Source organism: Flavobacterium arundinis (assembly GCF_038289855.1).
Taxonomy (GTDB): Bacteria; Bacteroidota; Bacteroidia; order Flavobacteriales; family Flavobacteriaceae; genus Flavobacterium; species Flavobacterium arundinis.
Window position 1 is genome coordinate 1 of record NZ_JBBYHR010000007.1, and the last position, 57,671, is coordinate 57,671.

Annotated in this window: 53 protein-coding genes and 1 pseudogene (1 of these 54 running past the window's edge); 26 read left to right on the forward strand and 28 right to left on the reverse strand. The window is 44.2% G+C overall.

Annotated elements, in window-relative coordinates:
* The first annotated feature begins 19 nt into the window (after positions 1 to 19).
* Positions 20 to 1,888: an OmpA family protein gene (locus AAEO56_RS12575; protein ID WP_341697420.1), complete on the forward strand. Its 1,869-nt coding sequence runs from the start codon at positions 20 to 22 to the stop codon at positions 1,886 to 1,888.
* 277 nt (positions 1,889 to 2,165) lie between these two features.
* On the opposite strand, the pseudogene AAEO56_RS12580 reads toward AAEO56_RS12575, so the two are convergent.
* The 4 genes and pseudogenes from AAEO56_RS12580 to AAEO56_RS12595 all read right to left on the reverse strand — a co-directional run.
* Positions 2,166 to 2,255 (reverse strand): annotated as a pseudogene (locus AAEO56_RS12580) (6-carboxytetrahydropterin synthase QueD); the annotation flags it as partial.
* Between the two features lie 476 nt (positions 2,256 to 2,731).
* Complete coding sequence (locus AAEO56_RS12585; protein ID WP_341697421.1) at positions 2,732 to 4,150, reverse strand: DUF5689 domain-containing protein; 1,419 nt, start codon at positions 4,148 to 4,150, stop codon at positions 2,732 to 2,734.
* Positions 4,151 to 4,161: 11 nt separating this feature from the next.
* Positions 4,162 to 4,761, reverse strand: a complete 600-nt coding sequence (locus tag AAEO56_RS12590; RefSeq protein WP_341697422.1) for a choice-of-anchor J domain-containing protein — start codon at positions 4,759 to 4,761, stop codon at positions 4,162 to 4,164.
* A gap of 10 nt (positions 4,762 to 4,771) precedes the next feature.
* On the reverse strand, positions 4,772 to 7,597 hold the full coding sequence (locus AAEO56_RS12595) for a TonB-dependent receptor (RefSeq protein ID WP_341697423.1): 2,826 nt from the start codon (positions 7,595 to 7,597) through the stop codon (positions 4,772 to 4,774).
* 139 nt (positions 7,598 to 7,736) lie between these two features.
* On the opposite strand from AAEO56_RS12595, the gene AAEO56_RS12600 reads away from it, so the two are divergent.
* The 4 genes from AAEO56_RS12600 to amaB all read left to right on the forward strand — a co-directional run bounded on the left by AAEO56_RS12600 (position 7,737) and on the right by amaB (position 12,882).
* Positions 7,737 to 8,837 (forward strand): endonuclease/exonuclease/phosphatase family protein, encoded by a 1,101-nt coding sequence (locus AAEO56_RS12600; RefSeq protein ID WP_341697424.1) that lies wholly within the window; start codon positions 7,737 to 7,739, stop codon positions 8,835 to 8,837.
* A gap of 232 nt (positions 8,838 to 9,069) precedes the next feature.
* Positions 9,070 to 9,603: a 3-hydroxyanthranilate 3,4-dioxygenase gene (locus AAEO56_RS12605; protein WP_341697425.1), complete on the forward strand. Its 534-nt coding sequence runs from the start codon at positions 9,070 to 9,072 to the stop codon at positions 9,601 to 9,603.
* Positions 9,604 to 10,041: 438 nt separating this feature from the next.
* Positions 10,042 to 10,968 carry a magnesium transporter CorA family protein gene (locus AAEO56_RS12610; protein ID WP_341697426.1) on the forward strand — a complete coding sequence of 309 codons (927 nt, stop codon included), beginning with the start codon at positions 10,042 to 10,044 and terminating at the stop codon, positions 10,966 to 10,968.
* A 366-nt stretch (positions 10,969 to 11,334) separates the two neighbouring features.
* On the forward strand, positions 11,335 to 12,882 hold the full coding sequence (gene amaB, locus AAEO56_RS12615) for an L-piperidine-6-carboxylate dehydrogenase (RefSeq protein WP_341697427.1): 1,548 nt from the start codon (positions 11,335 to 11,337) through the stop codon (positions 12,880 to 12,882).
* A gap of 100 nt (positions 12,883 to 12,982) precedes the next feature.
* Here amaB and AAEO56_RS12620 read toward each other — a convergent pair whose 3' ends face one another.
* From AAEO56_RS12620 to AAEO56_RS12645, 6 genes are all read right to left on the reverse strand, one after another.
* Positions 12,983 to 13,708, reverse strand: a complete 726-nt coding sequence (locus tag AAEO56_RS12620) for an SDR family oxidoreductase (protein ID WP_341697428.1) — start codon at positions 13,706 to 13,708, stop codon at positions 12,983 to 12,985.
* A gap of 161 nt (positions 13,709 to 13,869) precedes the next feature.
* Complete coding sequence (locus AAEO56_RS12625) at positions 13,870 to 14,436, reverse strand: Crp/Fnr family transcriptional regulator (RefSeq protein ID WP_341697429.1); 567 nt, start codon at positions 14,434 to 14,436, stop codon at positions 13,870 to 13,872.
* A 324-nt stretch (positions 14,437 to 14,760) separates the two neighbouring features.
* Positions 14,761 to 15,072 carry a hypothetical protein gene (locus tag AAEO56_RS12630; protein WP_341697430.1) on the reverse strand — a complete coding sequence of 104 codons (312 nt, stop codon included), beginning with the start codon at positions 15,070 to 15,072 and terminating at the stop codon, positions 14,761 to 14,763.
* Positions 15,073 to 15,182: 110 nt separating this feature from the next.
* Positions 15,183 to 15,848 (reverse strand): hypothetical protein, encoded by a 666-nt coding sequence (locus tag AAEO56_RS12635; protein WP_341697431.1) that lies wholly within the window; start codon positions 15,846 to 15,848, stop codon positions 15,183 to 15,185.
* A gap of 174 nt (positions 15,849 to 16,022) precedes the next feature.
* The gene (locus tag AAEO56_RS12640; protein ID WP_341697432.1) at positions 16,023 to 16,334 is read right to left on the reverse strand and encodes a hypothetical protein; all 312 of its coding nucleotides are present in this window, start codon (positions 16,332 to 16,334) and stop codon (positions 16,023 to 16,025) included.
* Positions 16,331 to 18,895: a zincin-like metallopeptidase toxin domain-containing protein gene (locus tag AAEO56_RS12645; RefSeq protein WP_341697433.1), complete on the reverse strand. Its 2,565-nt coding sequence runs from the start codon at positions 18,893 to 18,895 to the stop codon at positions 16,331 to 16,333. Before AAEO56_RS12645 ends, AAEO56_RS12640 begins: the two co-directional genes overlap by 4 nt.
* A gap of 1,289 nt (positions 18,896 to 20,184) precedes the next feature.
* On the opposite strand from AAEO56_RS12645, the gene AAEO56_RS12650 reads away from it, so the two are divergent.
* The 3 genes from AAEO56_RS12650 (at position 20,185) to AAEO56_RS12660 (ending at position 23,694) form a co-directional block, all read left to right on the forward strand.
* Positions 20,185 to 21,576 carry a PcfJ domain-containing protein gene (locus tag AAEO56_RS12650; RefSeq protein ID WP_341697434.1) on the forward strand — a complete coding sequence of 464 codons (1,392 nt, stop codon included), beginning with the start codon at positions 20,185 to 20,187 and terminating at the stop codon, positions 21,574 to 21,576.
* Positions 21,577 to 21,619: 43 nt separating this feature from the next.
* The gene (locus tag AAEO56_RS12655; RefSeq protein WP_341697435.1) at positions 21,620 to 23,017 is read left to right on the forward strand and encodes an RtcB family protein; all 1,398 of its coding nucleotides are present in this window, start codon (positions 21,620 to 21,622) and stop codon (positions 23,015 to 23,017) included.
* 140 nt (positions 23,018 to 23,157) lie between these two features.
* On the forward strand, positions 23,158 to 23,694 hold the full coding sequence (locus tag AAEO56_RS12660) for a tetratricopeptide repeat protein (RefSeq protein ID WP_341697436.1): 537 nt from the start codon (positions 23,158 to 23,160) through the stop codon (positions 23,692 to 23,694).
* A gap of 27 nt (positions 23,695 to 23,721) precedes the next feature.
* Here the strand turns inward: AAEO56_RS12660 and egtD are convergent, their stop codons facing one another.
* The 3 genes from egtD to AAEO56_RS12675 form a co-directional block, all read right to left on the reverse strand.
* Complete coding sequence (egtD, locus tag AAEO56_RS12665; protein WP_341697437.1) at positions 23,722 to 24,672, reverse strand: L-histidine N(alpha)-methyltransferase; 951 nt, start codon at positions 24,670 to 24,672, stop codon at positions 23,722 to 23,724.
* 7 nt (positions 24,673 to 24,679) lie between these two features.
* A complete protein-coding gene (gene egtB, locus AAEO56_RS12670) occupies positions 24,680 to 25,834 on the reverse strand; it encodes an ergothioneine biosynthesis protein EgtB (protein ID WP_341697438.1) in 1,155 nt (384 codons plus the stop codon).
* A gap of 122 nt (positions 25,835 to 25,956) precedes the next feature.
* Positions 25,957 to 26,685 (reverse strand): metallophosphoesterase family protein, encoded by a 729-nt coding sequence (locus tag AAEO56_RS12675; protein ID WP_341697439.1) that lies wholly within the window; start codon positions 26,683 to 26,685, stop codon positions 25,957 to 25,959.
* Between the two features lie 113 nt (positions 26,686 to 26,798).
* Here AAEO56_RS12675 and AAEO56_RS12680 point away from each other — a divergent pair, with 113 nt between their 5' ends.
* Positions 26,799 to 27,605, forward strand: a complete 807-nt coding sequence (locus tag AAEO56_RS12680) for a T9SS-dependent choice-of-anchor J family protein (RefSeq protein ID WP_341697440.1) — start codon at positions 26,799 to 26,801, stop codon at positions 27,603 to 27,605.
* Between the two features lies 1 nt (position 27,606).
* On the opposite strand, the gene AAEO56_RS12685 is transcribed toward AAEO56_RS12680, so the two are convergent.
* From AAEO56_RS12685 to AAEO56_RS12700, 4 genes are all read right to left on the reverse strand, one after another.
* Positions 27,607 to 28,770 carry an ATP-binding protein gene (locus AAEO56_RS12685; protein ID WP_341697441.1) on the reverse strand — a complete coding sequence of 388 codons (1,164 nt, stop codon included), beginning with the start codon at positions 28,768 to 28,770 and terminating at the stop codon, positions 27,607 to 27,609.
* Positions 28,771 to 28,773: 3 nt separating this feature from the next.
* The gene (locus AAEO56_RS12690) at positions 28,774 to 29,439 is read right to left on the reverse strand and encodes a hypothetical protein (protein WP_341697442.1); all 666 of its coding nucleotides are present in this window, start codon (positions 29,437 to 29,439) and stop codon (positions 28,774 to 28,776) included.
* On the reverse strand, positions 29,436 to 30,185 hold the full coding sequence (locus tag AAEO56_RS12695) for an SDR family NAD(P)-dependent oxidoreductase (RefSeq protein WP_341697443.1): 750 nt from the start codon (positions 30,183 to 30,185) through the stop codon (positions 29,436 to 29,438). Before AAEO56_RS12695 ends, AAEO56_RS12690 begins: the two co-directional genes overlap by 4 nt.
* Before the next feature lie 101 nt (positions 30,186 to 30,286).
* Positions 30,287 to 31,156: an aldo/keto reductase gene (locus AAEO56_RS12700; protein WP_341697444.1), complete on the reverse strand. Its 870-nt coding sequence runs from the start codon at positions 31,154 to 31,156 to the stop codon at positions 30,287 to 30,289.
* 177 nt (positions 31,157 to 31,333) lie between these two features.
* Between AAEO56_RS12700 and AAEO56_RS12705 the strand changes: the two genes are divergently transcribed.
* From AAEO56_RS12705 to AAEO56_RS12740, 8 genes are all read left to right on the forward strand, one after another.
* Positions 31,334 to 32,338, forward strand: coding sequence for an AAA family ATPase (locus AAEO56_RS12705; protein WP_341697445.1), 1,005 nt, complete (start codon positions 31,334 to 31,336; stop codon positions 32,336 to 32,338).
* A gap of 88 nt (positions 32,339 to 32,426) precedes the next feature.
* Positions 32,427 to 33,287: a DUF58 domain-containing protein gene (locus AAEO56_RS12710; protein ID WP_341697446.1), complete on the forward strand. Its 861-nt coding sequence runs from the start codon at positions 32,427 to 32,429 to the stop codon at positions 33,285 to 33,287.
* 15 nt (positions 33,288 to 33,302) lie between these two features.
* Positions 33,303 to 34,934, forward strand: coding sequence for a BatD family protein (locus tag AAEO56_RS12715; RefSeq protein WP_341697447.1), 1,632 nt, complete (start codon positions 33,303 to 33,305; stop codon positions 34,932 to 34,934).
* Entirely contained in the window at positions 34,931 to 35,938 is a 1,008-nt protein-coding gene (locus tag AAEO56_RS12720) for a vWA domain-containing protein (protein ID WP_341697448.1), read from the forward strand. Before AAEO56_RS12715 ends, AAEO56_RS12720 begins: the two co-directional genes overlap by 4 nt.
* A 1-nt stretch (position 35,939) precedes the next feature.
* Positions 35,940 to 36,977, forward strand: coding sequence for a vWA domain-containing protein (locus AAEO56_RS12725; RefSeq protein WP_341697449.1), 1,038 nt, complete (start codon positions 35,940 to 35,942; stop codon positions 36,975 to 36,977).
* On the forward strand, positions 36,974 to 37,744 hold the full coding sequence (locus AAEO56_RS12730) for a tetratricopeptide repeat protein (protein WP_341697450.1): 771 nt from the start codon (positions 36,974 to 36,976) through the stop codon (positions 37,742 to 37,744). The genes AAEO56_RS12725 and AAEO56_RS12730 overlap by 4 nt, the downstream gene beginning before the upstream one ends.
* A gap of 174 nt (positions 37,745 to 37,918) precedes the next feature.
* Positions 37,919 to 39,694 carry a BatD family protein gene (locus AAEO56_RS12735; protein WP_341697451.1) on the forward strand — a complete coding sequence of 592 codons (1,776 nt, stop codon included), beginning with the start codon at positions 37,919 to 37,921 and terminating at the stop codon, positions 39,692 to 39,694.
* Positions 39,695 to 39,810: 116 nt separating this feature from the next.
* The gene (locus tag AAEO56_RS12740; RefSeq protein ID WP_341697452.1) at positions 39,811 to 40,551 is read left to right on the forward strand and encodes a tetratricopeptide repeat protein; all 741 of its coding nucleotides are present in this window, start codon (positions 39,811 to 39,813) and stop codon (positions 40,549 to 40,551) included.
* Between the two features lie 100 nt (positions 40,552 to 40,651).
* Here the strand turns inward: AAEO56_RS12740 and AAEO56_RS12745 are convergent, their stop codons facing one another.
* Positions 40,652 to 41,140, reverse strand: a complete 489-nt coding sequence (locus AAEO56_RS12745; protein ID WP_341697453.1) for a CvpA family protein — start codon at positions 41,138 to 41,140, stop codon at positions 40,652 to 40,654.
* Positions 41,141 to 41,235: 95 nt separating this feature from the next.
* Between AAEO56_RS12745 and AAEO56_RS12750 the strand changes: the two genes are divergently transcribed.
* Both AAEO56_RS12750 and pheS read left to right on the forward strand, forming a co-directional pair.
* Positions 41,236 to 41,592, forward strand: a complete 357-nt coding sequence (locus AAEO56_RS12750; protein WP_341697454.1) for a hypothetical protein — start codon at positions 41,236 to 41,238, stop codon at positions 41,590 to 41,592.
* Between the two features lie 335 nt (positions 41,593 to 41,927).
* A complete protein-coding gene (pheS, locus tag AAEO56_RS12755) occupies positions 41,928 to 42,947 on the forward strand; it encodes a phenylalanine--tRNA ligase subunit alpha (RefSeq protein ID WP_341697455.1) in 1,020 nt (339 codons plus the stop codon).
* A gap of 114 nt (positions 42,948 to 43,061) precedes the next feature.
* On the opposite strand, the gene AAEO56_RS12760 is transcribed toward pheS, so the two are convergent.
* On the reverse strand, positions 43,062 to 43,535 hold the full coding sequence (locus AAEO56_RS12760) for a copper resistance protein NlpE (RefSeq protein ID WP_341697456.1): 474 nt from the start codon (positions 43,533 to 43,535) through the stop codon (positions 43,062 to 43,064).
* Between the two features lie 60 nt (positions 43,536 to 43,595).
* On the opposite strand from AAEO56_RS12760, the gene AAEO56_RS12765 reads away from it, so the two are divergent.
* Complete coding sequence (locus tag AAEO56_RS12765; RefSeq protein ID WP_341697457.1) at positions 43,596 to 44,003, forward strand: hypothetical protein; 408 nt, start codon at positions 43,596 to 43,598, stop codon at positions 44,001 to 44,003.
* Between the two features lie 144 nt (positions 44,004 to 44,147).
* Here AAEO56_RS12765 and AAEO56_RS12770 read toward each other — a convergent pair whose 3' ends face one another.
* The 6 genes from AAEO56_RS12770 to AAEO56_RS12795 form a co-directional block, all read right to left on the reverse strand.
* The gene (locus AAEO56_RS12770; protein ID WP_341697458.1) at positions 44,148 to 44,360 is read right to left on the reverse strand and encodes a hypothetical protein; all 213 of its coding nucleotides are present in this window, start codon (positions 44,358 to 44,360) and stop codon (positions 44,148 to 44,150) included.
* A 104-nt stretch (positions 44,361 to 44,464) separates the two neighbouring features.
* Positions 44,465 to 45,226 carry a succinate dehydrogenase/fumarate reductase iron-sulfur subunit gene (locus AAEO56_RS12775; protein WP_341697459.1) on the reverse strand — a complete coding sequence of 254 codons (762 nt, stop codon included), beginning with the start codon at positions 45,224 to 45,226 and terminating at the stop codon, positions 44,465 to 44,467.
* An 18-nt stretch (positions 45,227 to 45,244) separates the two neighbouring features.
* Positions 45,245 to 45,739: a hypothetical protein gene (locus AAEO56_RS12780; RefSeq protein WP_341697460.1), complete on the reverse strand. Its 495-nt coding sequence runs from the start codon at positions 45,737 to 45,739 to the stop codon at positions 45,245 to 45,247.
* On the reverse strand, positions 45,736 to 46,899 hold the full coding sequence (locus AAEO56_RS12785) for an AAA family ATPase (protein ID WP_341697461.1): 1,164 nt from the start codon (positions 46,897 to 46,899) through the stop codon (positions 45,736 to 45,738). The genes AAEO56_RS12780 and AAEO56_RS12785 overlap by 4 nt, the downstream gene beginning before the upstream one ends.
* A 6-nt stretch (positions 46,900 to 46,905) precedes the next feature.
* The gene (locus AAEO56_RS12790) at positions 46,906 to 48,918 is read right to left on the reverse strand and encodes a fumarate reductase/succinate dehydrogenase flavoprotein subunit (protein WP_341697620.1); all 2,013 of its coding nucleotides are present in this window, start codon (positions 48,916 to 48,918) and stop codon (positions 46,906 to 46,908) included.
* Positions 48,919 to 48,928: 10 nt separating this feature from the next.
* Complete coding sequence (locus AAEO56_RS12795; RefSeq protein WP_341697462.1) at positions 48,929 to 49,774, reverse strand: succinate dehydrogenase cytochrome b subunit; 846 nt, start codon at positions 49,772 to 49,774, stop codon at positions 48,929 to 48,931.
* A gap of 591 nt (positions 49,775 to 50,365) precedes the next feature.
* Here AAEO56_RS12795 and AAEO56_RS12800 point away from each other — a divergent pair.
* Positions 50,366 to 51,145, forward strand: a complete 780-nt coding sequence (locus AAEO56_RS12800) for an HNH endonuclease (protein WP_341697463.1) — start codon at positions 50,366 to 50,368, stop codon at positions 51,143 to 51,145.
* A 7-nt stretch (positions 51,146 to 51,152) separates the two neighbouring features.
* Complete coding sequence (locus AAEO56_RS12805) at positions 51,153 to 51,449, forward strand: hypothetical protein (RefSeq protein ID WP_341697464.1); 297 nt, start codon at positions 51,153 to 51,155, stop codon at positions 51,447 to 51,449.
* A 23-nt stretch (positions 51,450 to 51,472) separates the two neighbouring features.
* Here AAEO56_RS12805 and AAEO56_RS12810 read toward each other — a convergent pair whose 3' ends face one another.
* Positions 51,473 to 51,712: a hypothetical protein gene (locus tag AAEO56_RS12810; RefSeq protein ID WP_341697465.1), complete on the reverse strand. Its 240-nt coding sequence runs from the start codon at positions 51,710 to 51,712 to the stop codon at positions 51,473 to 51,475.
* A gap of 275 nt (positions 51,713 to 51,987) precedes the next feature.
* Here AAEO56_RS12810 and AAEO56_RS12815 point away from each other — a divergent pair, with 275 nt between their 5' ends.
* The 3 genes from AAEO56_RS12815 (at position 51,988) to AAEO56_RS12825 (ending at position 55,342) form a co-directional block, all read left to right on the forward strand.
* On the forward strand, positions 51,988 to 53,337 hold the full coding sequence (locus tag AAEO56_RS12815; RefSeq protein WP_341697466.1) for an ammonium transporter: 1,350 nt from the start codon (positions 51,988 to 51,990) through the stop codon (positions 53,335 to 53,337).
* Between the two features lie 169 nt (positions 53,338 to 53,506).
* Positions 53,507 to 54,037, forward strand: coding sequence for a nuclear transport factor 2 family protein (locus AAEO56_RS12820; protein ID WP_341697467.1), 531 nt, complete (start codon positions 53,507 to 53,509; stop codon positions 54,035 to 54,037).
* A gap of 225 nt (positions 54,038 to 54,262) precedes the next feature.
* The gene (locus tag AAEO56_RS12825) at positions 54,263 to 55,342 is read left to right on the forward strand and encodes a fatty acid desaturase family protein (protein ID WP_341697468.1); all 1,080 of its coding nucleotides are present in this window, start codon (positions 54,263 to 54,265) and stop codon (positions 55,340 to 55,342) included.
* 1 nt (position 55,343) lies between these two features.
* Here the strand turns inward: AAEO56_RS12825 and AAEO56_RS12830 are convergent, their stop codons facing one another.
* Positions 55,344 to 55,715, reverse strand: a complete 372-nt coding sequence (locus AAEO56_RS12830) for a winged helix-turn-helix transcriptional regulator (protein ID WP_341697469.1) — start codon at positions 55,713 to 55,715, stop codon at positions 55,344 to 55,346.
* 104 nt (positions 55,716 to 55,819) lie between these two features.
* On the opposite strand from AAEO56_RS12830, the gene AAEO56_RS12835 reads away from it, so the two are divergent.
* The gene (locus AAEO56_RS12835) at positions 55,820 to 56,410 is read left to right on the forward strand and encodes an FMN-dependent NADH-azoreductase (RefSeq protein WP_341697470.1); all 591 of its coding nucleotides are present in this window, start codon (positions 55,820 to 55,822) and stop codon (positions 56,408 to 56,410) included.
* A 530-nt stretch (positions 56,411 to 56,940) separates the two neighbouring features.
* Here the strand turns inward: AAEO56_RS12835 and AAEO56_RS12840 are convergent.
* Positions 56,941 to 57,671, reverse strand: partial view of a T9SS type A sorting domain-containing protein gene (locus tag AAEO56_RS12840; protein ID WP_341697471.1) — the 3' portion only. It continues 2,428 nt past the right edge of the window; only the last 731 of its 3,159 coding nucleotides appear in the window; its start codon lies off the right edge, out of view; it ends in the stop codon at positions 56,941 to 56,943.

Below are 57,671 nucleotides of genomic sequence, written 5' to 3' on the forward strand. Positions count from 1 at the left end.
GACATAATAAGATAAGACAATGAAGAAATTATATATTACCCTTAGTTTTATGCTCGCCACTATGGCAGTAACGGCACAGGATAACAAAGACCTGGAAGCAGCCGACAAGCTGTATGCCCGTTACGAATACGTGGATGCAGCAAAGGCCTATGAAAAGCTGGACAAGAAAGACACCTACGTTTACGGGCAGATAGCCGACAGCTACTACAATGTATTCAACAGCAAGGAAGCCGTAAAATGGTACCCAAAAGCCATTGAAGGCAGCACGGACGCCGAAGTTTACTGGCGCTATGCCCAGATGCTGAAAGCCGAAGGCAAGTATGAGGAAGCCAATGCACAAATGCAGAAATTTGCATCAATGGCCCCAAGTGACACCAGGGCGGTGGAGTTCAAAAAAGACCCGAACTACCTTCCAAAGTTAAGGAACCAGGCGAAGCTTTATGATGAGAAAGCCCTGGATATCAACGACAAGAAATACGGTTCCTTCGGGGCAGTGCTTGCCGATGACAACACGCTGTACTTTACCAGCGCGAGGAATACCGCACGCAGGAACTACGGATGGAGCGAAGAGCCTTTCCTTGACCTGTACACAGCAACCTACAATGCCAATGGTACCTATAGCGAGCCGGCACTATTGCCGGAGGTGAACAGCCGCTACCATGACGGCCCGGCATCGGTAACCGCCGATGGCAACACCATGTACTTCTCGAGCGAGAGCTTTAAGGAGCGCAAGCAGTACGAAAGGGACAAGGAAAACAACCTTAAGCTGGGGCAAGTCTATTTGTATATGGCTACCAAAGAGAATGGCAAATGGGGCAATATAGAACCAGTACCGTTCAACAACCAGAAATGGTCAACCGGCAACCCGGCCATCAGTAAAGACGGCAAGACATTATACTTCTCATCAGACAGGGAAGGCACACTGGGTGGCAACGATATCTGGAAAGTAGAAGTGACGGGCAAGAACACGTATGGCGAGCCGGTGAACCTTGGCCCGAAAGTGAACACCACAGGACGCGAGAGCTTCCCGTTCATCACCGATGACAACAAACTGTTCTTCTCTTCGGATGGCCACAAAGGCTTTGGTTCACTCGATGTATTTATGATCGACCTGAATAAAGGCACCGATGCCATCAACGTAGGGGCTCCTGTAAACGGCCCTAAGGATGACTTCGCCTTTACCTTCAATACCAAGAACAACATTGGCTTCTTCTCCTCAAACCGTGACGGGTTCGACAAGATCTACAGCGCAACACCATTATGTGCAGTAGAGGCGATCGTACAGGTAAGGGACAAAAAGACCATGCAGCCAATTGCGGGTGCAAGGGTAGCGATACTTGACGAAAAGAACAACGTGATCGAGACCAGGACAGCTGATGCAAAAGGTATGGTGACCTACAATGTAGACTGCAACAGGGGCTACGGGCTTCAGGGCAGTATGGAGAAATACAGCAACGGCACAGCGAAGATACCTGCGGGCAAAGGCCCACAGGCCAACATAAACCTTGATCTTGAGCCGATCATAGTAGTTCCGGACCAGCCGGTAATCGTGCTTGACGATGTATTCTTCGAGTTCAACAAAAGCAACATCACCAAAGAGGGCGCATTTGTACTGGACAACTTAGTAGAGACACTGAAAAAATACCCTGAGCTTGTGATCATGGTAAAATCGCACACGGATAGCCGTGGCAGCGACAAATACAACATGGCGCTGTCTAACCGCAGGGCGAAATCAACCGTGCAGTATGTGATCTCCAAAGGCATCGCCAAGGAGCGCATCTCCGGTGAAGGCTATGGTGAGAGCCAGCCTAAGGTTGCCTGCACCGAATGTACCGAAGAGCAGCACGCACAAAACCGCCGCTCAGAGTTCATTATCGTGAAGAAATAAGCTTTACAAACCAACCAATACCTTAAAGCGGTTCCATACGGAGCCGCTTTTTTTGTAGCCTCACCCCTCCCGATAGCTATCGGGACCTCTCCGAAGGAGAGGGGCAGCTTCACTCGGGCGGAATGCATTGACTATAAATTATCTCGTAAATATGAAGTTTATACAATTATGTAGCTGCGTGAGCGATGGAAGCGGCATCCCCGTAGCCTGCGGAGGGATACAGCGGACAGCGCGGCCCTGTGGTGGCATTAGAAGGGGAGGGACACGCCCAAAAAAACTACTGGTTATCGCTTTGGTACCATTCGGCAAAAGAAGTATCTGTTTCCTGTAGCCTTAAGGAATGGAGGCTGATAGTGGAAGGCAGGCGTTGATTTGCTTGCCGAAGAATAGTTAGATTCCGAAAATTTAAGTTATTAAATTCGAGTAAGGCACTAATAAGATTTTTATAAAACAGTTTAAGTTATTTTAATGCCTCAGGATCGTTTTTTATGACAGCACCGCCAAACAATATTCCCTAAAGTAATAAAGCGGTTTTCGGCGCTTAAAAACGCTTTTGAGAGCATGCCTGAACGCTGTTTGTATAGCACGAACAATAACAATCGTAAATTTTTTAAATATTTTGCACGTGGTTGGATGTAATACTTAGCTATTCTGATTAACGAATCTGCTGTACTTCTGGTTATACAGCCTTATCCATGCAATTAAAAAGATCCGCCGGTAAGATTCAATAAAGCAGGGAACTCTACTCAGGAAATACAGCAAGTTTGATAGATAAACGGAATTGTTTATGCATAAAAAAAACGGGACCGTCAGGCCCCGTTTTGTTTTATTATAATTCAGTTATTAATTTGCTGCAATATTGTCTATTTGCATTGTTGTAGTAACTGTTCCGCCTCCGTAGTATTCAAATACAATGAAGCCATTTCCTGTTACTGTGGCAGGAATAGTATAGGTGCCGGCAGTTGTAAAACTAGGTTGTGACTGGCCACTGGCCGGGTAGGTTAATCCTGTGAACTGCGAAGTAATGTCTACAAAATCAGCTACATTAAAAGCTGTACGTGGAATATATGTTCCTGCATCGGCGCGGTATACCCTTAGGCACTGGCCTGCCATATAACGGATCTCTTTGTCAAATGTGAATGTAGATGCATTATCAAAGTTTACAGGAACAAAGAAATACGTTTTAGCATCAACTCCTGCATTACCGGAACCGTTGAATGAGGTCATTTCAATATACTCGTTGTTTGAGAATGATTTTAACTGCCAGTACCTTCCGCCTGTAGTGTAGTCATTTACATATTTCGGGAAAGTAGTCAGGCCTGCTGTGTACGTTTCAAAATCCTCTATAAATGATCCGGAATAAGCTATTGCAGTACCACCTAATGCAGAAGCACTGTTCTCTATCGGAGTAAACCTTGGCTGGTCAAGTTTGATATCCGATTCATAACGTGCTACAAACTGATAGGTATCAAGGAATTTAGTCAGTACACCCCTTACTTTTCCTGAACCTTCAGGGATTTTCTTTCCAGAGAAGTTAGCAAAGCTGCTGGTCCTGAAAACAATTTTATTGCCCTCCCCATCTATAAGGTAGTGGTTGGTAGCACCGCCAATAGTTTGCGGGTTGCTGCCATTTGCAGTAGGTGCATTGTCGTCGTAAAGGTTATATCCGAAAGAGTCCTCAAGAAACTCCACATTATCAAGCTCGATCAGCCTGTTGATGTTTGCGTCGTTAAGCGCCTGTGCAACGGTCATGTGCTTTACAAGCCTGTTTTCATGAACGGTATCGCAGGTTTTTACAAATATTTTTTCTTTATAAAGTTGCTCAGGAATCCTTCCTACCTGGTTTTCAAAAAGGGTACCGATCTCCAGTGAACCAAAATCTTTTGCAATATAAAGGTCCTTAAGTTTTACAAATACTTTTACGCCGGGAACAAAACCTTCGGTAAACAGACCCGGCCTGTCTATAGAGATGCTGAAAGCTACCGGTTCTGTGCCGTCTGTAGGAAGTGTCTGAAGTGAAACTACCTTGAAGAAAGCGCCCCTTTCGTCACTTGATGTGATGTAGGCTTCTATAATATCATCCTGAGTATATTGCGTTGGGGTTTCGGTAGAAATACCGATTATTTCCGCTACAGTTTTTGTAGAGGTAAGCCCTGGGTCGATACAACCCGTATTTGGCGCATCATAATCATCGTCATTGGCGCATCCGGTCAGTAAGCCTGCCGATAAGGCGCCTATCAATAAGTATTTAGAGAATTTCATAGTCTTTTTTATTAAAATAGTTTAACGTTGTCAATCTGATATGCACCGTCCAGTGTAGTATCTGTTCCTGAACCGGTTACCCTGAAGGCTATGTAAACGTTGCCTGAAAATGCAGAAAGGTTAACCTGTCCTGATGACACGAACTCATACCAGTCGTTGGCCTGTGTTGGCAGAGTAGCAGTTACAGGGGTCCATGTAGCAGCAGCAACATCAGTGCCATCAAAATTTGTAGACACCAATACCTCAAGCTTGTTTGCAGGAGAGTCTAAGTGGTGCTGTGCAGCAACAAAGGTAAGTTTTTTGGCAGAACCGTCGATGTTGATCGCCGGGGAGATAAGCCAGCCCACATTCACAGGGTTACCGGAATTGAAAGTACTGAACTCTGCGTACCCGTTACCACTAAATACCTGCTCTGTCCATTTTGTAGTACCCTGCGATGCAAAGTTTGTCCATCCTGTAATGTCAAGAGGTGTGTTATCAACTGCCTCATCAAAATTTTGTGAGAAGATAACTTCATCCAAAGGCGGTGTATGGAAATCATCATCGCTTACACAGCCTGTAGCAAGCAGTGCTGCAAAGGCGCCGAATAGTATTGTTTTGATATTTTTCATAGTTTTTTAATTAAAAGTTGATGTACAGGTTAAGGAAATAAGTCCTTCCGTAACCGTAGAAATATTTAGGCCCAAAAGAAGGCGTACCGCTTGATACATCCTGGTTTAATTGTTGGAAATTCGCATTACGTGCCTGTTCGAAACCGCCCGTTTTATAAACTACGTCAAATACGTTATTAACGTTTGCAAAAACACCTACAGTATTTTGTCCTATCCTCCATGATTTACCTCCTGAAAGGTTAACCAGGGTAAAGCTGTCAAATTTCTCCTGTTTAAGCAATTGCCTTGCCCTTGCAGTTGTAGCATCATCAAAAGTTGTGCCCGGCGCTGCAGGATTTTCAAAGAAGTTTGAAGTCCTTAATAACGCAGAAATGTCCATATAATTGTTTGCAAGGTAGTTAGCGTTAGCACCTACCCACCAGAATTTAGGGTCGCGGTATTCAGCACCAAGAGAGAAAGCCTGTTGCGGGGTACCCGGAAGCTTGTAATCTTTAAGGTAAGCATGGCCAAAGTCAACAGTAGTGTTAGGGTTTAGTATAACATCTGTACCATCGCCATTTGTTGTAAGCGCGGCAAGTGCATCATTGTTGATGCTTACGTTAGGGTTATTCGTATAGGTATACTGGCCGATAGCGGCAGATCCCATAACTTTTATTGTAGAAGTAATCTGGTACTCGATACCAAGTTCACCACCCATCATTTGTTTGTTTATGCCTGTCACAGTTTCAGCTACGAAAGCATTTGAATCTGCCGAATCCGATCCGTCGAATACACCTTCGCCAAAGAAGAACGACGTTTCGGTAGAATTCTGGATTGTTGAATAGAACCCTGTAAGCCTTGCTTTAAGCTTTGGTGTCCTTATAACATAGCTCGCATCAACGCTTGATATGATCTCGCTGCCCAATCCGTCTACGATGTTGTTGTTAAGCCTTGCATTCGGGAATGTATTCCTAAGTGTAGGTGCTTTTGTCATACGAACGCCATTGAATACAAGCATGTTCCTGCCGTCAATTTTGTAAGTAAGCCCACCTTTAAAGCCATAATTCTCAAAATTAGCCTTTGCACTTTTACCAAATGAATTGTTGGCATAAAGCCCGTTCCTGTAAAGGCCTTCCCTTTGATAGTCAGAGCGTGAAAATTCCTGTGCAAGATAGAAATCCACTTTTTTGTATGAGAACCTGAATTGCGTAAACGCGCTTATTGTATTGGCAAACAAGTTATAGTTATAACCGTAAGTATCGCCCACACCTACAGTCCTGTTAGGATTGTTAAGATCCGGCTGAGAGAAGTCACCTGTATAGAAATTATCGAAATCTTCAAAGAACTGTCCGCCTAAAAGGTCAAGAAGGTTTTGGAAGTTATGCGATTTTACATGCTTGTATGTAACACCTCCATTAAGAGTAATGTTGTCTGATAACTGGGAGTGAAGAATCGAGTTGGCAGTAAGTGTTTTATCATCTGTCCTGTCTTCGTACAATACATAAGCGCTACGGCCATTAGAAGTGTTCTTGTTAGCGGCGTAAAGCGCATCCCAGTTGATCTGCCTGTTAGTTAAAAAAGTTGCATTGGCAGCATTGGTAACATAAGGCTCCTGGTCGCCTACATAATTGCCTGCATCATCATAAGTAGATGTAAAGAAACTTGGCAGGTTCCTGTAGTATGTCGGATCCGGGTTTGGTGCATTTTGGAAATCCAGCCTGCTGTTGCCTATCTTACCAAACTGGTAAGCAACGTTTGTGTTAAGGCTGTTTTTTTCGTTTATTTCCCAGAAGTGGCTCAGCATAAGGATTGGCTCCTCAACATCTTTATCGCGCGAATTCCTTTTTTTACCATCCTGGTAACCCCAGTATGAGTTGTATTTTTCACCGGCAAGGTCATTTACTTCCTTAGTGTTCGGTGAGTTTTTACCCCTGCTGTTTTGTGCATAGATACCTGTGAAGTTGATACTGTGCGAATCGTTTATTTTCTTTTCGATACTCATGAATAATGAGTTGGCACTATAATCAGTACCTTCAAAGTTACCTTCTACAGCCCACCTTCTTGAACCTGAAACTACATAAGCCCATCCGTTAGCATTCATACCGGAAGCATAAGTAGCCATAGCCCTCCAGTTGTAGTTAGTGTTTGTTCCTGAGAACGAGATCCTTGCACCCGGCCTGAAAATAGAGGCCCTTGTGTTTATTTCCTGTGTACCTAGTATGCTTCCGAAAGTGTAATCTGATGGTGCAGAGCCCATTGTAAATTCCTGGTTACGCGTGGCGTCGTTAAGCCCGCCCCAGTTGCTCCATTGTGGCCTTCCGTCATAAAGCTTGTTCATTACCACACCATTTATCATGGTAGTACCATACTCGTTATCAAGGCCTCTTATCCTGAAACGCGCCTGTCCCCAGTTGAAAGCCGCAGCCTGCTGGTAGGTGTCTCTTGATGCCTGCAGAAGTCCGGCAGTGTTTTCAGAGCCGCTGTTATCATCACCAAGGTCGTTGTCGGTAATGGTAATTAAGCTCAATTGCTGCTCAGAGGTAATGTCCTCATCAAGCGATACAACGCCAAGGTCAAGCGGCTGTCCGGCCACGATCTCAAGCGTGAACGTTTGTGAAACGTACCCTGCACTGCTTACCACAATGGCTTCGTTGCCTGCGGGGGCGTTTTCAAAAATAAAGACACCTTCTGCATTTGTTAGCGCCGTCTGGTTTGTGCTTTGCAATGTGGCAACCACATTTTCCAGAGGCTTCTGCGATTTAGAATCGACTACTTTACCTTGTACTGATGCAGTCTCCTGTGCCCAGGCACAAAAAACCTGCATTACAAATAAAAGACTGATTACTAGTTTTTTCATAAATAAATTTAGATTAGTTCTCTTTTCTGCTAAGTTAAAAATTTCTTAACGGGCGCAAATGTACATCATTTAGAAATATTATTTACTTTTGGCATCGCAATTGTTATAAAAGTTGACATAAAATTAATATTTGTTACATATGATAAAAAGATCTGTTTGGTTGGTGCTGGTGATGTTAGCCGTATTTACGGCTTCTGCTCAGGACAAAAAGTTTAAAGTGCATACTATCGCATTTTATAATATTGAGAACCTGTTTGATACGATAAACGACCCCACAATAAATGATGAGGAGTGGCTTAGGGATGGCAGGCAAAAGTGGACCACCAAAAAGTACAAGAAGAAACTGGCTAACCTGTCCAGGGTTCTTGCAGAAATAGGTACGGGAGAAAACCCGGAACCGCCTACTATAATAGGTATGGCAGAGATAGAAAACCGTGGCGTTCTTGAAGACCTGCTGAAACAGCCGGCGCTTGTTAATAAGGATTACGGCATCATTCACTTCGACTCTCCGGATAAAAGGGGGATCGACGTTGGCCTTTTTTACAACAAGAAACACTTTAAGCCAACGAGTTACATCAACATTCCGCTTATTATACGAAATGGCTATATTGCCGAAGTAGAGCAAAATGAAGCGACCAAGGAAAGCGGCGATGGTAAAGTAACAGCAGAATATACCGGAAGGATATTTACCCGCGACCAGCTGCTTGTTACCGGACTGCTTGATGGCGAAGAAGTACATTTTATAGTAAACCACTGGCCTTCGCGCTCTGGTGGCGAAAAAAAGAGCAGTCCCAACCGTGAAGCAGCAGCTGCCCTTAACAGAAAGATAATAGATTCTTTATACAAGATAAACCCAAACACCAAGGTGATAACTATGGGCGACCTTAACGACGGGCCCTACAATAATAGTATCAAGAAAGTTTTGGGCGCCAAAGGCAAAAAAGATGAAGTGAAGCAGGGTGGCTTGTTTAACCCGATGGAGGATATGGCCCATAAAGGTATTGGTACAATAGGCTATCGTGATGCATGGGATATTTTTGACCAGATGATCCTGACTGAGCCGCTTATCAGGAAAGATTATAGTTCCTTCCGTTTCTGGAAAGCCGGGGTGTATAATAAAACTTACCTCACGCAGGCTACAGGGCAGTACAAGGGCTATCCGCTGCGAAACTCGAACGGCGAGGTTGGTTTCAGCGACCACTTCCCGGTATACGTCTACCTTATAAAGCAGATGCAATAAATAGATAGAAGATACGAAGGCCAGCGAAAGCTGGCTTTTTTATTTTGAAAATACAAATAGGGATAGCGGTTATCCGGCATGAGTGAAGCTGTTCCCCTCTCTTTTGGAGAGAGCTTAGGGGTGAGGCCTGTGAGAGAAGGCCAGAGGCAGTATGTATTTTCATTCCTCGTGACTTTTATCATATTTTTTAATTGATAACTCCGTACCTTAGTAGTACTAAAATCGTATTGCTATGTCTTTGCTAAAACCATTCAACCTCAATAAATGGATCGATGATAACCGCCACCTGCTCAAACCCCCGGTTGGAAATAAGAATATCTATCCGCTGTCGGACGATTATATCGTAATGGTCGTGGCCGGACCCAATGCCCGCAAGGATTATCATTATAATGAGACAGAAGAGTTATTTTACCAACTGGAAGGCTCTATTAAAGTAATAGTACAGCACGAAGGCGAGCGTAAGGAAATGGAACTTAATGCCGGCGATATGTACATGCATCCCGGAAAAGTACCGCATTCTCCGGTACGGAGCGAAGGTTCAATAGGGCTGGTGATAGAACGCGTCCGGGCAGGTAAAGGCTTTACAGATGGCCTGCTGTGGTTCTGCGAAAACTGCAACCACAAGTTACACGAGGTTTTCTTTGAACTGAAAGATATTGAGAAAGACTTCCTGCCGCATTACAAGCATTTTTATAATTCGGAAGAGTTACGCACCTGCGATAAATGCGGACATGTTATGGAAACTGACCCACGATATACAGTTTAGTTGTTTAGAGTTTAGAGTTCGGGGTTGCCATTCAGGGGCGATTTAGAGATTTAGCACAGCTACGTCTCATGTATTGTTTGCTTATTTTACACATCTTCATTAATTGACAGGGCAAACGTGCCTGTGTGTTTTATAAAAGTTTTTAGCCACGAATTACACAAATTTTCACAAATTGCGCTGTCACCTGATTTTTCATTGTTTAAAATGATTGAAGGAATGTAAAAAATTAGTGGAAATTTGTGTAATTCGTGGCTAAATTTTTTGATGCATTTGCTCTGTATTAGTCCGACTGTTCATAATAAATATCACTTTTAATACCTACCTTTGCAGCGCAAAAAAATTCATTAATGGACGATTCGCATCCCGATAGTAAAGAACATTTAATCACCGGATAAGGAATTGCCGCGCAGTTCTTTGTCCAAAAAGAACTGCATTTCAATGATCACATTCTACAAAAACGGCAACGGGATTGAAGTTGCTGAAAATGCTTCCAAAAGCATCTGGATAAACACTACAGAGCCTACACTTTCTGAAACTGCCTACTTGCTTGAGGAGCTCCGGGTGCCGGAGGCTTTCTATAACGATATTGAGGATATGGACGAACGCCCCCGCATCGAAACAGAAGACGGGTGGACGCTTATCGTATTGCGAATCCCTTACCGGACAGAAGATGTTAAGCTGCCCTACAGCACTGCGCCATTAGGGCTTATATTTGGAAAGGGTATATTTATATCACTCTGCTTCACTAAAAATGACCTTCTGCCGGATTTTATTACTTATACGCAGCGCAAGCAGGTTACAATTACTAATGATTATGACCTGGTACTGAAGCTGCTTCTTTCCGCCAGTGTATGGTACCAAAAATATCTCAAACAAATCAACCAACGTATCAAGGTGGCTGAGAACAGCCTTGAACAGTCCATTCGTAATGAAGACCTCCAGGCACTCCTGCAACTGGAAAAGTGCCTTGTATATTTCATTACTTCATTAAAGGGGAACGATACCCTTTTTTACAGGATAAGGAATTTGCGGAACTACAATAGCACTTTCGACCAGGACTTGCTGGAAGATGTTGATATCGAACTCAAGCAGGCGCAGGACAGCGCTAACATATACAGTAATATCCTTTCAGGAATGATGGATGCCTATGCTTCGGTAATATCCAACAACCTGAATATCATTATGAAGAAACTGACATCAATCTCCATAATACTGATGATCCCTACCTTTATAGCCAGTATGTACGGAATGAACGTGCCTAATGCATTGGAAAACAACCCCTACGGCCTGTGGATAATCCTGTTTATCTCGCTTATAATATCCGGGATCAGCGTTTATATGTTCAAGAAGAAAAAACTGTTTTAATAAAGGTTCCGGGTTTTGGAGTTGGGTTCCTGGTTGGCCATACAGTACGGAATTAAAGCGTAGCATTACTACGTCTCATATTAAATTGATCGTTCAGTAACCCATTCTGCGAAGCAGAAACTCTAAGACCTCCCTTCCTTTCTGAAACCCTCTGCGAACCTCTGTGCCTTCTCTGTGCACCTCCGTGGTATAACTTAATTCTGAGAAGCAGAATAATTTTGCACTTCTTTGCGGTATAGCCATTACATCTTTACATAATAATTAGCCAACAATCACTTAATGCCATAATCCCGATAGCTATCGGGACAAAAACACAAAAAAACCATATCTTTGTGCAAAATAACATTAAACTATAAAAAAGTTACAATGGCAACACTTACAGACCAGTTTGGTATACAGGAAGTCCTGGCAAAACTAGGCATTCAGGAACTTAATGAAGGAACATCCACCGGAAGCAACAGCTTTGCAAACGGTAAAATAATAGAATCGTATTCGCCGGTAGACGGTACGCTTATCGCGAAAGTAAAAGCATCTACTGCCGATGATTACCAAGCGGCTATGGCGAAAGCCGAAGAAGCTTTTAAAACATGGAGGCTGGTGCCTGCACCAAAACGCGGCGAGATAGTGCGCCAGATGGGCGACGAGCTTCGCAAATTTAAAGAGCCTCTTGGACAGCTTGTTTCGTATGAAATGGGCAAAAGCCTTACCGAAGGGCTTGGCGAGGTTCAGGAAATGATCGATATCTGCGACTTTGCAGTAGGATTGTCACGCCAGCTGTACGGACTTACAATGCATAGCGAAAGGCCGATGCACAGGATGTATGAGCAGTGGCACCCGTTTGGTGTTGTGGGCATCATCTCGGCATTCAACTTTCCGGTAGCGGTATGGAGCTGGAACTCTATGCTGGCCTGGATATGCGGTGACGTGTGTATCTGGAAGCCAAGCTCTAAAACGCCATTATGCGGAATTGCCTGCCAGAACATCATCAGGAATGTATTGGAAAGAAACAATGTGCCGGAAGGCGTTAGCTGCCTTGTGACAGGTAACGAGTCGGGCGACTTAATAAATAACGACAAGCGTATTCCTTTGGTATCCTTTACAGGATCTACAAGGATAGGCCGCCACGTATCTAAAACTGTGGCTGAGCGTTTTGGCAATACCATTCTTGAGTTAGGTGGTAACAACGCCATCATCGTGTCAGAACATGCCGATATCTCTATGGTATTGGTAGGCGCGGTATTCGGTGCTGTAGGTACTGCCGGACAAAGGTGTACCTCTACCCGCAGGCTTATCATCCACGAAAGTGTGTATGACAAAACCGTTGAAGTACTGAAAAATGCTTACGGCCAGCTGAAAATAGGTAACCCGTTAGACAGCAATAACCACGTGGGCCCGCTTATAGACAAAGGCGCGGTACAGGATTACCTGAACGCTATCGAAAAAGCAAAACAGGAAGGTGGCAAAATAATAGTTGACGGCGGTGTGATGGAAGGCGAAGGCTACGAAAGCGGCTGCTATGTGAAGCCGTGCATCATCGAGGCAGAGAACCACTTCCACATCGTTCAGGAAGAGACATTCGCTCCGATACTTTACATCATGAAATACAGCACTATAGAGCAGGCAATCGAATTGCAGAATGGCGTGCCTCAAGGGCTTTCATCATCAATTTTCACTAACAATATGCGCGAGATGGAATTGTTCCTTTCGCAGGCAGGTTCGGACTGTGGTATTGCCAACGTGAACATCGGTACTTCAGGTGCTGAGATCGGTGGAGCATTTGGTGGTGAGAAAGAAACTGGCGGTGGTCGCGAGAGCGGATCTGATGCCTGGAAAGCTTACATGAGGAGGCAGACCAACACCATCAACTACGGTACGCAACTGCCATTGGCACAGGGCATCCGTTTTGATCTTTAATTGAGAATATACCATACAAACAAGGGCTGTCTAAAATTTAGGCAGCCCTTGTTTTTTATAAATCTGTTGAGTTTCTGACAAATTCACCAAAGAAAGACTACTACCACGGCGTGTCTCCGTAATCACTAAAGAACTTGCCGGTAGGTCCTTCATCATCAATGGTGGCATATTTCACAATAGGTGCCGCAGCCTCTTCAACGGTCTTATAGCCGGTGTGATTGTTGAAATCCGTTGCAGTGTAACCCGGGTTCACGCTGTTCACTTTAAAGTTGGTATCCCTAAGCTCATAGGCCAGTATAACGGTATACATGTTCAGTGCGGCTTTGGAAGAATTGTAGGCCACAGGCTTAACCTCATAGTGCCGTGATTCGGGGTCTGAATTGAAGCCCAGCGAGCCCAGATCGCTCGATACATTTACAATCCTCGGAGTATCCGACTTTTTCAACAATGGCAAAAATGCCTGGGTGACTTCGATCAGTCCGAAAAAGTTGGTATCAAAAACGGTGCGAAGGTTTTCCTGGGAAACACTGCCTGCTTCCTGAGGATAGCTGCCCGGAATCCCGGCATTATTGATAAGCACATTGAGATGCGTAATTTTTTGGGAAAGCTCCTCTGCCGCATTGGTGATGGATTCTGCATCGGTAACTTCCAATGCAATAGCCTCTACGTCATCAAATCCTGCTGCTTTTAGTTCGTTTACCGCCTTCTCACCTCTTTCTTTATCCCTGCTTCCAATGAACACTCTATATCCTTGCTGAAGTAGTTGCTTAGCTGTCTCAAAACCGATGCTTTTGTTGGCACCGGTTATTAATGCTGTTTTTCTCATTTATATTGTTTTAAAATTTCAATACAAAGTTGAGGTAAAGTCGGGATTTAAATTTTGCCATTTGGCAAAAACTATAATATTGCCGGAAATTTTATCTGTGAGAGTAAGCTCGACTGAGTGAAGCTGCTCCCTCTCCTTGGGTGAGGGGCAGGGGATGAGGCCTATATATTCTTCCTTATCCTGCTCAACGACGACTGCGTAATGCTAAGGTAAGATGCCAGCGCCGATAATGGTATTCTGTTAGCAAGCCCGGGCCACCGCTTCAGAAATGCCTCGTAGCGTTCGGTAGCATCCTGGGTAAGCATAACGGCGCTTGCACCGGCTTTGAAAGAAAGCGCCTGTGTAGCGATTTTAGTAAATATTTCATTCCACGCAATTATCGTATCTGCGAGGTATTTAAAATCTTCTTTTTCGAAAACGATAAGGTGGCAATCTGTAACTGCTTCGGTATATACCGACGAGGGAATTTCATTGTAAAAGCTGTCAAGGTCGACTATAAACGCGCCCTCCACCAAAAAATACCGTGTAAAATCCTCGCCGCCCTTCCCGTAATAACACAGCCGGATTACACCATCGGTCAGGTAGCCTACCTGCTTTGCGATCTTGCCCGCCTCATGAAAATAATCGCCTTTTTTTACATGTAGCTCCGTAGCGTGGTGCTTTATCAGTTCAATTTGCTGGGGGTTGAGGCTGCCATATTGCAGCAATTTATTGATGAGTTCGTCCATATCACAAAGGTAAACATTGATTCGCTGCTGACTTTTACCATTTGGCAAAAAGTTATTTACGCAACGCAACCATAAGAGAATTCCTGCATCTTATAAGAGATCAAAAAAATTGAATCAGTAGTGTTTTATTTCCCCCAGGAAAGAAGGATTTCGAAAGATGTCCTTCTTCTCTTTTCACCTTGATCAATGCTTCCTCATGCGCCAAGATCTTCCTTGCGCTCTTTCGAAGATTGACTAATAAGGGAGCAGTTGCTTCAGCACTTACTTTAAGTAAACAAAAGGACCGCCCAATTATGGAACGGCCTGCAGATAAATTAGTGGTCATTAAAAGTTTACTCGCCTGTTATTAGGCCATCTACCAGATTCATACTCTTCAATATAGTATTCCTCATTCTCAGCAGTACCAAATTCGATTACTTTTCCAGTTTCATTTTCGACAAGAAATGGTGCGTTTCCAGCTACAGCATATTTATCATCTCCGGTTTCTATCAATTTTTTACTGGTGTAAAAGAATATATGTCCGTAGGATTTTTTAATGGTTACTTCGTGCCCAATTATAAGGTCAATACCAGATTCTTTTTCGATTTTCTTGATGTAATCTTCCGCAATTGTTATCATTTCATTTTCTGTCAACATAATAATTAAATTTTAATTCGTTTTTAAATATTTAAATTGAAGGTAGCCATTTAGATTAGCTTTTCCAGTTATTGTTTGACTATCAATAAATAAAAGGACTCCATCTTTTTTTACAACATTAAACACGTGGCCTGGAATATACGGCCCCTTATATCCGTATATGATTCCTCTCTCCCTTCATTCATTACATTTTTAAGTGATGGTATTTTATATTGTAAAAATGACCTCTTATAAATTTTTTCTAATTTGAAAATATCTTGAATTTTTGATGGTTCTACAATCCTAATCTTCCCAGTACTTAAAAATTCTTCAACAGCTTCAACAACGTTCACACAATTGGTATCCGAAATTTGCACTATTCTTCCATCCACCACATGATGATTAAAATATTTCATGGCCTCATCAAGGTGTTCAAAGGCTTCTTCCGGTTTTATATTTGAAAGTCGCTTTAATCCAGCTTGAAATTCTTCCACGGTCATTGTCGTACGAATACCGATATCCTCGGCCATTCCCGCAATTTCCTGCATCTCCCTGATAACCCTATCAATATCAGCAGCCTCTTCTGTAGTGGTAGCCGTTTTCCGTAACGCCTCTTCATACTTCAGTATTTTCCCGGCACTTCTTCGCAGATTGACCAATATGGAAGCAGTTGCTTCAGCCCCTAAAGTTAGTAATTCTAAATAAAATAAGGTTTCCCAAATTGCATTGCCAAGCTCGGTATCTCTTAACCCTGTTAATTTTAGCAGGGTACTTGTTGTACCAAAAGTAATAGACATAACACCCGAAGCGCCTTTTACATATCTAAGTATATTGCCGGCCTTCTTGCTGATAGGAAATTCGTATTGTTATCAAATGTTGCCGAAAATAAAAAAGAGAAGCTGCCATGTCCCACAGGCAGCTTCTCAAAAAATAAATATGGACGGAATAAAGTTAAATCAACACACAAATAATTACTCAGGGTCAACTTTATAATAAGTACCATCCTTGGTTTTTTCAATTTCAAACATGATGGTATTTATGTTTTGATAATAAAGAGGTTCCCCGCTAACATCCGAAATAGTTAGAAAGTTGAAACGGCCTTCAAAAAAAAGAACTGAAACTACCCAGCATTGCATTGTTTTGCCATTGTGTTTTCCGAAGTCAACGTACTCTTTCTCTCTAAAAAAAGCATCATCAATGCAATTTTCAGAATAATATTTGCCTCTCAAATCTTTCACAATTATCTTAGCTTTCTCTATAATCTGCTCTTTTGTATGTTTCATAATTTTACTTTTATTAGTTCAATCCCGGCTTTTTCTCTATAGCCGTTTACATATTTTAAACTTTTTTTTAATTCCTCAACAGACCAACGATTTTTCTGTTTCCAAATTTCGTTCCAAACATGCGTTTCTTTTTCCCAAGGGGCTAAAGTATAATATTCTTCCTTAAGTTCTGCCCAATGCATTACATGGGTCTTTTCATGAAATGCCATCAAGTCTGTCGCATCTTTCCTTAGGAACATCTGCCTTGTTTCAGCGTTGAAACACCCCAATCCGCCCTCGGCATCCATATAAATGAATAAATCCCGTGCATTCTCAAATTCTATGCCACCAATAGTTATTTTCTTAAATTGTTTTGCATAAGGATTTTTCTTGATAACCCCCTCTACTGCCATTACATCCTCTTCAAGGATAAGTAGTACTTTTACACGAGAAAGCTCGCCACGGAACTTGCGAATTCCCGCTTCTTTTAATATTGTACCTCCCCATTTTCCTGTCCCGGGAGGTTTAGCCATAAAGTCGGTTTCCGCTACTTTCCGCATTTCGCGAATAATCCTCTCAATATCAGCAGTCTCTCCTGTAGTGGTAGCCGTTTTGCGTAACGCTTCTTCATACTTCAATATCTTCCCGGCACTTCTTCGCAGATTGACCAATAAGGAAGCAGTTGCTTCAGCCCCTAAAGTTAGTAATTCTAAATAAAATAAGGTTTCCCAAATTGCATTGCCAAGCTCGGTATCCCTTACCCCGGTTAATTTCATTAGGGTACTTGTTGTGCCGAAGGTAATCGACATTACACCCGAAGCGCCTTTTACATACCTTAGGATATTGACAGCCCTTCTCGCTTTTGATAATGCATCCACTCCTTCCGCAAGCTTAGCAAGCCGCGATAAATACCGCAGTTTGGCTATATTCCCAACGCCCGAAATGGTAGTTGCCACATCAAATGCATATTCGGCACCGGTCATTACGTTATGCCAAAACTGCGCATCGTGGTTGGCCTTTAGCATAAAAGCAGGCACCAGGGCATCGAGTTTTATAGCTGTATCCTGCACCCCAATGTTGGCAAGATATACAGGATGAAAAGGATGGTACCAATAATGGTCAATAACTTCTTTTGTTTTTTCCCCTCCGTCCCTTGAATAATTTTCAGTATCAATCACATATTTCCCTGTTTCAAACTCCACATGGATCATGCGCTCCTTTTGGTTGCGTGTATCAAAATATGCTTTTGTATTGGTCAAAAAGAAACCAATCATCTTTTCCGATTCGTAAGGCAGTATAAATGGCCCGTCGGAACTTTCGTAGAGCGTATTCCCGAGGTCGATATACATCCGGGAAGATCGCCAGGCGCGGTTTACAATCTTTAAAAATCCAGTATAGTCCTCGCCATTCAGTGCTCCGCAAAGATATTCCAGCGCCAGTTGTTTTTTGTCGGTCGTTTCGCAAAGTATCGCGATGAATTCTTTTTGCCATCGTTCATTTTCTTTGGGGTCGTCTCCATTCATCAATAAAGTAAGCAATTTTATGAAAAAGAGCTCCTCTTTTAGCATTCGCGAAGTAGCAAGGGCTTCTTTTTTGATGACCGCTTTTGCCAGTTTCCACCAGGTTTCAAGGGGTATATCGTCGGCAACAGACGGAGGCAGGAAATACAACATTTCCATTGCATCCATAAAATATAGTTCAGATCCATTACCCAGCTTATACCGAAGATCATCCAATATATCAGATTCAAAACTGTCGCGGAAATTGTCGCGCGCCATATCGCCACTACAGTATGATATATCAAATCCCTGGCTGAAAAGCGTGGCGTTTAAAAATGACAACAATCCGCCAACACTCCCGAAATCCAGCACCAGGGCGCAATCTCTCTCACGGATACCGAAAGACGGCCTGTAGCCGGGTTCGTAATAAAGATACGATAGTTTATAAGTACAATTGAATTCGAATTCCATAACCGGGATAAGGTTTATATCGGCTTTCCGGGTGTTTTTGAAAACCTTTACCTCGTTAACTACAAAGCCAGGCCTTTCTGTCGTCCCATCCCCTGCGAAACGCATTGTATGTGTTTTAAACTTATACTCATATTTGTCGTTTTGTATATCTTCGAGATAGCCTGCTTCAGGATCAAAATCTATAACATCATTGAATATCACTGTTTCGCTTAATTCCTGGGTAGCTATAACTACGCGGCCTTCCTGTGCATAATAAAAGTAATCCTCCGGACCAAACTCCAGGTGAAATTCCTGCAAATTTTCTTCAGGTGGTGTTTCAATGGCATTGTTATACAGGTTCAGGTAGGTGCCGGCTACCGTTTTGATATAGTATTTATGGCTTGTATCGGTATGCCACAAGTAAATATCCTGTGCATTATTTTCGATGATTGCGAAATAAAGCCTTCGGTACATGACTACATCGCTCATCAAATCTTCACGGGTTGCTGTGCAGGCTTCTCCGCCTTCGAGATAATTCAATACTACATTGTCCTGCGCCAGTTGATGATCATTCGCTTCTTCAGCTCTTCGTCCCAACCGGAGGTATTCTATCAGGTTGTCAAAATCTGCCATACTTAATTTTTGGGTTTAATAATATTATCGTTTTGGCTATACAGGCCACCTAATAATTCCTCATCGGCTTTCTTGTCCCATATCAAAGGGATGCCGTTAATGAATTGTGGCGGTAGCGGCTTTTGTTTAGGTTCATCCTTGGATTTTTTATCGGAAAAATTCACGGCATAAAGATTTAAAAGGTTAGTGTTGATTAATGCAAAAGCTTTTTGTAATAATAAAAACTCTTAAATCTGTTTCAAAATTGAAGACACATTGTAGTTAAACCGTGGGGCTAAAATTTCTCAAAATGCAACCATAAGAGAATTTCTGCATCTTATAAAAGATAAAAAAACTGAATCAGTAGTGTTTTATTTCCCCAGGAAAGAAGGATTTCGAAAGATGTCCTTCTTTCTGTTTTTAGGCATCTTATCAATTATTTGAAGCCAGGCTTTCCGCATCTTTTAATCCATTTTCCTGTCGTCCGCTATATCCCTCCTGCGTCGGGGATGCCGCTCCCACCAGGGCTATAACCAAACTTTAGGCGCTTTTTAAACGTTTGTGTACTCCAAATCAAAACAAAAACAACGGTGTAGTAAGCACGTTCTGTCGGCACGTTTCGCTCCCCTCTCCTTGGGAGAGGGGCCGGGGGAGAGGACTATAAGAGTGAGTTCAATTAGATTTATTCTAAATACAAATTGCACCCAATCTTTTGTTTATTAAGAAATTCCGCTACATTTGCACACGAATAAAAAGAACAACAAAAATTAAAATTTAGCACCATGCGTTTTACACAATCAAAATATGAGCTTATAAATGCGGGAAGTATCCCAGCATTGTGGCCCGGGTTGTGCGTGCCGAATTCTTAGACAGAAAATCTAATTATACATTATAGCAACCCGGACCTGTAAAGGCTCCGGGTTTTTTTATGCACATGACGATATATAATTTACATAACGTACAGCAGTCGTTCCTGACAGATCTCAGGTCGCCGCACCATTGTACCCAACCGGATATTCCCTTGTGAAAGGAGGAGTAAATGCCTATGCGTAGGCAAAGCCCGGTTCTGTAATGGTACCGGGCTTTTTTATTATGCCTTTCTAAGGAATAAAGGAAAATTAAAGCGTAATGTGGGCACATCACGCCCCCCTCTCCTTGGGAGAGGGGTCGGGGGAGAGGACTAATCGGCACGAGTGACGCGAGGCTAGGGGTACGCTAATCTGTAATAGAAATAAAGATTAAAAACAATAAATGACCAAAACAAAACCAGGCATCACCTAACAACCGTGTTGCCGCAACAATGAAAGGCAATGGAAACACAAAGCACAGCGATACAAATAGCAGCCCGGCCCGGTTTCAGGGAGATGGTTGAAAGGCTGTATGCAGAGCAGCGCCCGCTGCAATATGGCGAAACCACGCTCGAAGGCTTTATCCGGTTCCAGTTTGCATCCATGGACATGATGGGTGAAAGCCATAAGCCAAAAAAAGATGCTTTCCGGATACTATTGCTGCTTATGCATACAAAGAAATGTTACGGTGTGCTGCGGAATCCGGCTTTCATTAATGTGCTGGTAAACGTTGCCTGGTTTGAAGACAAAACGGTACGGCCTGTAGCGGAATGGGTAAAAGACAGCCTCACTGCCGAGGGCCAGCTCGCATCGCTAATAAGGCATTGCTTCGCAAAATACGAAGTGCCGGAGTTCATGGAATATACTTTCGCCGAAAACAGCAGGATACCTATGTACTATTATATAAAGCTGGGCAGGGGCGACAGTGTGCAGGCATTGAATATCATTCCGGCAGGCTTTACGGCCCGGATGGCCCACGAGTTCAGGAATACGCCAAAGCAGTTCACCATAGTGCAGGCGATACGGAGGGCGCAGGCTTTGGGCTGTGGCGCAACCGCCGCACGGGCCGAAGCTGTGGCATGGGCACATGAGTTCGAAAGGTTCCAAAACCCGGTGTTTACTTTGGCAGTGATACGGTTCGTGGCGAAGGTTGAAGAGAACATCCCTTTCGACCAGTTGCAGCAGGCGCTGGAATACCTTAACGAAATGTACAGGACAAATAATGCCTACAGCTTCAAAGGCAGGACATGGGCATCTGTAACCAAAAGGGCGGCGGAGTACCATGCCGAGCTTGCCAGAAAACGTGCGGCAGAACAATTCAGCGACTGGGAGTTGTGTGGCGTGAAAGACTATGAAGTTGAAAAAGAAAATGGCATCTTCAGGATAATACAGTTGGGCACATCCGAAGCGTTGTATGAGGAAGGCCGCGAAATGTCGCATTGTGTTGCCGATTATGCCTACGACTGTACACTCGGCACTGTTGCTATCTTCTCTATGAGGAGGTTCGTGCCCGGTGATGTAGGCTATGTAACCTTGGCAACTATAGAAGTAGCTATTGAGACTGCCGAGATCGTACAGGCAAAAGCGAAGTTCAACGAAATGCCTTGTGACGAAGCGAGGGCGGTAATGATGGATTGGGCTGTGGCTGAGAAATTGACCGATGGTACTTTTTATGAAGAGGAATATGTTCCGCCGCCGCCTGCTGACGTACATTATCAGGGTGGGCAGCCTGTACAGCAGCCTGTAGACTACTACAGGCCATACAGGCCAAAGAATGAAATAAGCGCGACCGAAGTTGTACGGATTGTATTGATAATAATAAAGGTCCTTTGGATCTTGTCAAAACTACGGTAAGGCAGCGCAACTGTTGCCTTACCCTAATTAAAAAATTAAAATTATGGCAAAATTAAAACTAAGAGGCAAAGACCTCATCGATATAGGATATCCGCAAAATAAATCCATCAGCATTGCTATGGACATCATGCAGAAGCACTTCAAAAAAGAGTCGAAGCCAAAAGCGCTTGCGATGCTGAAGGAAGTGCTGGATGATCCTGAAAAGTATACCGCCGACGGCACCTTTGGCAAAATAGCCGAAGCGTTGCAGGAAGCCAAAAAGACCGAAGCACGGCAACTGAATACTACGCGTGCGCCGTTTACCATTTTTGGGGAGAACGGTATCGAGGCAGCCGCTAAAGAACAATTGTATACTGCGCTTAAGCTGCCGGTTTCCAAAGCCGGGGCGTTGATGACGGACGGGCATTTCGGTTACGGGCTGCCGATTGGCGGGGTGTTGGCAACCGAGAATGCCGTGATCCCGTATGGTGTGGGTGTCGATATCGGGTGCCGGATGTGCCTGAGTATTTTCGACATCAGTCCATCGTTCATTGAAGGGCACAAAGACAAGTACGTCGGCATACTCGGAACACACACGAAGTTCGGCCCGAACGAGGTGCATCGCAGCCCCAACGACCATGAGGTGTTCGAACGGGATGCCTTCAGGGAGATCCCGCTCCTGAAAAAGCTTAAAGACAAAGCGTTCCTGCAATTGGGAAGCTCCGGTGGCGGCAATCACTTTGTGGAGTTCGGCATCGTAGAAGTGTTGGGAGACGAGAATGAGTTCAACGTTCCGCCGGGTAACTATGTGGGCGTATTATCGCACAGCGGGTCACGAAGCCTTGGCGGCAATGTGGCTACACAGTACACCGACCTTGCCATGAAGCAAACACCGCTGCCTAAAGAAGCACGGCACCTTGCCTGGCTGGACCTAGACACTCAGGAAGGTCAGGAATACTGGATAGCGATGAACCTCGCGGGCGATTATGCTTCGGCGTGTCACCACGACATCCATAAGCGTATTTCGAAGGCATTAGGTGAAAGACCGCTGGCGATGATCGAGAACCACCACAACTTTGCGTGGAAGGAGATCGTGGAAGGACAGGAATTAATCGTGCACCGCAAAGGGGCCACTCCGGCACAAAAGAATGTGCTGGGCATCATCCCGGGATCGATGACCGCGCCGGGCTATATCGTGAAAGGCAAAGGCAACCCACTATCGCTCAGTTCGGCCTCACACGGGGCAGGTCGGCAGATGTCGCGTACCGAGGCCAAACGCTCCATCACCCAAAGCGAACTCAAAAAAGTGCTGAAGGATAATGGCGTAACGCTCCTTGGCGCAGGCCTGGATGAAGCGCCTATGGCTTACAAGGACATTAAAAAAGTCATGGCGCACCAAACCGAACTGGTTGATGTGGTAGGGACTTTTCTCCCGAAGATCGTAAGGATGGATAGGGGGTAGCGTTTTGTCATTCTGAACGAAATGCAATGAAGTGAAGAATCTCATATGTTTTTTAGAGATTCTTCCTTCGTCAGAATGACAAACGATACCAAAAAAAACAAGATAAATAACAACGCCATTATTGGCACAAAACAATAACAATGGGAATTAACACCTACGAAGTGATGTACATCCAGGCAAGGGACAATTACCCCTATAATGTGGACGAATGCATCGAGAAATTGCAGTACGTGATCGCGGCCGATAATGAGCATGCCGGGGCAAACTTCCTTATGGGAAGGATCTATGAGGAGCAGTTGGAAGACTACAAGCAGGCGGAGTTTTATTACAGGATGACGCTGTACCTTGACAACGAGTACCTGCCGGCGTATTACCAATATGTGAACATGCTTATCAACAGGAACAGGCTTGAAGAGGCGCTAAAGATCATCGATCTGGGTAAAAAAGTACCCGGCGCCGACATGGCAAGGCTGGCCTGTTTACAGGGAATACTTTATGAAAAGTATGAAATGTACAGCACCGCTATCGACTATTATACCGATGCGAAAAAAGCCGCCATGAACACGTATTTCATGAATGCGATGGACGACCACATAAAAAGGGTGAAGGACAAACAGCGCCTTGATAAAAAGTCTAAAAAGAAGGAAGCCAAATCAAAAAAAGAAAAGGCTTCATAAGCAAGGGCTGTCCGGGAGGGCAGCCTTTTACTTTATCCATAAGCTGTCGGTAAAATAATGCATGCAATCCATAAAATTATGTACCACATTAAACCCAGCCGATCCGGCCAGTGTAGTTATACTTTCTAACGTATATTTCTTAGAAAGCTCCGTCCATACCAGCTCATCTTTTTCAAAATAAAAGGTTGTGTTGAGCAAAGCACTGTGGACATGCTGTTTTTTAAGGCTAACGAGATAACTGTTCACTTCTCCATTTTGCGGATTGTAATCGCAGTAAAAATCAAACTGGTCCAGGTTGATATCGGCATCCAGTTCCCTGTTTATCCGGGTCAGCAGATTCATATTAAAGGACTTTGTTACGCCATAGGAATCATCATACGCTTTCTGTATGACCCTCGGATTTTTTTGCAGGTCCATTCCCATCAGCAGCATATCGCCCGCTTTCATCTGCGTATGAAATTTTTCAAGTAACGCTATCGCTTCAGCATCTTTGTAGTTACCAATGTTGCCTCCCAAAAAGAGGAACAGTGCAGGTTTCCCGCTATCAATCCCGGTGAGCGCCTCAAAATAGTCGCCCGTTTGCGGCTGCATGTCTATACCCGGCAATGCCAGGTTTATATTGGCTTCAAGTACGTCAATAGCTTCCTGTGATATGTCTATCGGTATATAAGTAAAAGGAACTCCATGCTCCATAAAAGCCTTCAGCAAGTGCTTGGTTTTCATACCGTCTCCACAGCCGAATTCAATTATATTAAAGGGGGCGGTAAAAGGAAGTTCGTTTACAATAGCTGGAGATTGCTGCGAGAGTATCTCGAACTCGCAACCGGTTGGGTAATATTCGGGCATTGCCATTATTTCCATAAAAATGCGGCTGCCCCTGTCATCATAAAAATATTTTGACGGCAGGAATTTCGGGCTTGCAGTAAGTCCTTTGGTTACATCTTCTGCAAACGGATTTGTTAAGGTGGTAGTCTTCATAATAATGCTACAGTTTTACGAGACGTATGCCGGTAAACTGCCAGCGTTCATCAGGATGAAAAAAATTACGGTAGGTGTTGCGGCTGTGTGCCTTTGGCGTAGCGCACGAAGAGCCACGCAAAACCATCTGGTTAATCATGAATTTGCCATTGTACTCCCCTATAGCACCTTCGGGTTTCCAGAAACGGGGGTAAGGAAGGTAAGCGCTATGGGTCCATTCCCAACGGTGGCCCCAGTTAAATAATGAAGATGCAGCTTCCCATTCAAATTCGGTAGGCAGGCGCATCCTTTTCCATTCGGCATAAGCAGCCGCTTCATAAAAGCTGATGTGGGTGAGCATGGCATCGGGATTTACTTTTTCCAACCCCCGCAGGGTGTATTGATGCCACTCTCCATCAATGTTGTGCCAGTATAAAGGAGCATGGATATCCTGCTGCAAAACCCAGCTCCAGCCTTCATCCAGCCAATAGTTAAAGTCCGAGTAGCCGCCGGCATTCATAAACTCCAGATATTCGGCATTAGTAACGAGCCGTGCAGAAATTTCAAAGGCATCCAGGAATACTTTATGCGCCCCGTGCTCATTATCAAAGCTAAAGCCATCGGCAGTATGGCCAATGGTATACAGGCCTTCCGGGATAGCAATGAAACCGGTGGCTTCTTCCTCGCGTGCTTCCCAGTCAATATCTTCATTATAAACAGGAAAAATCGGGTTGTGGCCAAGGATGTATTTTATGTCGGTTATCAGCAGTTCCTGGTGCTGCTGCTCATGGTTAAGCCCAAGGGTAACAATATCCTGAAATTCGGTGTCGCTGCCTTTAAGCTGCAATATAATTTCCATATGCATGTCCACATACTGCCGGTATTCGTATATCCTGTCTGTTCCGGGACGGGTAATGTTGCCCCTTTGGGTACGCAGTACCCTTTTGCCTACGGTATTGTAATAACTGTTGAACAGGAAGCCAAAATCGCTATCAAATTCGGCATACCCATCAAGATACTTCTTCAATATAAATTCTTCAAAAAACCAGGTGCTGTGGGCAAGGTGCCACTTGGGCGGACTCACAAACGGGACCGGCTGAGGCACATAGTCTTCGGTTTGCAAAACGCTGCAAATATGTTCGGTATGTTTCCTGACAGAAATATAGTGGTCGAAAAAACTCATAGTAAGGATTTCCACTAAATTACTAATTCTGTTTTTCCTTTAGCCTTTTCTGTTTTTCTTTTTAACCAAAAGATAACATCTGTTTACTGGATTTACAGCCTTCTGTGTCAGTTATTAATTTTTTAATTCCGCCCCTTCTCCTCCGGATATAATTCCTGTACCGGGTCGCTCTGCCAGTACTCTTTGGTGTCCGCATCCATTATGGTTAGTGGCCCTTTAAACGCTGCACCGGTATCTACATTCCATACATTCGCCATATTTACAGGAACGGTTTTCCCGATCCGGGTAACAGGCGTATGGCCTATGAATATTTCTTTATACAGTGTAAAACGTTTAGGGTAGTAAGGGTGTTCGTGCCCGATGTTTTTATCCAATGCCAGGGCGGTTTCCCATAAGGTACGCTCCCAGTAGAACATCCGCTTAAAGTATTCGTGCTTTACGCCGTTGAGATTGGTAAACCCGGCATGAACGAAAAGCCGGTTGCTATCGTCAAGGTAATAATCTTCAAGGCTTTCCAAAAAGAGGATATGCAGCTGAATTTTATCTTTATCAAGCGTATTATAACATTCCATGGTAATGCGCCCGCCGTGGTTGAACCATTCTTCGGAATATTCGCCTGTCTTTAGCCATGTGAGGAGCAGGTCGTCATGGTTGCCGCGAATGAAGATGCAGTTGAAGTTTGATTTCAGGCCGATCAGATGATCGATTACTTCGGGCGACTGCCCCCAGCCATCTACATAATCGCCTAAAAATATAAGGCGGTCATTTGGCGTTGCAGCCGATCTTTCTAAAATTTGCTTTAGTGCTTTGTAGCTTCCGTGGATGTCGCCTATTACAAGATTCCTGCTCATTGATTGATGAAAAATTATGAAATGTAAATTTACTATTTTGCAGGAAAGTTAGTGCTTTGGAAACGGCCGATTTAAAAAAACATTAACTTTAGCGAAAACAAACAATTTCAGGCATGAAGGCAAAACTACTTTTAGTATTATCATTCATTTCAATGGCAGGATACGCTCAGCTGCAAACAGAAGGTTTTGAAAACAACGGTAATGCTTTGCCGATAGGATGGCAGCAAATAAATGTATCAGGCCCCGCATGGCAATGGCATCCATCGATGACGGGTAATCCCGATCAACCGCCTTTCGAGGGCGACCATGCAGCATATATGTCTGATGAAAATGTAGCTTCGGGAACAGCAGAAGACTGGCTGGTAACCCCACAATTCCTGGTAATTGAAAATGCCCACCTCAAATTTTATTCCAGATTGCAGCAGGATGGCGACCAGCAGACGACTTACAGGGTTATGATCCATGTGGGCCTCAGCCCTATAGATATATCATCCTACACCGAATTACAGCAGTGGACCGAATTAGAGATCAACCCGCAACAGTTGGTATACAATGAAATTGTTGTGCCGATCCCTGCGGCTTATGTAGGGCAGATGGCCTATATTGCCTTTGTAATGAATAGCGATAATGGTGATGGCTGGCTTGTAGACGATGTTGGTGTTTACGGAGGTGTAATGAACGCTTCCAATTTTACTAATGAGGGCATAAAACTATATCCGAACCCGGTTAAAGAACAACTCAATATTACCATGTCAGGTAAAGATTTCCTGTCTGTGGAAGTGTTTGATTGTAATGGCCGCAAGTGTATAACTTCCTTAAACGATGGCAAGATAGATATGAGCCTATTATCGGGAGGATTGTATCTTGTAAAAGTAACAACCCCTGAAGGGACGGGAAGCTACAAGGTATTTAAAGAATAAACTATTCCCCCTGTGCTGTACGGTCATATTTCATTTTCCTCAAAATGCGCATCGCTTCTTTAAACGACACATATACATTCCCGTCCGGATAGGCTTTCAGCAATGGCTTGGCATCAATCAGCTTGCGCTTGGCATCGGCAAAACCGTTCAGGTAGCACACCATTAGTGTAGAAGGCAGGTTGTAGATGTCCTTTTGCTCGCGTTCCGAAAGCGGTACACCCTTCTCCAATTTTGCCAATAGCACGAGGTTGGAATTATAAATGTGGTGCATCATCTTGCGGTTGTACTGCGGCGGTTCGAACAAAAGTGTTGACTCAATATTGTAATAGCCATTCTCCTTAAAACGGATGCTCACTTCCTCCAGCGGATAGTAGCTTGTTTTGTCGTTAAGGCCCAGCGACACATATTCCGTAATCGAAAACGTATCCTCATTGTAATCGATGCTAACCTCATCTAAGGTAGAATAGAACAGCTTCACCTGCTCATTGATGAGCTCAATATCTACCCTCGAAAAATAGGTTTTCCCCCTAACCACTTTTTTATGCCCTGCCCAGCAGACGATGAACAGTTCCTGGAAAACCTTGTATTTCGCGGTCATGTCCTTGTGGCGATTGGTAACAAAATCCATCACGCCTTCCAGCGTGTGCTCTATGCTGTTGCGTGATCCGTTCTCAATCTGTGCCACAGTATCGGCATTGCGGTAATCCATGTTTTCGACATCGGCAAGGTCGGCAGGAATGGAGTTGCTTCCCCTCCGCACAAACACAGCGCCGGCGGGGATAGTATACACGTTCTTTTTGAAAAACGACGGCTTGTTGTTGGGATGTATGGTTACCAGTCCTATCACTTTGTCTTTCGGCAGGCTTGGGAAAGGTACGTTCTCATATTGTATCTTCGGTGGGTTCTCAAGATAAGCGTTCACAAGGTTCTGTATGCGGCTGTCATCGTAAAAGTCGGTGCCGGTTATTTCGTTGTCGTGATCTTCCACACCCACAACAATATATGAGTTGTTGGAAGGGTTGGAATTGGACAACGCACAGATATGCTTTACGAATTTTCCCTTGCCTTCTTTGGTATGCAGGTTCAGCTGGCGCTTCTTATCATAAAAGCTGCTCTCATCATTGTGAGCCAGCAGGTTTTTTATGAGGAGGCGCTTGTTTATCATTGCTTAGGCAAAATAGAATAGTTCAAGTATAATATTTTTTTCATTACGCCATTTTATCCAGGCGGATTTTTCATTTTCCTGGTGTCCCCATGATACCCTCAACCATTCGCCTTTTACTTCGACCGGCATATAAAGCTCATCTTTCATTTTTGCAACGGTTTCTGATCCGTCATCCGGCAACTCCTTTAAAGGATTAATTTTTTCATCAAAGTCTACACAGCATATATTCAGGATATGCTCATCCCATGTTTCTAATTTTATTTTACCGGGCTCTTTAGCAACCAATGCAGGGCCGTTTTTCCAATTAACAGTATAGTAGCGGCTATTCTCATCAAGGCATTGCAATCTCAATACTTGTTTTTCATCCTCAAGCAGAATAGTAGTTATTGGATTTTGATCATGGTCAAGGATTATTACTTTATCTCCTAGTCCGAAGTTTTCTTCTGCAACTATTACACCGATACCATCAGTAGACAGATTATTGTACATTTTATGGAAATCATCTGGTGAATCGATAGTTTCTTTCGGCTCTGTTTCAACAGAATCTTTTGATGTAGATGCTGTTGAAGATAAAGGATTTTCAGGTTGGTAAGCGTCTTTTTTGCAGCTAATGCTCAATGTTGTTGCAAATAATCCTATAAAAACTATATTTCTGTTTAGCCTTCTCATAACCTGGTCACTATCGTTGCACTGGCCTGCGCAGTTGGCAATATTAGGAGATCCGCAATATTCACATGGTACGGCCGCGTCACTACAAAATGGATAACATCCGCTATATCTTCCGGCTTCAATGGCTCAAAACCTTTATAAACGTTCTCTGCCCTGGGGGTATCGCCTTTAAAGCGCACTTCGGAGAATTCGGTGTTCACCATTCCAGGGTTTATCGCCCCTACACGGATGCCATATTGGTTGAGGTCCATGCGCATGCCCTGGTTCAGTGCATCCACAGCGTGTTTGGTCGCAGCGTAAACATTGCCATTCGGGTACACTTCTTTTCCTGCAATCGAGCCTATATTGATGATGTGCCCGCTCTTACGCGCTACCATGCCGGGGATCACTTCTTTGGAAACATACAGCAGGCCTTTTACATTAATGTCGATCATCGCATCCCAGTCGTCTGCATCGCCGTTTTGTATAGGGTCAAGACCGTGGGCATTACCGGCGTTGTTGATAAGCACATCGATATGGGCGAACTCTTTTGGAATAGAGGCGATCGCTGCTTCTACATCTTTCCGGTCACGCACATCGAAATTGAGCGTGTGCACTTTCGTCAATGCCGAGAATTCGTCATGCAATTCGGCAAGCCTGTCTTCCCTGCGCCCACAGATGATGATCTTAAAATTGTTCTTTGCCAGCAGCCGTGCCGTTGCCCTGCCGATACCGCTTGTTGCTCCTGTTATTAATGCTGTCTTCATTTTTTGTATTTCAGATTTCAGATTGTAGATTTTAGATTGAGCTTCACTCAGACGTCAGATATTCATCCCTACGAAGTTCCCCCTTTGGGGGTTAGGGGGCTCTAAGGCACTTTCTGCCCCATGCTTTCTGTCCATATCGCAAACCAGTCTTCCAGTTCCAGTTGAAGCCTTGTTGCCCTCATTTGGTTCTTTAGCCTGTCGGTATTGGTGGAACCCGTTACCGGGATGATTCCCGCCGGATGCCTCATGATCCAGGATAACAATATGACATCAGCGCTTGCCTCATATTTTTCTATAAATGACATCAGAAGCATCTTTAATCGTTCCGACTGCTCTGTCTCTGCTTTGAATACGGAACCTATCGGGCTCCATGCCATTGGCTTTATGCCGTTCACCTGCATGTAGTCGAGGCTGCCATCGAGCATCGGCTCAAAATGCGTGGCCGAAAACTCGATCTGGTTGCAGGCTACTTCCGTGCGGGAACGGATGAGGTCGGTTTGGCTGTTGGTAAAATTGGATAAGCCGAACTCCTTTATTTTGCCTTCGTTTTTCAGCTTTTCTACAGCTTCGGCAATCTCATCAGGCTGCATGAGCGGACTTGGGCGATGCAGCAGCAGGACGTCGAGATAATCGGTTTGCAGGAATTTCAGCGAGTTCTCTGCCGACCAGATAATATATTCTTTTGAGTAGTCGTAGTGCTTTACTTTGGTCGGGCGGCTGCCAAGTGTGTGCTGTATACCGCATTTCGATATCAGCTGTATGGCTTCGCGCGCAATTCCACTTTCGGCGAATGCCCTGCCAAATTCTTCCTCGGTAGTATAGCCGCCGTATATATCGGCATGGTCAAAAGTGGTGATGCCATACCCGATGCATTCATGCATCAGCTGTATCATTTGGGCAGTGGTGAAGTTAGCCTGCCACACGCCCCAGTTCATCGTTCCCGCAATTATCGGGGACAGTTTTATGTTCATCGAATGGATTTATTTTTTAATTGCCATAAAAATAGGAAAAATAGGATTGGCAAAATGCCAATACCGTTATTTCGGGGTTAATTCTTAACAAGTCGTTAACATACATGGAATATATTAAAAGTCTATTTGTTTCGTTAGCTTTACATCACTAAATTCACACTCCAAAACTTTTAGGATATGGAAGATACAACATCGTCCCTGGATATAAGGGCGATCAACGAAAAAATAGAACGCGAAAGCGCCTTTGTTGACCTGCTCACCATGGAAATGAACAAGGTCATCGTCGGACAGAAATATATGATAGAGCGCCTGCTCATCGGGCTTTTGGGCCAGGGGCATATTCTACTTGAAGGCGTTCCCGGACTTGCAAAAACCTTGGCTATCAATACGCTGTCGCAGGCAGTGCATGGCAGCTTCAGCCGTATCCAGTTCACGCCCGACCTGCTTCCTGCCGATGTGGTGGGAACGATGATCTACAATATCAAGCAAAATGAATTTACGATAAAGAAAGGCCCTATATTCGCCAACTTCGTTCTTGCGGATGAGATTAACCGTGCGCCGGCCAAAGTGCAGAGTGCATTGCTTGAGGCGATGCAGGAAAAGCAGGTAACCATTGGCGACGAGACGTTTAAGCTCCAGCAGCCGTTCCTGGTAATGGCGACCCAAAACCCCGTAGAGCAGGAAGGTACCTATCCGCTGCCTGAAGCACAGGTAGACCGTTTTATGCTTAAGGCCGTTATCGACTATCCAAAAATGGATGAGGAGCGCCTTGTAATCCGCCAAAACCTGAAAGGGGCTTATGCCAAAGTGAACCAGGTAGTTTCGGTGGAACAGATACTAAGGGCACAGCAAACCGTCCGCGAAGTATACATGGACGAAAAGATCGAGAAATACATACTCGACATCGTGTTTGCCACCCGTTACCCTGAAAAATACAAGCTTGAAAAAATAAAGCCGTGGATAAGCTTCGGCTCATCGCCAAGGGGAAGCATCAACCTTGCCGTGGCAGCCAAGTGCTATGCGTTCATTAAGCGCCGTGGTTTTGTAATACCGGAAGACGTGCGCGCTGTAGTATATGACGTACTGCGCCACAGGATAGGCATTACCTACGAAGCGGAAGCCGAGAACATCACCTCGGTGGATATTATCAATAAGATCATTAATGAGGTAGAGGTGCCGTAGGCAGTTTGAAAGTCTGAAAGTAAAAAGTTTGAATGTTCATTACGTTCCGCAAACTTTACAACTTTCAACATTCTAACATTGAACTGTAATGAAAGAAATATTTAAAAAGGTTCGTAAAATAGAGATAAAGACCCGAAGGCTGAGCGATCACATCTTCTCGGGGGAATACCATACGTCCTTTAAGGGGCGGGGTATGACCTTTAGCGAGGTGCGCCAGTACCAGTTCGGGGATGATGTGCGTGCTATCGACTGGAACGTGACCGCGCGCTACAACGAGCCTTATGTAAAAGTATTTGAGGAAGAGCGCGAGCTCACTATGATGCTGATGGTGGATATCAGCGGCTCGGAGAACTTCGGTTCGCAAAACCAGTTTAAAAAAGATATGGTAACCGAGATTGCTGCTACAATGGCATTTTCGGCTACACAGAATAATGATAAAATAGGCCTTATACTGTTTTCGGACCAGATAGAATTGTACATCCCGCCGAAAAAAGGGAAATCGCACGTGCTGCGCATTATCCGCGACCTGATAGAATTTAAACCGAAGAGCAATAAAACGGGACTTTCGCAGGCGCTGAAGTTCCTCTCAGGTACACAGAAAAAGAAGGCTATCGTGTTCCTGATATCCGATTTTATGGATACCGGGTATGAGCATACACTGAAAATAGCGTCGAAAAAGCACGACATTACCGGGATACGGGTATACGACATTCGTGAGGAGAAAATGCCGGACATAGGCATGGTCGATATGGCCGATGCCGAAACAGGCGAAGTCCTGACCGTAGATACAGGCTCTAAAGCGGTGAGGGTGCAGTATGAAAAGCACTACGCCGAAAGGGTACAATATTTTAGGGAGACCTTCAGCCGCTGCGGTGCCGGAACGGTAAGCGCGCAGGTTGGGGAATCGTATGTAACCAAGCTGCTGGGCTATTTTAAAAGCAGGGGTTAAGAGAACATGATACAAATGACCAGACTATATTATACATTGCTTTTACTGCTCGCTGCCGCAACTACATTCGGGCAGGAACGGTCGGTACAGGTAAGTATCGATTCGACCAAAATAAGGATCGGCTCGCAATTCCACCTTACTGTAAAGGCAACTGCCAATAAAGGCGAGAAAGTCAGCTTTCCGGAAGGGAAGAATTTCGGGCAGCTCGAAGTGCTTGAAACTTTCCCTACCGATACTATCGAAAAAGATGCGATGTATGAGCTTGTAAAAAAATACGGGCTTACGCAATTCGATTCCGGCAGGTATGAGATACCCAAGCTTCCGGTAATCATCAACAACAAAACCTTCCAGACCAAGCCGCTTACTATTGAGGTAAACAATATTGTTGTTGACACGATCAAACAGAAAATGTACGACATCAAGCCGGTTATGGGAGCTACATCAAGGAGCTGGCTATGGCTTTATATCGTGCTGGGCCTCCTGTTTTGGGGAGGTGTAGGCTATTTTATTTACCGCTACATCCAAAAACGAAAACTGGAACCGAAAGAAATTCCTGCGGACCAAACCACGCCGATAGAAAGGGCACGTTTAAGCTTCACCAAACTTGAACGCGAAGGCATTGCCCATAAGGGTGAAGTGAAAGAATACTACAGTGTTCTGGTGAATATTGCGCGTACTTATCTGGAGGAAACCCTGCACATCCCGGCTATGGAAAGCACTACGAGCCAGCTTATAGCAGCCCTGCATGACGCGGTAAATCGCAAACACATGAGCCTTGACGAAACCGTATATGAGGAGCTTGAAAAAGTATTGCGCAATGCCGATATGGCGAAGTTTGCTCTTTCGCGGCCTTCAGATAATGTTATACTACAGGATCGCGAACGAATTGAGAATGCAATTACTACCGTCGACAAAAACCTTCCGGAAGAGATTGAAGAAGTGGAGCCGACGGAAGAAGAAGCGGCCAGGTTGCTGGAACTTCAGCAAAAAAAGAAGAAAAGGCAGCGCACGATTATTATTGCCGCATCTTGCTTTTTACTGGTTTTGGGCACCGGCGCATATATCGGCATTACGCAGGGATTCGATTACCTGAAAGACAATATCCTTGGGCATCCGACAAAAGAACTCCTTGAAGGCGAGTGGGTAAAGAGCGAGTATGGTGTGCCGGGTGTTACTATTGAAACACCAAAAGTGCTGAAACGTACCGATATTCGCAAATATGTTACCAAAGAAGCAGCGCAGAATATTAGTGAAATGCAGATGTTTCAATATGGCTCGCTGTTCGATAATTTCCACATTGCGGTAGCCACTACCGTCTTTAAACAAAAGGTGGAAATAAACCTTGAAGCGGCTTTTGATGCTACTGAAAAAACCTGGGAAACGCAGGGAGCAAGCACGATCCTGGTAAAAATGGAGGGCTTTAAGACCGAACATGGTACCGAAGGGCTTAGATCGTATGGGACGATGTTCCTGCCCGACCCGATAACAAAAGAGCGCAAGAAAGTGTACTATGAAATAATGTATTTCAAACAGGATCAGGGCGTTCAGCAGGTCGTAATCCTGCACGAGGATGGCGACCGCTATGCTAAAAAAATAACAGAGCGGATTAAAGGCTCTATAGAGTTTAAAGAAAAGAAGAAGAAATGAGCGAGATAACCTTTTTACATCCCGGTTTCTTCTGGCTGCTGTTGTTGCTTCCCGCTGCGGGAGGATGGTATTTCCTGAAAAGGAAGGAACAGTCGGCAACACTGCGCATCAGCTCGGTAGCAGGGTTTAAAGCTGCCCCTTCACTACGTGCAAAACTTAAGCCTACGCTTTTTGGCCTGCGCCTGTTGGCTCTGTTGTGCATGATAATAGCCCTCGCCAGGCCGCGCACCGCCGATGTGAGCAGTAAGGCAGGCTCTGTAAATGGTATAGATATAGTAATGGCGATCGATGTATCGACCAGTATGCTGGCACGCGACCTGAAGCCCAACCGCTTTGAGGCGCTTAAGAAAACAGCCGCAGAATTTGTGGATGCCCGGGTGAACGACCGCATAGGCCTGGTGCTGTATGCTGCAGAGGCTTATACCAAGATACCGGTTACCAGCGATAAGGCGCTTGTAAAGCAGGCGGTATTGTCTGTAAATTTCGATAATATAATGATCAAGGATGGGACTGCCATAGGCACGGGGCTGGCTACGGCTGTAAACCGACTAAAGGAAAGCAAGGCCAAAAGCAAAGTGATCATCCTGATGACCGATGGTGTGAACAACGCCGGGTTCATCGACCCCAAAACTGCTGCCGCTATCGCCAAAGAATATGGGCTGAAGGTGTATACAATAGGTATTGGAACCAATGGCAACGCCGAATTTCCGTGGATACAGGATCCGTTTACAGGCGATATAATTTACCGGATGTCACCTGTGAAAATAGACGAACAGCTGCTACAGGATATCGCCAGGGAAACCGGTGGTAAATACTTCCGTGCGACCAGCAACAGCAAACTGAAAGAAATTTACAAGGAGATCGACAAGCTGGAAAAAAGCGAGATCCCCGAACTGAAATATTTTAATTACGACGAAAAATTCCGCATTTTTGTGTGGGCTGCATTAATACTGCTGCTGCTTGAAGCGGTAGCAAAAAGAACCCTTTACAGAAGCTTTATCTGATATGTACGTATTCGACAAACCCATATATTTCTACCTTTTGGCCATCATCCCGGTGCTGGTTGGGCTTTACCTGTACGATCTGTATTGGAAAAAGAAAAAGCAGCGTGAGTTTGGAAGCCCCGAAATAGTGGGAAGGCTTTCGCCGGGACATTCGGCATTTAAGGCCGGATTAAAATTTACCATTGTCCTGCTGGCGCTTACAGGGCTCGTCCTGGCTTTGGTAAACCCAAGAGCAGGTATGCGAAAAGAGGTAGTAAAGACGAAAGGAGCCGATATTGTTTTCGCCATAGATGTCTCCAAAAGTATGCTGGCCGAAGATGTAGCGCCGAACAGGCTTGAGAAAAGCAAGCAGATCGTTTCGCAGGTAATGAAGCAGTTGGGCGCCGACAGGGTAGGTATCATTGGCTATGCAGGAAGCGCGTTCCCGGTATTGCCCATAACAACCGATTACAGTGTAGCTAAGATGCTGCTGGAAGGTATGGATACGGATATGGTATCATCACAGGGAACGGCGATCAACGAAGCATTGCTTATGTCCGCATCTTATTTTGACGACCCAAAAGCCGGTAAGATGGTCGTACTGCTTTCTGATGGGGAAGACCACGGGCAGGATAGCCAACAGGCAGCGGAAGAACTGGCCAAAAACGGCATTAAGATGGTAACGGTAGGCATAGGTACCGAGAAAGGCGCTACTATTCCACTAAAGCGCAACGGTGTTACAGAAAGCTACAAACGCGATGCCGAAGGGCAGATCGTAACAACAAAATTATATCCCGGTCCGCTTAAGGATCTTGCTAAAATAACCGGCGGAGGTTATATCGCAGGTAATGACAGCCGCGAGGTGGCTCAGTATGTTGCCAAAGCATTGGAGAATATCGACAAAAAAGGCTTCGCATCGAGGCAGGTATCGGATTATGATTCGCAGTACCAATGGTTCCTTGGGGCGGCGCTATTACTGTTGCTGGTGGATACGTTTCTGCTGGAGCGGAAAACAGCCTGGATAATGAAACTGAACCTCTTTAACGAAAAACAACAATGAAGGGATTAATGGTATACCTGCTGCTATTGGTGCCGGTTTTTGCTTTTGCGCAAAAGCCTGATAACGACATGGCAAAAGGTAACGAGGAATTTAAACAAAAGCAATACAGGGATGCGGAAGCTGATTTCAGGATATCAAAATCCAAATCGCCTGCTAAGGCATCGGCCGATTATAACCTGGGCAATGCAATATACCGGCAGGGGCAGAAAGCAGAAGCTTTCCTTGCTTATACAAGGGCGCTTGAAAACGCGCATACCAAACAGCAAAAGCACATGGCCTACCATAATATTGGAAATGTGTTCATGAAAGCGAAGGAATACGAAAATGCAGTGGATGCCTATAAGAATGCATTGCGCAATAACCCGTATGATGAACAGACACGGTATAACTATGCATTGGCGAAAAAAATGCTGAAAGATAATCCTCCACCGCCACCACCGAAAAATGAAGACAGAAAAGATCCGCCAAAAGACGATAAGCAGGACAATAAAAGCAATGCTGCAAAAAACCGTGGCGATAGCGGTGAAAAAGCTGAAGGCGGCGGAAGCAAAGACACACCGCAAAAAGGGGGTGGAGGTGCAGGGGCGCAACAAAGCAAAGGCGGCGCTGATGACCAAGGCGAGCCGCAGCCGGCCAGTGATGACCCGTCTAAACAACGGATGGAAAACCTGCTGGATGCCATGAACAATGAAGAAAAGAAGGTGCAGGAGAGGGTAAAAGGGGTAAGGGTAAAGGCACAGCCTAAAAAACAGGAAAAGGACTGGTAGAAATAAACGTACGTCAGGCCATTTAATTTAAATATTCAGGCTGGGCTTACTGATTGTTGCGGTTTCCTTTAGGCAAAATGGAACAAGTGTCAGGAAGGGCTCAATAGAATAAATTCTGAATAACGAATTAGCAAATAACCGGATTAACTGAATTCAGGTTTGTATTTTTGAATAATGAAAAGATATAGCTTACTATTACTATTGTTTTTCTGTATCCACGGGCTCTATGCCCAGGTGGAGTTCAAGGCTATTCCTGACAGGACAACAATAGGCATAAACGAAGTCCTGAAGCTGGAGTTCAGCATGAATGACGACGGGGATAATTTTAATCCGCCATCTTTTAAGGGATTCAACGTATCCGGCCCAACGCAATATATTCCGGGGGCATATAAGAAACAGACCTACCGCAAGATCTACACCTACTACCTTACACCTACCGCGCGAGGAAAATTCACTATCGGGCAGGCGTCTATTGAAATAGATGGCAGAATATATAAAACAATTCCTTTTCAGGTAACAGTGACTGCTGCCGTGCAAAACGGCACTACAACCGGCAACCCCAATGTTAATAATGCCAAACAGCTTCAGAAAGCGCTTGGAGGCGTAGAGCTTGTGGCTGAGGTAAGTAACCCTAACCCTTATGTAAATGAGCCTGTCAATGTGGTTTATAAACTGTATGTACGCGTAGGAACCGGGGTGCGGTCCTGGAATACGGCCGACAACCCGCAATATCCCGATTTTTGGAGCCAGACAGAAAGTGTGCCAAAAGACAAACAGCAGGTTTTGCAGGGAATGCATAAAGGAGAGATGTACAATTATGTGGTAGTGCGAAAGGCAGTGCTGTACCCGCAGAAGAGCGGGAAACTGGAACTGGAACCAATGGCAACATCTATAGTGCTTGAAATCCCGACAGGCCGCCAGGACATATTTGGCAATGATGCATATACTGTTGAGAATAAAATGGTCTCTACGGGAAAGGCAGTTATAAATGCAAAACCACTTCCGGAGAATGGCCGCCCGGCAAATTTCAGCGGAGCAGTAGGTAGTTTCGTTTTTAAAGCTACATCTTCCAGGGCTACCCTTGCTAATGGCGAGTCATTAAAGCTTGATATATCGGTTACGGGTAAAGGAAACCTGAAGCTTTTTAAACTGCCAAAACCTTCAGCGCCTCCGGAACTTGAGATATTCGACCCGGAGCATAAAGAAAACATTGCGATACCTTTAAGCGGTATGGAGGGAAGTATGTCGGACAGCTATACCGTAGTTCCGCACAAAAAAGGAAAGTTTCCTGTAAAGGGTCTCTCTTTCTCATGGTTTGACCCGAAATTGCAAAGCTACCGGACAATGGCTTTTGATGATATAATGGTTGACGTGCTTAATGTACCCACAGCATCGGCAAGTGATGGAGAAACAGCATCTAATGGAAGCAAAGGCGCGCCGGAAGCACGGGAGCCATTCCGTTTCATAGCCTCTGAAACGACATTGCAACCTATTGGGGCAAGTGGGTTCCTTGGCTCAGTACTGTTTTGGGTATTGCTGGTATTGCCATTCCTGCTGATGCCGGTTGTTGTATTGGCAAGGAGGAAAAAAGAGGCTTACGATAATGACGTAACAGGAACCAAAGTCAGGGAAACCAATAAACTTGCGAAGAAATACCTGGCAGAGGCTAAAAACCACCTCGGCGACAAGGAACCTTTCTACATGCACCTTGAAAAGGCGCTACACAATGTATTGAAGGCAAAGTTAAATATAGAAACATCGGACATGAGCAGGCAAAATGTGCGGGAGCTGATGCTGTCACGCAACGTGAATAGTGATACGGTGAATGATTTTATGAAGATAATGGACAGCTGTGAGTTTGCACGCTATGCTCCGTCATCGGGTTCGGCAATGCAGCAGGATTATGATAATGCAGTGGCGGTGGTTACGGCGTTGGAGAAGCAGATATGATTGCGGCTTCCTGCAAGGTTTTTGAAACCTTGTAGGTATATAAGGTCACGATTGATTTTTTAAACCTACAAGGTTCTGAAAACCTTGCAGGTTGGTGAAAACCTATATAAAGGGAAATGAAAAACATACTATACATACTTTTATTCATAACGCAGGCAGTGTTTGCGCAATCGGCTTTTGAAAAAGGCAACGAACAGTACCGGCAGGGACAGTATAGTGATGCTGCTGCCAGTTATGAAAGCGTCCTTAAGGAAAATAAGGAGTCGGCGGAGCTGTATTTCAATTTGGGAAATGCGTATCTTAAACTTGAAAAAGTAGCACCGGCTGTTTATAACTACGAAAAAGCGCTACAGCTCGACCCCGGCAACAGGGATATCGAAATTAATCTTGGATATGCGCATCAATTGATCACGGATAACATTGAGCCCGTTGCCCAACCCGGATTTGCGGGAATGATAGAAAGCCTTTCGGGAACCTATCATTTTGATACCTGGGCATGGATAGCAGTAACCTGCGCGTTTCTTTCATTATTGCTGTTTTCCGGATATTACATGGCGCGCAAGACAATGCTTAAGCGAAGCTTTTTCGCGGGTATGAGCGTTATGCTGATTATTCTTATTCTAAGCCTGATCACCGCATTCCATGCTAAATCAGAAATGGAAAGTCAGCACCCGGCTATTGTTTTCAGCGATATGGTGCAGGTAAAAACCGATGCTTCGCAGGGAGCGCAGGACGCCTTTATACTACATGCAGGAATCAAGGTGTATGTATTGGAATCGAAAGGGCAGTGGCAGAAAGTACAGTTGCCTGACGATACGGTTGGCTGGATACCTTCAGGGGCAATAAAGGAGCTTTAATTGTCGGAGGTCAGGAGTCCGTTCAAAGGTGCGGTGGAAATCGCTTACATCACATGGCCAACCGAGTGTAGCTCAATCTAAAATCTACAATCTAAAATTTCTAACGAAACCACTCCTCAAACACCGGGAAGATATAAGCCGAAACCTCCAGTAGCGGGTAAAAAAACAACGATTCGTCAAGCGTTTTCTTTTCTGCTAAAGCGTGATTATGATTGAGCTTCAGGAAGAAATTCAGCAATACGCTTAGCACCAATACCATCCTTAAAAAACCGAACACCCCGCCTAGTAAGCGGTTCATCAATCCGAGCCCCGAATAATCGGCCAGTTTTGTAAATACTTTTGCGAGCAGCATAATACCTACTACCACAGCAATGAACGTAATCGCGAAAGCCACAACGCCTGCTGTGGCCGGATCATCGGTCAGCGTGCCTTCGAGTACATTGGCGGTAAGCTGCGAGAATTTTACTGCTATAAATATCCCCGCAATAAGCGATACCAGTGATGCAAGCTCTACAAAAAGCCCTTTATACGCGCCCTTCCCGAGCCCATAAAGGAGCAGTCCGCCCAAGATGATGTCAAGTCCTGTCATGAGGCAAAGGTAAGGCTATGCTTCTATAATCCAAAGAAAAGGTGGTTTGCCCCATTAATTTACAAGTCACTATCTTTGCGGCTTAAATCATGAACATGTCAAGAGACGAACAATTGAAAGAACGCTGGGAACAGCTTGTAACGATACTATCCGACCGTTTTGCCGACGGTGACAAATTAGACCTCGATGCCATCATTTACCTAATAGGCGTGCAGGAACTCGGGCAATTCAATAAGAAATTCAAAAAGGACGAAAAGCTGAACCTGATGCACATTGCCATATGCCGCCTGCTCGAACCGTATGGCTATTATGAATTCGAGTTATTTGATGAAGATGGATGGCCACATTACACGGTTAAGGAAGAGCTGCCGCCACTGAAAGCAGGGGAGCAGAGCATACTTATGAAAGGCGCCATTGTAGATTATTTTCTCGAAAAAGGGCTTATAAAATAAAAACCTGTGCAGGGAGATCGCACAGGTTTTCCGAAAAGAAAATAAAACCAATCAATTAGTAAACCAACCTTATTGCCGTAAAAACACTGTTGCCAAATGTTGGGTTTCAGTGTTCATCATGTTTCTTTTGTGTTATATGATGTTAACGGCGGATGATAGGTTATTATTTACAAATTGAGGTAAACCCTAAATTTTCTGAGGTGAACAGTTTATTGCCTTATAATACTGGTATTCTCCGTGCTAAGGCCTGTTCTTAATTTTAAGTTAATTATAGCGCACAAATTCGTGCAATTCGTGTGTAAAATACCTAAATTTGCACACTTTACTGAGTAACGATGATAGATAAGATCAAAGGCTATATAGCCGAAGCCGAAGCGTTTAAAGCACATACCAAAGAGGACCTTGAAGCCTTCAGGATTAAGTTCCTGGGTAAAAAAGGTATCCTTAACGACTTCCTTGCGGAATTTAAGAATGTGCCGAATGATATGAAGAAGGAATTCGGGCAGGTGATCAATAACCTGAAGAATGCCGCGCAGGGTAAGGTGAATACTATACAGGACGAACTGGAAAGCAGGCAGGAGATCAAGAGCCTTTATGGCGACCTTACGCGTCCCGGTGAGCCGTTCCAGGTAGGTTCGCGCCATCCTATATCCATCGTGAAGAACCAGATCATTGATATTTTTTCAAATATAGGATTCAACGTGTCCGAAGGCCCGGAGATCGAGGATGACTGGCATAACTTTACCGCGCTGAACCTTCCGGAATACCATCCGGCAAGGGATATGCAGGACACGTTTTTCATCCAGACCAACCCTGATGTGCTGCTCCGTACGCACACATCATCGGTACAGGTGCGCTACATGGAGAACAATAAGCCGCCTATCCGTACCATTTCCCCGGGCAGGGTGTTCCGTAACGAAGCAATATCATCGCGTTCGCACTGTATCTTCCACCAGGTAGAAGGGCTTTACATTGACAAAGACGTTTCGTTTGCCGACCTTAAGCAGACACTTTTATACTTTACCAAAGAGATGTTCGGTAAGAGCAAGATACGCCTTCGCCCGTCGTACTTCCCTTTCACGGAGCCAAGCGCTGAGGTGGATATTTACTGGGGACTAAAGACCGAAATCGACTACAGGATAACAAAAGGAACCGGCTGGCTCGAGATAATGGGCTGCGGTATGGTAGATCCTAACGTACTTAAGAATTGCGGCATCGATGCCACGAAATACAACGGGTTCGCCTTCGGTATGGGTATTGAGCGTATAGCCATGCTACTGTACCAGATCAGCGACATCCGTATGTTCTATGAAAATGATGTTCGTTTCCTGGAGCAGTTTAAGTCAAGCATATAAATATACATTACACCATTCTGTCGTTCTGAACGCAGCCTGCGGAGTGAAGAATCTCTTGAACTGATTAGAGATTCTTCCTTCGTCAGAATGACAGGGACGTACTGCGAAAGCCTCCTAAGTTCTTTTATTTAATATGTAAGCCTCCTGTGGGCCGCCCTGCTCCGGATCGCCAAACTTATCGAGTTTTTTCAGGCTGCCTTCCTGAACCTTAAATTTCAGGTGATCGCCTTCGGCATCAAGGGTAATAACGCTTTTGGCCTCATCCCATGAGAAAGTGCCTTTGTAAATGCTGGGCTTGTCGTCCCGGCCAAGTGCCTGCGAAGAGAGCGAATAGGTCGTGTCAGAATTGATAGTTATCTCTGTTTTAATGCCCTTGCAGTCGCCACCGCATGGCAGCGTACCGGAATACGTACCCGGCCAATCGAGTGCATTTTGGCTGTTGTCGCCCACTGCCGCATCCTGTAAGGTGTCAATAGGCTTTTCAATGACTGTTGTTTGCCGGGCTTCTTCTGTTTCAGCAGCTTCTTTTTTACAGCCAACGGACAGGATTGTAAAAGCTGAAAGGCATATTATTTGCAATGTTTTCATAAATCAATTTTTATTACCTTAAAGGTAGTCCATATAAACAGACCGTAATCTTAAAGAAATATGAAAAAAGACATCATCATCCCGATAGTTGAAAACGTATACATGGCCGCTGTGCAGGAATGGAACGACGATTTCATGCAGAAAACCTGGTATGCTTACTTAATTAACGACAGTGATTTTCCTCTCGAAAACGGCCTGGTAGTTTCATCAGCTTCAGGAACTATTGACGGTGAACCCCGCAGGACATCTATGCTGCGTCATGCCTTTTTGGAAGTGCCGCCTGTATCGGCTTTAAAAATAGAATTGATAGAAGATAGTGTATTGGTTCTCGACAACCAGTTTATGGTGACGTTCTTTATAGGCAATACGCTGTATGACAAGACCTATGTATTTAAGGCAAATACGATAAGCGAAGATATTACAGAAGAAGTCCCTGTGTTGTTTAAGGAGGGTGTGATGATTGGATAGTTTTCTACTCTTGCGTATAGTCCTCACCCCAACCTTCTTCCAAGGAGAGGAAGCCGATACGTGCCGAGCGAGCGTGCTACTGTGATGCAAAATTATTCATCGCAATTGGCAACCCTGAACTCTAAACCCACAACCCCGGACTTTTTATAACTCCGGATGCTCCAGCAGGTAATCTTTCAGCATTTCCTCGAGGGTCTGGTAGTATTTGGCGAGTTCTTCGGTACCGACTTCCGGGTGCTCAAAGGCAGGCAGCGTTTCCTGCACTTCTGAAAAATATTTAGACAATTCAGGATATTTTTCCTGTATCAGGATAGTGATCTTCAGTATCTTTTCGGTGAGTTCGCGCTTTGTTTCCATAAGGTTTCTTGCTATTGTGAAATATAAAGGTAGGGAAAAATTTGCATCTTCACGAAAACAAAAAAGCACCCCTAAGGATGCTTTTATATCAAATAATACAATTCTTATTTTACGCTTGCAAAAAGGTATTCCCTGTTCATGCGGGCGATATTCTCTAATGAAATCCCTTTAGGGCATTCCACTTCGCATGCACCTGTGTTGGTACAGTTACCGAATCCTTCCTCGTCCATTTGCCTTACCATTGCAAGTACCCTGTTCGTAGCCTCAACTTTACCCTGCGGTAAAAGTGCATACTGCGAAACTTTAGCACCCACAAAAAGCATAGCCGAACCGTTCTTACAGCTTGCAACGCAGGCTCCGCAACCTATACAGGCCGCAGCTTCGAAAGCCCTGTCAGCATCGTGCTTAGGCACTGGGGTAGCATTGGCATCAATAGTACGCCCGGAAGTATTTACCGAAACGAATCCGCCTGCCTGCTGTATCCTGTCGAATGCACTACGGTCAACCACAAGGTCTTTTACCACCGGGAAGGCCTTAGACCTCCACGGCTCCACATAAATCGTATCTCCGTCCTTAAACGTACGCATGTGCAGCTGGCATGTCGTTATAGCCGTATCAGGGCCGTGCGCCCTTCCGTTAATGTAGAGCGAGCAACTACCGCAGATACCCTCACGGCAGTCGTGGTCGAAAGCTACAGGTTCCTCCCTGTTATTGATTAACTGTTCGTTCAACTGGTCCAGCATCTCAAGGAAAGAGCTGTCTGTCGAAACATTGTCCAGTTTATACGTCTCTATTTTACCTTTTGTTTTGGCATCCTTCTGGCGCCATATCTTAAGGTTGATGTTTATATTTTTATTAGAAGCCATAATTTATTTATTATGCGTTTAATTGAATTCTATACTATTTGTTTCTTCGTATGTCACACCAAATGTTTCTTTATAATGTGCTTTATTTTCTTTACTGGCAGCACTGGTAATCCTATTTGTATTTCTAAAATTTAGGATTGCATAAACTTCTGTAAAGTTGTCAAGGCTAAATCCCAATTCTTCTTTATAAAATTTTAAGGTACCTTCAAACTTCTCTTTTGCGCCTTTTCTTTCACTTTTTCTTTGGCCCGGCCGTACATCTTTTGCTTCGATAAAATAAAATCTTTCATCATCAAAGCATATCCAATCACATTTTTTAATTGCGTTGTCAAGCATAATACATCCTTCATTTTGCATAAAATGGATTGTCGCTTTTTGATTATCTATAAGCAAAGTCCATCTTTCATCTTCTTTTACAAAAACAGCTTTTTTTGTCTCCCTATCATCATTAATATAATAACTACCTTGATTTAATGGAAAAAGGCAATCATATTTATCTAATAAATTCTTCATGACTCAATATCCAATAACATATCAAATTCATCATTCATTTCATCAGAAACATCATCTAAAATATTTTCACTTATTAAATTTAATTTTCTGTCAACTATAGATGTTGCTTTTCCATCTTTAAGTTCATACACACTAAGTTCTTCAGGGTTTAACCAGTATTCTTTTTTTACAACTTTTTTTACCTCTTCAGGATTTTTTTGCCCTTTTTTATAAGCCATAAGTAAATCATTCAATGCTGATAGTACATATGGACTATGTGTGGGTAATAAAAACGAGTGCCCATTTTCATTTACATTTTCAACAAAAAACTCTATTAATTTCTTTTGCGCTTTTGGAAATAAGTTCAATTCGGGTTCTTCAACTATAAAAGTTTTACTTTTCTTCCTGTTTTCAGAATAATGTTTGATTGTCAAAATTATAGGAATAGTAGATTTATAGCCACTTGCACCGTTATATAAACTACTAAATTCAATTTGCCTTTCATTCTTTATGAAGCCCTGACCATTTATATTTTTATAAGTCAGATTTAATGGGATAATATCTGTTTCGTTAGGAAAAGATTTTGCAAACATATCCATTTTCGCAAACTGATTATATAGCGAATCTGATATGTTTTGGATAGAACTTTTACCTAATGAAAAAATGGATTGTAAACCTCTTTCAGTAGGAAAGAAAAAAGGATTGTCCATTACATTTATCACATTCTTTTGAAAGAAAGAAGGAGGTATCTGTGACATAACACTGATAGATTCAATATTTTTTAAATCCTCTAAAAGACCCATGAACCTCTCGGATTTTGCAGTCAGCTTTGGAGAAAAAACCTTAGCATTAATATCTCGGTCACCACTATCTTCCAACATCCTAATATTCCAGGGTTGATAGTTTACTATTAAATCATAGTCGTTGCAATAATATTCAATCTGACTGTTCAAATTTGTCATTCCATCTAAACCCCAAGCACGCAAACCACTTCCAAATGAACTTGTAATATTAGTTTGCTCAATTGTGGTAATAAAACTAAAATACCTGCAAACTGCCAGCACCTTAGCTATCGTACTTTTTCCGGTTGCCTGTTCACCTATAAGAATAGTCATTTTGCCCAACTCCAGATCGACTGATTTGATGGGACCAAAATTCTTTATGACTAATCTTTCCTTCATTGTATTTTATTTGTAGTTCCTTGCGGCGATCTTAATGTATTCGTAGTTCAGCACTTCTTTATGAAGGGTTTCGGCGTTGATGTCGCTTCCTCCGTATTCCCACGCGCTAACGAAATTGAAATTTACGTCGTCACGAAGCGTTTCGCCTTCTGAATCCTGGTACTCTTCACGGAAGTGTCCGCCTGCCGACTCTTTACGCTGTAGTGCGTCCATTGCCATCAGCTGGCCAAGTTCCATAAAGTCGGCTACGCGGAGTGCTTTTTCAAGTTCCTGGTTAAGTTCATTGGCACTCCCCGGAACATATACGTCTTTATAAAATTCGGCCCTTAGTGCATCGATCTCGCTAACAGCTTCGCGAAGCCCCGGTTCGTTACGCGCCATACCTACTTTGTTCCACATGATGTGGCCCAGTTTTTTATGGAAATAGTCTACGGATTTAGAACCGTTGTTGTTCAGGAATTTATCAATCATACCTTTTACGCTGTTCTCTGCCTCGTCAAATTCCGGTGAGTTCGTAGGTATTTTACCGGTACGGATATCATCTGCAAGATAATCAGACACGGTATAAGGCAATACGAAATAACCATCCGCAAGCCCCTGCATCAAAGCCGAAGCCCCAAGGCGGTTCGCACCGTGATCGGAGAAGTTAGCTTCACCTGCCACAAAGCAGCCCGGTATAGTACTTTGAAGGTTATAATCGACCCAAACGCCACCCATGGTATAGTGTACCGCAGGGTATATCTTCATTGGGGTTTCGTATGGGTTCTCGTCGGTGATTTTTTGGTACATCTGGAAAAGGTTACCATATTTCTCCTCGATCCATGCTTTACCTAATCTAATCACTTCATCATCGGTAGGATTGTGGTTACCGGCAGCATAGGCCGATTGTTTTCCTTTGCTGATGATCTCCGAAGAAAAATCAAGGTAAACACCTTCGTTAGTTGCATTGGCCTCGATACCGAAACCGGCATCGCAACGCTCTTTTGCCGCCCTCGATGCCACGTCGCGCGGCACAAGGTTACCAAAGGCAGGATACCTTCTCTCAAGGAAGTAATCCCTGTCTTCTTCTTTTATGGCTGTAGGCTTCAGCTTTCCTGCGCGGATCGCCTCAGCATCTTCTTTCTTCTTAGGAACCCAGATACGGCCTGAGTTACGCAGTGATTCCGACATCAGTGTCAGTTTCGACTGGTTTTCGCCGTGTACAGGGATACACGTAGGGTGGATCTGCACGAAGCAAGGATTAGCAAAGTAAGCCCCCTTCTTGTGGACTTTCCATGCGGCAGTAACGTTAGACCCCATTGCGTTGGTAGAAAGGAAATATACGTTTCCGTATCCGCCTGAAGCAATGATCACGGCATGCGCCGAATGCCTCTCGAGTTCGCCGGTGATAAGGTTACGGGCGATGATGCCACGTGCCTTGCCGCCCACTTTTACGATGTCGAGCATTTCGTGGCGGTTGTACATCTGCACGTTGCCCTGGCCGATTTGCCTTGACAATGCCGAGTACGCGCCAAGCAACAGCTGCTGTCCCGTTTGCCCTGCGGCATAGAACGTACGCTGTACCTGTGTACCACCAAAAGAGCGGTTGTCCAGCATCCCGCCGTAGTCACGCGCAAAAGGAACCCCTTGCGCCACACACTGGTCGATGATGTTCCCTGAAACCTCGGCAAGGCGGTGTACGTTCGCTTCACGCGCACGGTAGTCGCCTCCTTTTATAGTATCGTAGAACAGCCTGTAAACGCTGTCCCCGTCGTTCTGGTAATTTTTTGCGGCATTGATACCACCCTGAGCGGCGATAGAGTGCGCGCGGCGTGGTGAATCCTGAAAGCAGAAAGCCTTTACATTGTAGCCCATTTCGCCAAGCGATGCGGCAGCCGAAGCGCCTGCAAGGCCGGTACCTACCACGATTATATCGATCTTAGGCCTGTTGTTTGGTGCAACGAGCTTAAGGTGGTCTTTATATTTGGTCCATTTCTGGGATATTTCCCCTGCGGGTATCTTAGAATCTAACATAGTTATTGATGTTTGATTATTTTAGTAAAAAGTAAATGTACAGCGGAATAATGGCAAACAGCAGCGGCACGATGATCGCGAAAGCCTTGCCGAAGTTTTTGATAAGCCCGTTGTATTTAGGATTATTAGCGCCAAGCGACTGGAACGCGCTGCCAAAGCCGTGGTACAGGTGAAAGCCCAGCACGATCATTGATATCACATAAAGTATCGTGTAGATAAGGCCGTATTTTGGCTGCTTAAAGAAGTCTATGGTAATTTTATGAAGGTCTTTGTAGCCTTCAGCCATTTTAAGCCCGGTTTGGCTGTCATAAAATTCAGTGCGGTGTTTTATCTCCAGGCTTTTTTGCATCATCGGCCCACCTGTCACCTGCTGTACCGGGATGTAGCTGCCCGCTGTAGTAAGGTAAACATCCATTTTCTGTCCGTTGAATGTAACGCTCTGTGTTTGCAGCGGCATTTTTTCGTCAAAATGCATCACAGCCCAGAAAGTCACCATGTGCGAAACGATGAAAACAAGGATAACCGTCCCTAAAACCGCCATGTTGCGCGAAGCCCAGATGGTGTTTTTGGAAGGATTGTTCATTACATACTTCACCGGTCTTGCCTTCTGGTTTTGTACCGTCAGCCAAATGCCATCTATCGCGTGGAAGATGATCGAGGCGTAGGTAAGGTACGAAAGCACCTTCACGGCAGGGTTGGTGGTCATGAACAATGCGTACTGGTTGAAATGCAGTGCGTCTGAAAATATCAGCTGGAGGTTACCCAGCAAGTGCCCGACAAGGAACAGGCAGAGAAATAAACCTGTTAAAGCCATCCAGTATTTCTTGGCGATGGATGACTTCAAAAATGCAGATTTTGCCATAGTATTTGTTTAAAAAGTAATGTTTTAAAAAATCAAACAAATTTACGGGGAAAACTCAACAACTACAACCTTTGCGCCGTAATTTATAATGAATATAAAGTGGGAATTTTTTAAGGTTTTTCATATAAAAATTACACTATATATTTCTTTACAGTTAAATAATTGCTATAGTTGAAATATTTTAATCATTGTTTAAATGGTATTGTCCGCTTTAGGGAGATAACTTTTTTATTTTATAAAAGTATTTGCGCATTTTCAGGTGGCGCAATTCCTGCTGTCGTTCTTCAGCAGGATGGTGCTGGTTGTCCGGCTACGGTTTCTACTTACTTCATTTACAGGTTCATTTTTCTGTTCATAATAAAAAAATTTGGGGCTTATTGTAGGCTGGTTGATCATTGAAGTTTAAGTAAATTTGAGGATGATAAACTTTCAAGATATATTTCTTTATTCTGACCAGCCTACAACTTGCCCAAATTGTGGATGTAGGACGAATATAGTTTTAGACTTATCACATACCATAAAACAAATGCAGATCCATCAATGTCTTGATAAAAACTGTAGCTTTGAATTTGTACTTCAAAATGATTTGTAATGGCAGAAACACAGAGACTTTGGTCAAGAGAAGAGTTAATCCTTGCTTTCAATCTATATTTAAAGATCGAGTTTGGAAAAATGCATAAAGGCAATCCGCAAATAATTACTCTTGCCAGTATGATTGGCCGTACTCCAAGTGCTATTAGTATGAGGCTTGTTAACTTTGCAAGTTTAGATCCTTACCATCAACAGCGCGGAATTGGAGGATTAAAAAACAGCGGAACCCAAGTGCAACAAATTTGGGATGAGTTTTTTCAAAATCAAGAAGAATTAGTTTTTGAAAGCGAAAGGATATTAGCAGAAAGCCAAAATTTAACCATTGAGAAAAAGTACGACGAATTACTTTTTGATTTGAAGGATTTAAAAGGTGAGACAAAGTTAAGAATGGTAAAGACAAGGGTCAATCAATCGGTATTTAGGCAGATTGTCTTAAATAACTATTCGAACAAATGTGCTATTACAGGTATCGACCTTCCTGAATTGTTATTTGCAAGCCATATCCTTCCATGGTCACAACATGAGAAAGAGCGGCTTAATCCTGAAAATGGAATTTGTTTATCAGCTTTATATGACAGGGCTTTTGATAAGGGATATATTGGGTTTGATAAAGATTATAAAGTGCTATTGTCAACTTCTTTGAAAAAGAAAAAAGATTCTGAATATTACAGTAAATACTTTGAGCCAGTTGAAAACAAAATACTCATCCAACCGATTAAATATTTGCCGAAACCAGAATTTTTGGAGCATCATCGGGATGTGATTTTTGATAAAAGATAAATTAAGAATGCCAAACCTCAAATTCAACTACCTCTACCGCGACAGTAGCAATTACAAGAATTTTGGAAACGTAATTTTTGCTAACCTGAATAATATTCAGTTAGATGTCATTGAAAATGCTATTAAAAGAAATCTCATTGATGGAGAATTTTTCTCTGCCGAAGAATGGCGGTTGCCAAATTTATTTTTTGAAACTCAAAATGTTGATGATCATAAATGGCATGAATTTGAGAGTCTTGAGGTTATAAATGAAAATACAAAGTCAAGCCCTATCGAAAAGTTTCTAATAAGGCTTGAAAAATGAGTTAAGAGTATACAGAAAAATTCCTAATGCAAATCTATCCTCAACTTATTCGCCGCAAAAGCCTCGATAGCGGTATTATAGTCCATTTCATCCCAGTCGGTATCCTCGTGAACGGCTTCGAATTCCTTGCCCCAACGGATGATCTCAGCGATATCTTCCCGGGAATCTCCTGAAAAAAAGCCCTTTTGGCCAGCAATAAAAGCGATATCGGCAATGGCTTCGAATAGTTTATAATCCTCTACGGTGTGGTGTAATGTGTTCATGTGATTGTTTTTTGATTGATTACTACAATTTTATAAAATTTTTCAACACAATTCATTAACATGATATTAACTTATCAACTTTTTTATGCATGCATGCTTTCCTACAACTCTGACTTTTAGAGCATAAAATGGGGAAATTCCGGCAAACGAATCACAAATCTCAAATTGAGAGCCGTAAAAGAGATGTAATTTTATGTTTAATGCAAAAATGAAGGGGTGTGAAGTTCGTAAAAAACAAATTTTATATTTTTACCCTATAAATTATACAGGGTATCATGGAGAAAAAACTGGAAAAACGCTGGATAGCTGCCTTTGTTATTACCACTGCCATCGCAATAACAGGGTTGTTTTGGGATCACGCTACGGTAAGTGAAACGAATTCACAATTCAACTCTACCGACACCATCGTCCCTGCCGATGTCGCCTGGCTGCTCACGGCTTCCTGCCTTGTTCTGCTTATGACCCCGGGACTGTCGTTCTTTTATGGCGGCATGGTAGGCAAAAAGAACGTTATTTCCACCATGCTCAAAAGCTTTATCTGCCTTGGCGTGATAAGCCTGCTTTGGGTGGCGGTCGGTTTCAGCCTTTCCTTTGGCGACCCTATCGGCATCACCATCAACGGTACTCACTACGGCATCATCGGCTCCCCGTCCGACTTCGCTTTCTTCGATTTTGTCGATGAGCATCCACACGCGAAAATGGCCACCACCATACCGTTCATACTCTTCGCGCTCTTCCAGATGAAGTTCGCCATCATCACCCCCGCCATCATCACGGGGGCATTGGCCGAGCGCATCCGCTTCATCTCGTTCCTGCTGTTCATCTGCCTGTTCTCGATATGCATCTACGCGCCGCTATGCCACATGGTCTGGCACCCCAACGGACTCCTCGGCAGCTATTTCGGTGTAAAGGATTTTGCAGGTGGAACTGTCGTGCACATGAGCGCCGGGTTTGCCGCAATAGCAGGCGTATTGGTGCTTGGCAAACGTAAAAACCTCGAATACATACCTACCAATATACCTTTTGTACTACTCGGCACCGGGATGCTTTGGTTCGGCTGGTTCGGATTCAATGCCGGGTCGGCGCTGGCGGCCAACCATACCGCGGCAATGGCCTTTGCCACGACAACTATAGCCTCGGCGTCGGCCATGCTTACCTGGGCATTCTTCGACAGGATCAACGGGCGCAGGGTGTCGGCACTGGGTTGTTGTATTGGCGCGGTGGTTGGGCTTGTAGCGATAACACCGGCTGCAGGGTTCGTGTCGGTGCCAAAGAGCATCTTCTTCGGGTTTGCTGCCGCCATTGTATCCAACGTTATGGTCAACTGGAAATCCCTCAAAAAAATAGACGATACCCTCGATGTGTTTGCCTGCCACGGCGTAGGCGGGATAATGGGCATGATACTCACCGCGATATTTGCCGAGGGCGAAAATGCCAGCCTGCTCCACGGGGGGTGGAATGTATTCGGGCACCACATGATGGCGCTGGTGCTGGTGGCTGTGTTTTCGTTCTTCGGGGCAATGCTGTTGTATAAGGTCACCAACTTCTTTATCCCGCTCCGCGTTTCCGAAGAAGCCGAACAGCAGGGCCTCGACCTCTCGCAGCACAACGAGATGATTGGGTAAATCTTTTTTTAACCACATAGCTTTACTCTGTTGCATACACGGGCGTTGAAACAAAGCTTCAACTATGTTTTCTTTGCCTTAATCTTCCGATATCAAAAGCTATGTATCTATGTGGTTAAATGTTTTTTGCACATTAGGTAGTTAGTTATATCTTTATAAAAAACTTCCTATGAAAAAGATATACTTACTGTTATTAATATCCGCTGCTAGCTCAGCCAGCTACTTCGCGCTAAAAAACGATACACCTGACACTGTAAAAGAAACAAAGGCCATCAATACTTTCCTCAACGACTGGCATGCCGCCGCTGCAAAAGGTGACTACAATGGCTACTTCGGGAAAATCGCTGAAGACGGAATGTATATCGGAACCGATGCGACCGAAAACTGGGACAAAAAAGCATTCGCCGCTTTCTCAAAACCGTACTTCGACCGTGGCAAGGCATGGGATTTTAAAGCCGTAGAACGCCACATTTACTTCAGTAAAGACGGAAAGACCGCCTGGTTCGACGAACTCCTCGATACATGGATGAAAGCCTGCCGTGGCTCGGGCGTTCTGGAAAAAGAAGGTAAAGACTGGAAGATAAAGCACTACGTCCTCTCCATGACCGTGCCCAACGATGCTACTAACGACATACTTCCCCTGAAAGGCAAATACGAAGATGCCCTCCTCGAAAAAATGCGTAAGGAAGCCAAACCGTAAATGCTCAAAGTCGTATTGGATACCCACAATTCTTGTGGTTAAACAAGTCTTATTATATGTTAATAATATTGTAATTCAAACTAATGGCACTATTTTAGCGTTTATGTACATACTCCAACAAAGAGAATTCACTGCAAAATGTCCGGCATCCCGGCACAGCAATTCTTATAAAAAGCTTATAATCATACCGATTGGACAGTAATAAAGTTGCAGCTATCCAACGTTATGGTTACATTAAGATTCAACAACGCAGCCAGGACACCCTTCCTTGCTACTACAAGAAAAAGGGTAAATCAGTACTTCAGGGACACAGATACCTCGCCCAATGCCAATACCGGTATGTGGACGAAAACGGCCATATTCCTTACCGCATTCCTTGGCTTATATGCCCTCATTATCTCCAACGCTTTTACTGTGTGGACTATGCTCGGAATGGCAACTTTACTTGGTATGACCAAGGCTTTTGTGGGATTCAATGTATGCCATGATGCCATACACGGGTCGTTCTCATCGAATAAAACCACCAATAAAGTACTTAGCGCGATATTCAACCTGTTAGGAGCCAGCCCTTATGTATGGAGCATTACGCACAATGTGGTGCACCATACCTACACCAATATACCGGGACACGATGAAGATATTGATGTGGCGCCCGGCCTGATCCGCATTTCTGACGAAGAACCCGTAAACCGCCTGCAGCGCTACCAGCATTGGTATGCGTTCCCGCTTTACTGCCTGGCTTCGATTTCGTGGGCTTTCCGTAAAGATTATAAAAAATTCTTCCAGGCGAAAGTAGGCCAGCAGGAAAACAACCACCCTAAAGTGGAGTACTTTAATCTGTTCTTTTACAAAGGGATCTATTACTTCCTTTTTATTGTTTTGCCGCTATTGGTGCTGGACATTACCTGGTGGCAGTTCATCATCGGATTTTTAGTAATGCACTTTGCACAGGGGCTTACCATGGGATTGGTTTTCCAGTTGGCGCACGTTGTAGAAGGTACCGACTTCCCTACTCCCGATACAACCGGCAACATGGAAGAAGCATGGGCTGAGCACCAGATGCGCACCACGGCTAACTTCGCCTCAGGGTGCCCGCTTGCGGCTTTTTTCCTTGGGGGATTAAACCGCCAGATAGAGCACCATTTGTTCCCGAAAGTCTGCCATATCCATTACGGTAAAATAGGGGAAATAGTGAAAGCGACAGCTTTGGAATTCGGCTTACCTTATACGGAGAACCCGACATTCGTTTCAGCGTTGCGATCGCATTATAAAATGCTGAAGAAGTTTGGGAAAGAAGCGGTGTAGTTTACTTATTGCCTTCCTCCCTCAATTTTTGCCTGTGCATCTCTCCCCATTCGCTTAGCGCTTCAAGCACATTTTTAAGTGTGGCGGTGTAAGCCGTCGGCAGGTATTCCACAACCACCGGCGTATCGGCATGCACCCTGCGTTCCAAAAAGCCGTTCAACTCCAGGTCTTTCAACTCCTGCGACAATACTTTGGCCGAAATGCCGGGGATAGTACGCTGCAATTCGTTAAAGCGGCTATGCCCTTCTTTTAGCGCAATGATGATGCGCAGTTTCCACTTCCCGCCAATTACATAAAGCGCATCACCAACCGCGTTGAGCTTGTTGTTGCATTGGGAAGTTGTCAGGGGTTCTAACTCGAGATATGTTTCCATGATTTTATCGGGGTTACAAGAAAGTAACTACTTACCTTTTGTATACTACTTACTTTTGGTTATCAAAGCTACGTAATTTTGGTGTAAGTAAAAATACCCAGATCATGAAAAATATATTGCATGTCATATCCAGCCCGAGCGGCGAGAATTCAATAAGTATAAAACTTGGGAATGCTATAGTAGAAAAGCTCTTATCCCAATATCCGGGAAGTACTGTAAAAGAGGTCAATGTAGCTAAAAACCCTTTTCCGCACCTGGAGGAAAACCTTATCAAAGTCACCCGTTCGGCTGCAGCGCCTTCAGATGATAACGATCTGAAACGTTCCGACGAGGCGGTACGCCAGGTAAAGGAAGCCGATATCATCGTTATCGGGGTGCCGTTATTCAACTTCGGTATTCCTTCCACATTGAAAAGCTGGCTGGATAACGTGGTGCGTCCCGGAGTTGCATTTACCTATAGCGAAAAGGGTGTGCAGGGACTTATTACAGGCAAACAGGTTTACCTTGCCGCGGCTTCGGGTGCGATATATTCGGAAGGCCCAATGAAGGATTATGATTTTGGCGCGCCGTATCTTGAAAAAGTATTTAACTTTATTGGCGTGACTGATATTACCGTGATACGGGCAGAGGGCGTTAATATGCCCAATATGAAAGATATTGCCCTGCAAAAAGCTATCAACAGTATTGCGGTTTAAATTTATAATGCCAGTGCAGCTATGAGAATGTTTGGGCGTGCCGGCTCCTCCCGATAGCTATCGGGACTACGCCGTCGGGCCATCCGCTGTATCTGCTTCGTTCCTCAGCAGGATGCCGCTCCTGTCCCTCACGCGGACGTTACAATCATATTTAGTAATACAATCCTATTTTCGTTTCCCGAAGACGGAGTTCACAAAAAATCCCTTAAGCCAATAACTTAAGGGATTTCATATTTCATGATATTTCATTAGCCAATCAAGAGAATCGACTATCAATCTACAACGTTAAAAAGTACAAGTGTCAGGAAGACCAATGCCAGATTAAAGAGCGTTATCCGTGTCATTCTGACGAAGGAAGAATCTCTTTAACTTCGATGATTTGAGATTCTTCACTCCGCAAGCTGCGTTCAGAATGACAAATGTGCTGCTTTCGCTTACAAAATAATCTTCCCGACACGTGTTTTTTTGACCTTGGGGGTTAATGCAGATTTGCATCATGGATAAACAAATCAACAAATCAACAAATCAACTTACTTCCTGCCCACTACCATTTTCCGCGCCTGCTTAAACGTGCCTGCTGTTATCTGGTAGTAATAAATACCTTCGGATAAACCAGAAGCATCGAATTCTATAGTGTTTTTGCCCGAAGCGAAAGTGTCGTTCGCAATTTCTTTTACAAGCCTGCCCTGGTTATTATACAGTTTTATGCTCACTTTGCCGCCATTGATGAGGTAAAGCGGTATTTGGGTAATGCCAGTAGCAGGATTAGGATAGTTCTGGCCTAATGAATTACCGTCTTTTACAATTTCATGACCATCCACTCCAAGCGAGCCGTCATGTTCGGTTTCAAAAAAGTAAAGCCCCTCATAAAATACCTGGTTGCCCACACTTCCGCCCAAAAGCAGCCTGTTATCAGGATGTGGGATTAGGTTTTCGCCATAGAACTCGGCATATTCCGGGCCTACAAAGAACTGCTCGTCGCCATTTCCTTCTGCATCTACCGTTATAAGCGTTGCGATAGGGAAGGGCGCAGTATATATTTTATGCGGAAATGGGTCGATGATCTCCTGGTCCATGATAAAGCAGTTGTCCGACCCATCAATATGGAAATCATTATAATAACGCATGTCTTCCGACGAAAAATTCCATAATTCATTGCCATCGGCATCATATTTTAGCAATACATTGTGGATATCACCGGCAAGGGGAGCGATGCTATAGCCGATAACTGCAATGGCACCGTCGGAAAACTGTTTTATGG

Bases quoted from the DNA above. Each gene is read 5' to 3' on its own strand.
- AAEO56_RS12575 (WP_341697420.1), top strand. From the start codon at position 20: ATGAAGAAATTATATATTACCCTTAGTTTTATGCTCGCCACTATGGCA.
- AAEO56_RS12585 (WP_341697421.1), bottom strand. From the start codon at position 4,150: ATGAAATTCTCTAAATACTTATTGATAGGCGCCTTATCGGCAGGCTTA.
- AAEO56_RS12590 (WP_341697422.1), bottom strand. From the start codon at position 4,761: ATGAAAAATATCAAAACAATACTATTCGGCGCCTTTGCAGCACTGCTT.
- AAEO56_RS12595 (WP_341697423.1), bottom strand. From the start codon at position 7,597: ATGAAAAAACTAGTAATCAGTCTTTTATTTGTAATGCAGGTTTTTTGT.
- AAEO56_RS12600 (WP_341697424.1), top strand. From the start codon at position 7,737: ATGATAAAAAGATCTGTTTGGTTGGTGCTGGTGATGTTAGCCGTATTT.
- AAEO56_RS12605 (WP_341697425.1), top strand. From the start codon at position 9,070: ATGTCTTTGCTAAAACCATTCAACCTCAATAAATGGATCGATGATAAC.
- AAEO56_RS12610 (WP_341697426.1), top strand. From the start codon at position 10,042: ATGATCACATTCTACAAAAACGGCAACGGGATTGAAGTTGCTGAAAAT.
- amaB (WP_341697427.1), top strand. From the start codon at position 11,335: ATGGCAACACTTACAGACCAGTTTGGTATACAGGAAGTCCTGGCAAAA.
- AAEO56_RS12620 (WP_341697428.1), bottom strand. From the start codon at position 13,708: ATGAGAAAAACAGCATTAATAACCGGTGCCAACAAAAGCATCGGTTTT.
- AAEO56_RS12625 (WP_341697429.1), bottom strand. From the start codon at position 14,436: ATGGACGAACTCATCAATAAATTGCTGCAATATGGCAGCCTCAACCCC.
- AAEO56_RS12630 (WP_341697430.1), bottom strand. From the start codon at position 15,072: ATGTTGACAGAAAATGAAATGATAACAATTGCGGAAGATTACATCAAG.
- AAEO56_RS12635 (WP_341697431.1), bottom strand. From the start codon at position 15,848: ATGTCTATTACTTTTGGTACAACAAGTACCCTGCTAAAATTAACAGGG.
- AAEO56_RS12640 (WP_341697432.1), bottom strand. From the start codon at position 16,334: ATGAAACATACAAAAGAGCAGATTATAGAGAAAGCTAAGATAATTGTG.
- AAEO56_RS12645 (WP_341697433.1), bottom strand. From the start codon at position 18,895: ATGGCAGATTTTGACAACCTGATAGAATACCTCCGGTTGGGACGAAGA.
- AAEO56_RS12650 (WP_341697434.1), top strand. From the start codon at position 20,185: ATGGAAACACAAAGCACAGCGATACAAATAGCAGCCCGGCCCGGTTTC.
- AAEO56_RS12655 (WP_341697435.1), top strand. From the start codon at position 21,620: ATGGCAAAATTAAAACTAAGAGGCAAAGACCTCATCGATATAGGATAT.
- AAEO56_RS12660 (WP_341697436.1), top strand. From the start codon at position 23,158: ATGGGAATTAACACCTACGAAGTGATGTACATCCAGGCAAGGGACAAT.
- egtD (WP_341697437.1), bottom strand. From the start codon at position 24,672: ATGAAGACTACCACCTTAACAAATCCGTTTGCAGAAGATGTAACCAAA.
- egtB (WP_341697438.1), bottom strand. From the start codon at position 25,834: ATGAGTTTTTTCGACCACTATATTTCTGTCAGGAAACATACCGAACAT.
- AAEO56_RS12675 (WP_341697439.1), bottom strand. From the start codon at position 26,685: ATGAGCAGGAATCTTGTAATAGGCGACATCCACGGAAGCTACAAAGCA.
- AAEO56_RS12680 (WP_341697440.1), top strand. From the start codon at position 26,799: ATGAAGGCAAAACTACTTTTAGTATTATCATTCATTTCAATGGCAGGA.
- AAEO56_RS12685 (WP_341697441.1), bottom strand. From the start codon at position 28,770: ATGATAAACAAGCGCCTCCTCATAAAAAACCTGCTGGCTCACAATGAT.
- AAEO56_RS12690 (WP_341697442.1), bottom strand. From the start codon at position 29,439: ATGAGAAGGCTAAACAGAAATATAGTTTTTATAGGATTATTTGCAACA.
- AAEO56_RS12695 (WP_341697443.1), bottom strand. From the start codon at position 30,185: ATGAAGACAGCATTAATAACAGGAGCAACAAGCGGTATCGGCAGGGCA.
- AAEO56_RS12700 (WP_341697444.1), bottom strand. From the start codon at position 31,156: ATGAACATAAAACTGTCCCCGATAATTGCGGGAACGATGAACTGGGGC.
- AAEO56_RS12705 (WP_341697445.1), top strand. From the start codon at position 31,334: ATGGAAGATACAACATCGTCCCTGGATATAAGGGCGATCAACGAAAAA.
- AAEO56_RS12710 (WP_341697446.1), top strand. From the start codon at position 32,427: ATGAAAGAAATATTTAAAAAGGTTCGTAAAATAGAGATAAAGACCCGA.
- AAEO56_RS12715 (WP_341697447.1), top strand. From the start codon at position 33,303: ATGACCAGACTATATTATACATTGCTTTTACTGCTCGCTGCCGCAACT.
- AAEO56_RS12720 (WP_341697448.1), top strand. From the start codon at position 34,931: ATGAGCGAGATAACCTTTTTACATCCCGGTTTCTTCTGGCTGCTGTTG.
- AAEO56_RS12725 (WP_341697449.1), top strand. From the start codon at position 35,940: ATGTACGTATTCGACAAACCCATATATTTCTACCTTTTGGCCATCATC.
- AAEO56_RS12730 (WP_341697450.1), top strand. From the start codon at position 36,974: ATGAAGGGATTAATGGTATACCTGCTGCTATTGGTGCCGGTTTTTGCT.
- AAEO56_RS12735 (WP_341697451.1), top strand. From the start codon at position 37,919: ATGAAAAGATATAGCTTACTATTACTATTGTTTTTCTGTATCCACGGG.
- AAEO56_RS12740 (WP_341697452.1), top strand. From the start codon at position 39,811: ATGAAAAACATACTATACATACTTTTATTCATAACGCAGGCAGTGTTT.
- AAEO56_RS12745 (WP_341697453.1), bottom strand. From the start codon at position 41,140: ATGACAGGACTTGACATCATCTTGGGCGGACTGCTCCTTTATGGGCTC.
- AAEO56_RS12750 (WP_341697454.1), top strand. From the start codon at position 41,236: ATGTCAAGAGACGAACAATTGAAAGAACGCTGGGAACAGCTTGTAACG.
- pheS (WP_341697455.1), top strand. From the start codon at position 41,928: ATGATAGATAAGATCAAAGGCTATATAGCCGAAGCCGAAGCGTTTAAA.
- AAEO56_RS12760 (WP_341697456.1), bottom strand. From the start codon at position 43,535: ATGAAAACATTGCAAATAATATGCCTTTCAGCTTTTACAATCCTGTCC.
- AAEO56_RS12765 (WP_341697457.1), top strand. From the start codon at position 43,596: ATGAAAAAAGACATCATCATCCCGATAGTTGAAAACGTATACATGGCC.
- AAEO56_RS12770 (WP_341697458.1), bottom strand. From the start codon at position 44,360: ATGGAAACAAAGCGCGAACTCACCGAAAAGATACTGAAGATCACTATC.
- AAEO56_RS12775 (WP_341697459.1), bottom strand. From the start codon at position 45,226: ATGGCTTCTAATAAAAATATAAACATCAACCTTAAGATATGGCGCCAG.
- AAEO56_RS12780 (WP_341697460.1), bottom strand. From the start codon at position 45,739: ATGAAGAATTTATTAGATAAATATGATTGCCTTTTTCCATTAAATCAA.
- AAEO56_RS12785 (WP_341697461.1), bottom strand. From the start codon at position 46,899: ATGAAGGAAAGATTAGTCATAAAGAATTTTGGTCCCATCAAATCAGTC.
- AAEO56_RS12795 (WP_341697462.1), bottom strand. From the start codon at position 49,774: ATGGCAAAATCTGCATTTTTGAAGTCATCCATCGCCAAGAAATACTGG.
- AAEO56_RS12800 (WP_341697463.1), top strand. From the start codon at position 50,366: ATGGCAGAAACACAGAGACTTTGGTCAAGAGAAGAGTTAATCCTTGCT.
- AAEO56_RS12805 (WP_341697464.1), top strand. From the start codon at position 51,153: ATGCCAAACCTCAAATTCAACTACCTCTACCGCGACAGTAGCAATTAC.
- AAEO56_RS12810 (WP_341697465.1), bottom strand. From the start codon at position 51,712: ATGAACACATTACACCACACCGTAGAGGATTATAAACTATTCGAAGCC.
- AAEO56_RS12815 (WP_341697466.1), top strand. From the start codon at position 51,988: ATGGAGAAAAAACTGGAAAAACGCTGGATAGCTGCCTTTGTTATTACC.
- AAEO56_RS12820 (WP_341697467.1), top strand. From the start codon at position 53,507: ATGAAAAAGATATACTTACTGTTATTAATATCCGCTGCTAGCTCAGCC.
- AAEO56_RS12825 (WP_341697468.1), top strand. From the start codon at position 54,263: ATGGTTACATTAAGATTCAACAACGCAGCCAGGACACCCTTCCTTGCT.
- AAEO56_RS12830 (WP_341697469.1), bottom strand. From the start codon at position 55,715: ATGGAAACATATCTCGAGTTAGAACCCCTGACAACTTCCCAATGCAAC.
- AAEO56_RS12835 (WP_341697470.1), top strand. From the start codon at position 55,820: ATGAAAAATATATTGCATGTCATATCCAGCCCGAGCGGCGAGAATTCA.